General features: G+C 45.8%; 40 protein-coding genes. 18 read left to right on the plus strand and 22 right to left on the minus strand.

All coding sequences use genetic code 11. The features are described 5' to 3' along the window. The 13 genes from HZB61_02385 to HZB61_02445 form a co-directional block, all read right to left on the minus strand. On the minus strand, positions 1–552 hold a 552-nt coding region (locus HZB61_02385), incomplete at its 3' end, for a transglutaminase domain-containing protein (protein MBI5055456.1). Positions 553–716: 164 nt separating this feature from the next. Continuing rightward, positions 717–1,256, minus strand: a complete 540-nt coding sequence (locus HZB61_02390) for a hypothetical protein (GenBank protein MBI5055457.1) — start codon at positions 1,254–1,256, stop codon at positions 717–719. A gap of 58 nt (positions 1,257–1,314) precedes the next feature. Next, positions 1,315–1,992 (minus strand): Crp/Fnr family transcriptional regulator, encoded by a 678-nt coding sequence (locus tag HZB61_02395; GenBank protein ID MBI5055458.1) that lies wholly within the window; start codon positions 1,990–1,992, stop codon positions 1,315–1,317. A 167-nt stretch (positions 1,993–2,159) separates the two neighbouring features. Beyond that, positions 2,160–4,139: an adenylate/guanylate cyclase domain-containing protein gene (locus tag HZB61_02400; GenBank protein MBI5055459.1), complete on the minus strand. Its 1,980-nt coding sequence runs from the start codon at positions 4,137–4,139 to the stop codon at positions 2,160–2,162. Positions 4,140–4,271: 132 nt separating this feature from the next. Next, positions 4,272–5,780, minus strand: coding sequence for a hypothetical protein (locus tag HZB61_02405; GenBank protein ID MBI5055460.1), 1,509 nt, complete (start codon positions 5,778–5,780; stop codon positions 4,272–4,274). Between the two features lie 188 nt (positions 5,781–5,968). Beyond that, positions 5,969–7,888 carry a DUF1565 domain-containing protein gene (locus tag HZB61_02410; protein ID MBI5055461.1) on the minus strand — a complete coding sequence of 640 codons (1,920 nt, stop codon included), beginning with the start codon at positions 7,886–7,888 and terminating at the stop codon, positions 5,969–5,971. A 67-nt stretch (positions 7,889–7,955) separates the two neighbouring features. Next, positions 7,956–10,496, minus strand: coding sequence for a LamG domain-containing protein (locus HZB61_02415; GenBank protein MBI5055462.1), 2,541 nt, complete (start codon positions 10,494–10,496; stop codon positions 7,956–7,958). A 17-nt stretch (positions 10,497–10,513) separates the two neighbouring features. Beyond that, on the minus strand, positions 10,514–11,443 hold the full coding sequence (locus tag HZB61_02420) for a FecR domain-containing protein (protein ID MBI5055463.1): 930 nt from the start codon (positions 11,441–11,443) through the stop codon (positions 10,514–10,516). 26 nt (positions 11,444–11,469) lie between these two features. After that, positions 11,470–12,765: a hypothetical protein gene (locus HZB61_02425; GenBank protein MBI5055464.1), complete on the minus strand. Its 1,296-nt coding sequence runs from the start codon at positions 12,763–12,765 to the stop codon at positions 11,470–11,472. Between the two features lie 438 nt (positions 12,766–13,203). Beyond that, on the minus strand, positions 13,204–13,887 hold the full coding sequence (locus tag HZB61_02430; GenBank protein MBI5055465.1) for a Crp/Fnr family transcriptional regulator: 684 nt from the start codon (positions 13,885–13,887) through the stop codon (positions 13,204–13,206). 2 nt (positions 13,888–13,889) lie between these two features. Then, positions 13,890–14,978 carry a cyclic nucleotide-binding domain-containing protein gene (locus HZB61_02435; GenBank protein MBI5055466.1) on the minus strand — a complete coding sequence of 363 codons (1,089 nt, stop codon included), beginning with the start codon at positions 14,976–14,978 and terminating at the stop codon, positions 13,890–13,892. Between the two features lie 101 nt (positions 14,979–15,079). Beyond that, positions 15,080–16,153, minus strand: a complete 1,074-nt coding sequence (locus tag HZB61_02440; protein MBI5055467.1) for a cyclic nucleotide-binding domain-containing protein — start codon at positions 16,151–16,153, stop codon at positions 15,080–15,082. A 118-nt stretch (positions 16,154–16,271) separates the two neighbouring features. Beyond that, on the minus strand, positions 16,272–16,466 hold the full coding sequence (locus tag HZB61_02445; protein MBI5055468.1) for a glutaredoxin family protein: 195 nt from the start codon (positions 16,464–16,466) through the stop codon (positions 16,272–16,274). Positions 16,467–16,701: 235 nt separating this feature from the next. On the opposite strand from HZB61_02445, the gene HZB61_02450 reads away from it, so the two are divergent. Beyond that, positions 16,702–17,658: an FAD-dependent oxidoreductase gene (locus HZB61_02450; GenBank protein MBI5055469.1), complete on the plus strand. Its 957-nt coding sequence runs from the start codon at positions 16,702–16,704 to the stop codon at positions 17,656–17,658. 16 nt (positions 17,659–17,674) lie between these two features. Here the strand turns inward: HZB61_02450 and HZB61_02455 are convergent, their stop codons facing one another. The 3 genes from HZB61_02455 to der form a co-directional block, all read right to left on the minus strand. Beyond that, the gene (locus tag HZB61_02455) at positions 17,675–17,836 is read right to left on the minus strand and encodes a hypothetical protein (protein MBI5055470.1); all 162 of its coding nucleotides are present in this window, start codon (positions 17,834–17,836) and stop codon (positions 17,675–17,677) included. Continuing rightward, a complete protein-coding gene (locus tag HZB61_02460; GenBank protein ID MBI5055471.1) occupies positions 17,836–18,621 on the minus strand; it encodes a YihY/virulence factor BrkB family protein in 786 nt (261 codons plus the stop codon). Before HZB61_02460 ends, HZB61_02455 begins: the two co-directional genes overlap by 1 nt. A gap of 183 nt (positions 18,622–18,804) precedes the next feature. Further along, positions 18,805–20,112, minus strand: a complete 1,308-nt coding sequence (der, locus tag HZB61_02465) for a ribosome biogenesis GTPase Der (protein MBI5055472.1) — start codon at positions 20,110–20,112, stop codon at positions 18,805–18,807. Between the two features lie 303 nt (positions 20,113–20,415). Here der and HZB61_02470 point away from each other — a divergent pair, with 303 nt between their 5' ends. From HZB61_02470 to HZB61_02510, 9 genes are all read left to right on the plus strand, one after another. Further along, a complete protein-coding gene (locus HZB61_02470) occupies positions 20,416–21,801 on the plus strand; it encodes an outer membrane beta-barrel domain-containing protein (protein ID MBI5055473.1) in 1,386 nt (461 codons plus the stop codon). A gap of 80 nt (positions 21,802–21,881) precedes the next feature. Further along, positions 21,882–23,702 carry a VCBS repeat-containing protein gene (locus tag HZB61_02475; GenBank protein ID MBI5055474.1) on the plus strand — a complete coding sequence of 607 codons (1,821 nt, stop codon included), beginning with the start codon at positions 21,882–21,884 and terminating at the stop codon, positions 23,700–23,702. A 52-nt stretch (positions 23,703–23,754) separates the two neighbouring features. Continuing rightward, complete coding sequence (gene mscL / locus HZB61_02480) at positions 23,755–24,210, plus strand: large-conductance mechanosensitive channel protein MscL (GenBank protein MBI5055475.1); 456 nt, start codon at positions 23,755–23,757, stop codon at positions 24,208–24,210. Between the two features lie 153 nt (positions 24,211–24,363). Continuing rightward, positions 24,364–25,044 carry a lytic transglycosylase domain-containing protein gene (locus tag HZB61_02485; GenBank protein MBI5055476.1) on the plus strand — a complete coding sequence of 227 codons (681 nt, stop codon included), beginning with the start codon at positions 24,364–24,366 and terminating at the stop codon, positions 25,042–25,044. A 139-nt stretch (positions 25,045–25,183) separates the two neighbouring features. After that, the gene (gene nadA / locus HZB61_02490; protein ID MBI5055477.1) at positions 25,184–26,167 is read left to right on the plus strand and encodes a quinolinate synthase; all 984 of its coding nucleotides are present in this window, start codon (positions 25,184–25,186) and stop codon (positions 26,165–26,167) included. A gap of 26 nt (positions 26,168–26,193) precedes the next feature. Next, a complete protein-coding gene (locus HZB61_02495) occupies positions 26,194–27,594 on the plus strand; it encodes a sensor domain-containing diguanylate cyclase (protein ID MBI5055478.1) in 1,401 nt (466 codons plus the stop codon). Between the two features lie 81 nt (positions 27,595–27,675). After that, positions 27,676–27,768 (plus strand): aurora kinase A-interacting protein, encoded by a 93-nt coding sequence (locus HZB61_02500; GenBank protein MBI5055479.1) that lies wholly within the window; start codon positions 27,676–27,678, stop codon positions 27,766–27,768. Between the two features lie 580 nt (positions 27,769–28,348). Beyond that, entirely contained in the window at positions 28,349–31,873 is a 3,525-nt protein-coding gene (gene smc / locus HZB61_02505; protein MBI5055480.1) for a chromosome segregation protein SMC, read from the plus strand. A 246-nt stretch (positions 31,874–32,119) separates the two neighbouring features. Then, positions 32,120–32,284 (plus strand): DUF1643 domain-containing protein, encoded by a 165-nt coding sequence (locus HZB61_02510; protein MBI5055481.1) that lies wholly within the window; start codon positions 32,120–32,122, stop codon positions 32,282–32,284. Between the two features lie 437 nt (positions 32,285–32,721). Here HZB61_02510 and HZB61_02515 read toward each other — a convergent pair whose 3' ends face one another. The 6 genes from HZB61_02515 to HZB61_02540 all read right to left on the minus strand — a co-directional run bounded on the left by HZB61_02515 (position 32,722) and on the right by HZB61_02540 (position 39,145). Further along, complete coding sequence (locus HZB61_02515; GenBank protein MBI5055482.1) at positions 32,722–33,750, minus strand: hypothetical protein; 1,029 nt, start codon at positions 33,748–33,750, stop codon at positions 32,722–32,724. After that, entirely contained in the window at positions 33,741–34,748 is a 1,008-nt protein-coding gene (locus tag HZB61_02520) for a redoxin domain-containing protein (GenBank protein ID MBI5055483.1), read from the minus strand. The genes HZB61_02515 and HZB61_02520 overlap by 10 nt, the downstream gene beginning before the upstream one ends. Continuing rightward, entirely contained in the window at positions 34,745–36,136 is a 1,392-nt protein-coding gene (locus tag HZB61_02525; GenBank protein ID MBI5055484.1) for a cytochrome C, read from the minus strand. Before HZB61_02525 ends, HZB61_02520 begins: the two co-directional genes overlap by 4 nt. A 206-nt stretch (positions 36,137–36,342) precedes the next feature. Further along, entirely contained in the window at positions 36,343–37,146 is an 804-nt protein-coding gene (amrB, locus tag HZB61_02530) for an AmmeMemoRadiSam system protein B (protein MBI5055485.1), read from the minus strand. Between the two features lie 140 nt (positions 37,147–37,286). Then, complete coding sequence (gene dnaB / locus HZB61_02535; protein MBI5055486.1) at positions 37,287–38,675, minus strand: replicative DNA helicase; 1,389 nt, start codon at positions 38,673–38,675, stop codon at positions 37,287–37,289. An 11-nt stretch (positions 38,676–38,686) separates the two neighbouring features. Continuing rightward, positions 38,687–39,145 (minus strand): 50S ribosomal protein L9, encoded by a 459-nt coding sequence (locus HZB61_02540; GenBank protein ID MBI5055487.1) that lies wholly within the window; start codon positions 39,143–39,145, stop codon positions 38,687–38,689. 218 nt (positions 39,146–39,363) lie between these two features. Here HZB61_02540 and xerC point away from each other — a divergent pair, with 218 nt between their 5' ends. From xerC to HZB61_02580, 8 genes are all read left to right on the plus strand, one after another. Next, complete coding sequence (gene xerC, locus HZB61_02545; protein ID MBI5055488.1) at positions 39,364–40,236, plus strand: tyrosine recombinase XerC; 873 nt, start codon at positions 39,364–39,366, stop codon at positions 40,234–40,236. Positions 40,237–40,278: 42 nt separating this feature from the next. Continuing rightward, positions 40,279–40,812 (plus strand): ATP-dependent protease subunit HslV, encoded by a 534-nt coding sequence (gene hslV, locus HZB61_02550; GenBank protein MBI5055489.1) that lies wholly within the window; start codon positions 40,279–40,281, stop codon positions 40,810–40,812. Further along, positions 40,805–42,163, plus strand: a complete 1,359-nt coding sequence (gene hslU, locus HZB61_02555; protein MBI5055490.1) for an ATP-dependent protease ATPase subunit HslU — start codon at positions 40,805–40,807, stop codon at positions 42,161–42,163. Before hslV ends, hslU begins: the two co-directional genes overlap by 8 nt. A gap of 171 nt (positions 42,164–42,334) precedes the next feature. Continuing rightward, positions 42,335–42,859, plus strand: a complete 525-nt coding sequence (locus HZB61_02560) for a PEP-CTERM sorting domain-containing protein (protein ID MBI5055491.1) — start codon at positions 42,335–42,337, stop codon at positions 42,857–42,859. Between the two features lie 265 nt (positions 42,860–43,124). After that, positions 43,125–45,125 (plus strand): PAS domain-containing protein, encoded by a 2,001-nt coding sequence (locus HZB61_02565; GenBank protein ID MBI5055492.1) that lies wholly within the window; start codon positions 43,125–43,127, stop codon positions 45,123–45,125. After that, positions 45,122–46,819, plus strand: a complete 1,698-nt coding sequence (locus HZB61_02570) for a sigma 54-interacting transcriptional regulator (GenBank protein MBI5055493.1) — start codon at positions 45,122–45,124, stop codon at positions 46,817–46,819. The genes HZB61_02565 and HZB61_02570 overlap by 4 nt, the downstream gene beginning before the upstream one ends. A gap of 13 nt (positions 46,820–46,832) precedes the next feature. Further along, on the plus strand, positions 46,833–47,171 hold the full coding sequence (locus HZB61_02575; GenBank protein ID MBI5055494.1) for a hypothetical protein: 339 nt from the start codon (positions 46,833–46,835) through the stop codon (positions 47,169–47,171). A gap of 241 nt (positions 47,172–47,412) precedes the next feature. Continuing rightward, the coding region (locus tag HZB61_02580) for a putative metal-binding motif-containing protein (GenBank protein MBI5055495.1) at positions 47,413–47,890 on the plus strand (478 nt) is incomplete at its 3' end.

Below are 47,890 nucleotides of genomic sequence, written 5' to 3' on the forward strand. Positions count from 1 at the left end.
CACGGAAAGCCAGTGCTGCAAGTCGTAGTTGCCGGATGCATAATAATTCGGGATGGTCATTGTACCGTATACATACTGAATCGCACCGATGCCCGCATTATAAGTCTTACTCTCTGTCAACAACGCAATCATCAACGACGCTTGATCAAAATCATTCCCGCTGCCGTCCAGATAAGTAAGAGTCGCCCCTTTTAGAGAGCCGAAATAAGGTACGTAGTCAATGTGATTATGGACATAATCATAAATCAATTTTGGGTCATATTGCAGGCCGCGTGCGAGTTCCTTAATTTCATCGGATATCACAGTTGCGGAAGTAGCGAAAGAAGCAACGCCCATAACACCCACTGTTCCCTGTACCCCTGTTCTTCCTTGTTTGGAATTAAAGTAAGCCGTTGCCGCTTCAGGACTGACGGGTTCAGCCGTTCCCATGAACCAACCGGGACCAAGCACCTCGGCTCTTATTTGAGAAGCTGTAAGGATTGAGATTAATAAGACGAAAACAAAAAAAATTGAATACGCCTGCCTGCTTGCTGCGATTAAGCTTTTCCTCATGGGTCGTCCCCCCTTAAAGAATATTTGAAAAGAAAATTTGCAGATGGATTAAGTTAGCAGGTTTGAAAACATCTGTCACCTGTCCGAAAGGACAGGTGACAAAGAATTATTGGCAAGTTAAAATTTTGGGTTCAAAGTTAAAGCCGGCAGGTGGCTTCTCTTCCCTATTCCCCCTCTATCGCCGGCAGCGTTTTGATCTTCAGGCTGATATTTTCCAGGCCCTTGCTTATATTATCCGAAGTCGCTGGTTCTTCCTTTTTAACAGTTGCGTCTAATTCTTTGAAGGCGTCTTTTGATTCGTCTTTTACTCTCTTTATCATTTTCTGCTGGAACTCAAGGGCCTCTTTTGCGATGGCGTCTATTTCTTTCAGCCGCTCGTTATAAGCCTTCATTGTGATGGCTCCTGAATTAAACCTCGTGCAAAGCTCTTTGTATCTCGCTATGATCCCCTGCACCAGCTTGTCCCAGTTTATGCTGTTCTCCTTGCCGAGGGTGATCTCGGGGCCTACGCTGAAAAGCATATTGCCCGCCTTGAAGCCAATCGTTATGCCCGCGCTTCCTTCATAGACATCGCAGTCAAGCTTATCGGCATTTATGTATTCTTTTTTCGTTTCATCGAGGTAGATCTTCACCTTCGCGTCTGCATGGCTTGTTAGACAAAGAGATGACAAAAGGATTGATGCTGCAAGAATTTTTTTGATCATGGCCCGCCTGCCTTTCCCCAGAAGTTATTTGTTCAATTAATTCGTTGTGAAATTATTTCTATTCCTCAAGAAATCTGTTCAATGAAACGACCTTTATCGCTATTCTCCCGCTTGCGGATTTGATCATGCCCTGTTTCTGGAATTTGCTCATTGTTCTTATGCACGACTCAACAGTTGTGCCGACCATTTCCGCGATCTCCTGACGGGTGAGGGGGAAATTTATTTTCCTGTAACCGTCGTCTTCAACGCCCACCTTCTCGGAGAGTTTCAGGAGCAGCGCCGCTATTCTTTTTTCAACCCGCTCAGTGGCTATGTTCTTCAGCATCTCGTGGGCGTCCCTGAGTTTATCGCTGAAGTATCTTACTATCTCAAGCTTCAGTATGGGATACTCTTCCATTATCTTAATAAGGTTCTGGCGGCTGATCCTGATAGCGGTCGTGGATTCCATGGCCTGGGCGGACGCGGGATACGGTTTCTTGTCAAGGACGGCGACCCCGCCAAAGACATCCCCGGGCGACATGATCTCCAGGATGATGTCCTTGCCCATCATCGTGTGCTTCAGCACCTTCACGTTCCCCTCAGACAGGATATAAAACTTTTCCGAGGGATCGCCCTCTATGAAGATCGTCTCATCATTTTTGAACTTCACTTCTTCAAATAGAGAGCTCATCTTCTTTATCTCGGATTCGTTGAGAGAAGAAAATATTTCGCTTTTTTTTAATGTATCAATAATCATCGTGTCCCGCCCGTAAATTTGTCATGCTGAACTTGTTTCAGCATCTAAAAATCCCCCATATCATGAGACCCTGAATCAATACTGAATCGAGTTCAGCACAAGGTCCAGGGTGACAGCGCAAAAAAAATCTTTTGAATTTACAAAGATTATATCATATCTTTGCATTATCATTTCTCTTTCAGATGTATGACCGTCTCCTCCTCGCATTCGGTAATTACTGACCGGGCCGACGGGTCCAGGGATTTGATTTCGTAGACCCTTATCGGTTTTTCCTTGCCTTTAACAATTACATTGCCGACCCCTTTTATGGCGACATGCCCTATCCTGCTTGCCTTCACAAGTTCTATGATCTTTTTGAAGGGCAGTTCGGTTATTAAAATATTCGTGTTGAATTTCCGCGTCAGCGACTCGACCCTCGCCCCGATATTCACGTGGTCGCCGATAACGGTGTAATCCATCTTCTTGCCCTCCGCGCCTATGTTCCCCACGATCACCTCTCCTGTGTTTAAACCTATCCCGATTGTTAGCGGGGTCTTGCCTTCCGCTATCCACTTCTGCCTGAGCTCTTCGAGACGCTTGATCATGTGAAGCGAGCACCGCACGGCAAGCTCTGCGTGGTTTTCCTGTCTCATCGGCGCTCCCCAGAAGGCCACGATCGCGTCGCCGATAAATTTGTCCAGGGTCCCTTCCCATCTGAAGATCACGTCGGTCATCGCCCCGAGATATTCATTGAGCATCGCCACGACTTCTTCAGGCTCGTGTTTTTCGGAGAACGATGTGAACCCGCTGATGTCAGAGAACAGCACCGTTATCTCCCTCCGCTCGCCGCCAAGCTTCGCCATCTCGGGGTTTCGTATCAGCTCATTGACCACCCTCTCTGTGACATAGCTTGAAAACATCTTCCTGATCTCCTTTGCCTTTTTTTCCTCTATGAAATACTGGTAGCTTATGATGAAGGTCCCAGTGCTCAATACCGTCAGGAGAGGGTATATCATGTTGACGCGCGTGTTGTAAAAAATAAAGACCTCCACGTTCGCAATTACGATCAGCCCGGTCAGAAAAATATAGTAAAGAAACGCGTAAAGCGCCCTCTTCCTGCGGGCAATGAAAAATGCGGCCGCGCCTGCAAACAATACCGCGAGGAGATCAACGTGCAGGGGGGCTTTCTTTATGGGATTGCCGTTGATTATATTTGCGATGACCGTCGCGTTCTTTTCAACGCCCGGCATGTTCGCTGAAAAAGGCGTGACCTTTAGATCATAAGTTGCCATGGCCGACGTCCCGATTAATACGATCCTGTTTTTAAATACATCTTTTGGCACGCGGCCGCTGAGAACGTCTGCCGCTGATTTGTGAATAATGCTCCCTTCCCTGCCGATGTAATTTATGTGAAGCCTGCCGAATTCATCCGACGGTATTAATGTCCCGCCGAAATCAATCCCGGCCCCGCCGATAATGCTGACTTTGTCAAGGTTCATACCCTGCGCTATGGCCGCAGTCTTGAGAGAGAGAGAGAAGATATATTCATCGCCGTATTTGATGTAAAGGGTTTCCCACCTGAGCTTTCCGTCCCGGTCCGCAAGTGAATAGACATGACCGAATGTCGCTGCGCCCGCAATCGGTCCGGGAGGCAGAAGCACCCTGCTTGCCGTAACCGGCCTGACCTGTTTGAGCTCCTTAATGCTGCTGACCGCGTTTTCAAAAATGACATTGTCCACTTCACCTTTGAAATCTTTGCCTTCTTCCACATCAAAACCCAGGGCGACAACAAGCCTGTCTTTATGCTTATTCAAAGCTTCTGCAAGGGCGCTGTCGGATTCCGGAGATTCCGGTTCGGGATAGAAAATATCAATTCCCACTACCTTTGGCTGTCCTTCAAATATCTTATTGATAAGTTCTGCCTGGAGCTTTCTGTTCCACGGCCACCTGCCGAATTCCTGGAGGCTCTTTTCATCGACCAGAACAGTGAGAATATCTTCAGGTATGGTGGGCGTTACAAAAACATTTCTTATCTTAAACCGGTAATCAACCAGAAGGGTCTCAATATGGTCATCTACAATTGGTGGGCTTTTAGCGGCAAGGACGATGAAGACAAGAGTGATTAGTAGCGGGACGATTAAGGCTGCTTTACCTATCAGTTTACTCATAGCTTCTACTTAATCCTAAAAACAGCAGTTCATTACCACTGAGGCACGGAGACACTGAGAAAATAAAAGCAATCCGGGAAAACTTATGTCACCACCACGGTGAAGATGCGTCTTGGTTCTTTCTGTTATTTTTCAACCCGGGGACTCTGTGTCTCTGTGGTTAACTGCTTTTTGTAGGTTAATTTGTTCTGCTTCTTTCTTCAAAAGGCTTTCCCTGTGATCGGAGACTATTTCCCCTCTGCTGCCTTCAGCAGTGGTCCTGACAAGCTCAACCTGTCCGTCCTCTCTTTTCTTATACACCGAACCGTTGTCCTCCAGCTTTGGATAATACCTGCCGGATATATCTTCGTACAGATCAATGTTGAAAAGTTTCTTCCCTGAATTGCCTGAGGCGGAAGCGAGATGAAGCATCCCGCCGGTTTGATATACCGCGTAACTGCCGGTTTCATTTTTGTAGCCGACATAATACTTGCCATCTTCTTTATGATAAACGTCGGCATTCATGGGATAGAGGTTTTCTCCTGCAATTTCGAAATAGCTGTCCCGCACAACTTTGAATTTCTTATCGGGGTAGCACAAGGCCCATTCAGAAGTCAGCGTGTCGGGGCTGTGGGTCAGGATCGTTTTCCGCTTATCAAGGACTGTATTGCCGAGCCTGTTATAACTTGTGTGGACCACGCTGTCGCGCACTGAGACATCGTGAATAACGACCGCGTCTTTAAATGCGTTGACCGCGTCTTTGTAGCGCTCTTCGCTCCACGTGCGTTCTATATAATCATTGATGTCGCCCTGGATGAAATAGGCGGCTTCAAATTCCATCCTTGACATCTTCAGGCGCTGAGTCCTTTTCTCTGAATAAAGTTCTTTCCAGAGCGCAGTATCATGGACCGTGTCGGAGCTGAAGATCAATGTCTCGGAAGCGGTCCTGAACTTTATCCCGATATTCGGCAGGCCGTGCCATACGGGAGACTTGACAGCCTCAATGGTAAAACCTTCCGGACCTGTGTAAATGTTCTTGTCCTCTTCATAGAATATTGATGACGAATAAGGGTAGAAGCTCTCGGGTTCGACCCATTCCCTGTATTCAGGGTCCCTGAAGAGCAGCCTGGGCCTGTTGGTCTTTGAGCTGATAACTACCTTCGCCTTTTCAGGCCCGATCAAATTCCCAGCCCCGTCAACAACGCAAAGCTGAAATCTCCCTTTCCCCTGTGTCTTGGCTACAATTTTATATTTAGCCAAAGGGCCCAGGGTCTGGAAATTAACATACGCGTTGCACGGGACATCAATTATGGTCTTGCAATCATTTGACAGCGTCCTGTCAAGCGCGGGCTCCGACATCCTGCAAAGCTCGCCTGTGACTTCTTCAGACGCGAAGAGGTGGACTTTTTCGGTTATGTCAGGGGCGTACCTGTGAAAAATAACAAGATCGGTAAACCATCTCTTGTGGTCATCGTGGCAATGGGTGATAATAAGCTTGTTTAAGTGCTTGAGCCCCTTTCCGCCGATCTGCTGAAACAGCGCTGCCCCGCAGTCCAGCATAAAGTCTGATTGCCCGATGGTGACAAGGTAGCCGATGCTTTTTCCATCCCTGGAGAAAGGGCCTGAATCACCTAATATGCGTACTGTTATTCCGTCAGTCATATGGCGTTATTTTAACACACTGAGACAATCGTGAACTCGTTTGCTTTTATATAGTGAAGGGAAAAAATGTAAACTGATTTATTATCCTATACTCGCTATCCTGAATCAAGGTAATTTTCACATATAACAGAAAGAAGGGCAGGCAAACTGCCTGCCCTTCTTATTGACACTTCAGATACCAAGAATCTCTAATCCTGGCACGGAGACGGCGCCAGCGAAAAGCCTGTGTAGTCTGTGCTTCCGCCCCCCAATTCACAGATATCTTCCCAGTAGCATTCACCGCTGCTGACCTTTGGAGTGGGATCGTCATAGTCCCACTGGTTGTCTCTGGCATTTATAGCGTTAGAGGTATTGTTTACCAGGTTTGATGCTCCGCCCTGGTGATTGCAGCTCAACACATTTCTGTTGATTTCAGGATTGGCGGAATCGGATACACTGATACCTGTATCGTTATTGGTAATTGTGTTGTCTGTTATCGTGGGGGTGGCGTTAGCCCTGATCCATATACCTACAATATTAGTATTGCCGGTTATGGTATTGCCGGATATATCCGGGCTGCCGCCGCTGATATATATCCCTGCATTATTACATTCGCTCCAGTCCATGTTTTGTATGGTATTATTGGTTACCGTTGAACTATTGCTGACCTCTATTCCCGAACAGCCGCCATCAATCAGATTGTTGTTAATTGTCATGACATACTCGTTGTCGTTTACAGCCGGGCTGCTGTTTGTTATCCTGCAACCCTCTACAGAGGCCCCCTCTGCGCCGACGATTGCACCGTTCCACCAATACCAGTCATTTTCAATTTCTGTTGTATAATTTGCTCCCTGACAGTAGAGCCTTGTCCCGGTCTTGAGTCGAAGCGGAAAAGACTCACTTCCCCCCATTTCTTCTCCATCATGATAATATCCTGCCGCCACACAGATCGTCTCATTCCCATCTGTCTGTGTAAGCGCATAGGTGATCGATTGACAGGGACTGCCCGGATTTGTGCAGTTATTTTCTACATCGTCTCCGGTATTCACGTCAACATAAAGATCACATGACATTGACGGTGCACAGGTGTCAGTTGTGGAGAAAAGAAAACTCCTGCCTCCAAGTGTGTAGACACTGCCAAATTGATCTGTGATGCTCTGGTAATTGATGCCGTCGCCTTTGCTTATGCCTGAGCCGTAATCGCCGCAATTTGAGCATTCAAAGTTATTGTAATCAATCCGGACCCTTCCGTCCTGAAAAAGAACTACTTCAAAGTTGTTATAGTTATCGAAGTCTTCATCATCGAAGGTTTCGGTCTCCCATTCAATAACAATTCTCTCGGGCGAAGTCTTGTGCTGCACCCTGTATCCAAATCCATAATAAACTGAACTCAGGTCCAGGTTCCACGCCGCTATAACAGGTCCCTGCCCGCTGCCTGTGGCAAGGTCGTATTCATAGTCATTTTGTGAAGTTGAATATACGTATGTAAACCAGATATTGCCGTTGGTATCAACGGTTATCTGATTATAGGAAACGCCGTAAAACGTAAACGCCCACGGCAGTGTATAAACATCATAAACGTCATCACCCGAATTCTCTAACTCAGCCTCCGTGACCCCTTCCCACGAGTACGAAGTCTCCTGAAAAGAGCATTCGTCTGTTTCAACAGCAACCATATTTACAGTGACAATTTTACTGCTGCCGTCGAGGTCTTCATATTTCTCACCTGTATAAAGCAGCGTATTGTTGCTGTCATACGCTAAGACATTAAAATGCCTCCGGCTGCCGTTAGGCACATCGAACGACTCCGTTACATCGCCCTGCCATGTCGTCACATCCCGCGTCATTGCTGTCATGTCAGATGCGTCTATGGTGAAAGAAATTTTCGCTACGCCTGAAGGCACCGCGGCAAACGCTTCATCAGACTTTATCAGGCCCTCAAAAAATTTCTTCGCCTGCGCAAAAATTGTGTTCTTCTCTATTGCCATACTTGCGGTCTTCCCGCCGTCACTGACCTTTACAGTCACAAGCGATGTGCCGCTTCCTGACTTTCCGCCCCCGCCGCTGCTGCAGGCAACGAGGCCCGCCGACAACAACATTGCTGCGACAATCATTAATAATCTTCTCATGATCATATTCTCCCTTGTATATTAAATTTGGCTTATTAACACCTCAATAAAATATTTCATTCTTCCCTCACATCCCCCGCTGGTAAGACTGTAGAATCTCTGCATCGCTGCGGGCCACATTGCTGATGCGGGTGTCATCGAGGAGGCCATTGAATACGGCGCTGCCTACCCTAAAGCCGGCAATATCGGTGTAACAACCGAGACCAATGTAATGCGAAGCCCCTGACACAGCGTAGGACAGTCCTGCTACGTCGGTTGTCGTCGTGTCGATGGCCCCGTTCACATACAGGCGGTAAGTGAAGAGGTTGCCGCCCTGCGCAGTTCTTGAAACAGCGATGTGGTAGAACTGTCCGGTCTGAAGGGTGGTATTGGAAAGGCCCTCGGTATAAGTACTGGTTGTATGCCATTGCTGCCAATTGACCTTCCTGCTCGAATTGACCCCGACTTCTGCAAGAATGGTGTCGGGCTGATTAAATGAAAAGGCAAGACCGTTGTAGATAAAAAGAATGGAATTCGCACTAAATGACGGGTCAAGGTAGACCCAGCCCTCATAGGTCCAATCGCCATTGAAGACTGTCCCAAGATTGGCATCACCAAGTCTCTGGAAGAACCTGGAGTTCCCGTCCAGAAGACGTCCGTTGCCGATCTGGCCGGAAATAATATCAGGGCTGCCGAATTGAGTGAGATTGTAACTGCCGGTTTCATCAGCAGCGTCGAAAGAAGCAGAGACTTCATCCAGTCGCCACAACGCCACCGTATTGGCATCGAGTATGTGACCCTCCCTGGGAAAGGTGCTGCCTGATTCGGCATCGAATATCTTGATGAATCCGGGGAAGGCCGCAATGCTTCCGCCCGGGACCCTGAGTTTTAATAGGGAAGAATTTTTATAGGAGCCAAGCGGTATCTGGTTTTTCAGCACACCGCCGCAGCCATCCCCGAAATCGCAATTCATTTGGTTGAATTGAATATGGGCGATTTCATTATCGCTTTCGTCAAGCAGGTAAAATTCCATGTCCGTCATGTCGCTTTCCGGCGCGAAATGCACTATCTCAAGAACAGGATTACTGAAATTCCTGACTGCTTCAGGGACACTGAAGACCAGCGTGCCGCTTCCTTCACCGAGGGCCATCCAGTGGGGGGCCCTGTATTCAAGGTCTGAGTCTTCATTGTAACCAAACACATAACCCGGATAATCGTCAGACGTCCGATAAAAATCGATCTCTCCGGTATGGCTTTCGTAATAGCTTCCTTCCACCTGCACATCAAGCAGCACCGCTTTGCCCGACACCGAGGCCGCGTCGTATAGCTTTACAAATGGATTAATAAAAGAATCACAGTCCGAGTTTATCCTGAAATATGAACTGTTCTTGTAATCAGTAACATTAACAATGAAGGTCTGTCCCATTTCCTCGTCGTCTTCAGAGTCGGAAAAGTACGATCCGACCAGAACACCCTCATCATCATACAGAGAAATGGTTGTCCCTCTGTCCTCTTCTCTTCCGAAATTGATCTCCATTACAGGTTCTGTCATTCCGGATACGACGTCGGAGACATTAAAGACGAGGTCGTTGCCGCCTTCAATGCAAGTACCCTCCTCGCTGTCACTGCCCCAGAAGTTTGCCGGAACGGATATGCAGTTGGTGCCGCCGCCCCATTCTGTAACAGTATCAGTTGTCAATTCCGTATTAATCCGGCTTGACCCCTGACGTATGTCGGCAACATAAACACCTGAATTGCCTTTTGTCTCTATCGGCAAAAAGCTCAAATACGCATTCAGGTTTACATTCGAACCGGCAAGAATCGTTAGGGTTTCAGTATCCTGCACCGGGACCTGCCAGGTGTAGGTATTGTGATCTTTATCATCTCCGTTCAGAGCGCTGTTTGCGATTTCGTTGTCTTTATCGTCTATGATTGTGAAGCGTGAGGAGCCGGCATTAACGTAATTCACCTGAAGCTCCATTACAGACCCTCCTCTGAACTCGCAGGGAACATTCAGCGTGATCGAACTTTCACCGTTTATGGTTATCAGCCCGTTTGCGCTCACATTCGATGATGAACCGGAGCCGAAGGCCCTGCTTGTAGAATATGTGCCTGTTGAGGAGGAGATTAATCCAGTAATATCGTAGTAAAACTTGTTGATATTATCTGCAAGGACTACAGTAACAGACTCTGCTCCATTGATATCGGCAAAAGTTGTCCCTTTGTAGATAATACTGCCGCATGAATTTTTTGCCTCTACTGTAAATATCCTGCCGGGGCCGTTTGGCACATCGAATGACTCAACCATTTCCATCCGGCCCGATGTGTCCACTTCCCTCGTTAAAGTGGTCATGTCTGGACCCTGAATTGTGAATGTTATCGTTTTGACATTTGACGGTATTGAACTGGATGCAGCTACTGCTTCGTCAGGCAGAAGAAATTTGAAGAAATCTGCAGCTTTTGCAAAGAGCGCTTTGCCTGCTTCCCTGTTAATTGCTGCCAGCGATTTCTTGCCGACCGTGACAGTGACATTAGATTTTCCTCCTGACGACCCGCTGCCGCCGCTGCTGCAGCCGGTGAGGCTTATAACCATCAGGATAAAAATAATTGCTGTCATGAATTTTTTCATATGCCTGTCTCTCCTTTTCATGGAAATACAACTTGTACGCTTACAGGTGATGTTGTCGGCGGCTGCTGATCTATCGGCGGTTCAACCGGAGGCTGGACCGAAGTTATATCTTCCATCGAAGGCTGATCTTCTATCGACTGTATTACCTCTTTTGCCTTTGATGCTCCCTGTTCTATCGGGGGCAGGGTCTCAGGCGCGCCTGTCCCGGTAAACGGAGATGAAACCAGGGCTGTCTCAACAGCCTCCTGAACAGTTATCTCATAAAAGCCTACGTCGGTATCGCTGGAGAGCCTGTCCATAAGAGACGCCGTAGCCAATTCAGGCTGCGCAGGCGGCTCTCCCTCACAAACGTCAGTCTTCCAGCCGCGCTGCAACTGTACATCTCCCTTAACATTCTCATCTATGTTCCTGACCTCGACATCCCCTTCCCTGCTTACGATAGTTGCGCACAGCTTACACCCGCTGTCAGGAGAAAATTTCTCTCCGCTGTCCATTATTCGCTTACATTGTTCCCCGCCTTTTACCCACGTTTCGGAAAGTATCACAGTTCCCCTTGCCGCAGTTACTGACGTAGGAGTGTGTATTTCAAGGTCCGTGTTGCCTACGACTGTTCTCAGCTTTCCGTCGATCAGATTGAATACCGATTTCCCTCTCTTGCCCTCGTTGAACATGTATTCTTTTACGACCAGCTTTGATTTCTCTCCGAGCGTAAGGACGCTGTCGTCTTTAAAAAGCATCTTCGCCCTTGAGGCTTCAAAGGTTGTGACTGTGTCAATAGAAAGTATGCCGTCTTTCGCCTTTGCATCGAGCTCCTGTTTTTCCCTCCCGATGACCGCCTTGTTCTTTACGGCGACTATGGCGCCCACCTCATTGTCCGCAGATGCCGGACCTGAAAAACACATGCCAAGGACCATTAAAACCAATGCCGCTTTCCATCCCGTTCTCATTTTTTTAAACCTCCGTTTATGTTTATTTAAAACTTAACATTCAGAAATAAACTCGTTACCCAGCGCTCGTAATCATATGCCTCTGTATTTGAATCGTCCCTTGTGTATTGCTCCCCTGCCGTCACGCTGTATCTCTCCATGAATACTTTTGAAGCTGAGACAGAGGCTGTGTATATCCTGTCTTCCCTGTTGTCATCCGCTGCCTTTGCAGAGTCTTTATACCTCTTGTTGTAGTATTCCCCGTTAAGGCCGGCATATATCCCGGCGGGAAAACGGAATCTTAATTCTGTAAATATTCTGTTGCCCCTGTAATCCCAGAAAGTCATTGCTGTCTCATCTTCGTTATAGTAATAACCGGCCTTCGCTGAGATAAAATCATTGACAGGAACATTCTGTATTACGCCCACAATATTATCTTCACCCGTCCTGTCAGAGTTATCTTCAAAAAGGTCGGAATCCATGAAACGGGTGCGTTTATATTTGTATTCAATCTCCGTTGACAGACCCGCGCCCTCAGAGATCACAAGCGAAGGCGATATCGAAAAAGCATAATCATAATCATCCCAGCCAACGTATGCATATTCCGTGGAATATAGTCCCTTGAGGGTCAACACAGGTGAGATTAGGTATGAGCCTTTCAGCTCAAACAGGTGCTGGGTCACGTTAAATTCATTCAGCCTGCTGTGCAGGCTCTGGTAAATACTGTAAGCAACAGAGCCTTCAATGTTCCGGTCTTTATAAAAATTGTATTTGCCCTTCCCGTATAATACGGTCCTCCAGTCTGATTCCCTTGAAACATTGCTTGACAGGGTCCCGTCTTCCGGGCCAAGGACAACGTTGCTGTCATACTGCTCCCCGACTGAAAAATTTACCGACCAGGGCCTGGGTTTCCCTGTGCCGGCAAGAAGCATGAGGTATCCTCTGGCATCTTCGGCAAACTCTGTGTCCCGCCCGTATTTCAGGGTATTCTCAAAATACTCCCTCGCCTCATCATCTCTGCCCCTGTTGTAATAGTATATTCCAAGTTCAAGATTTGTCCTCGGCTCATGAGTGTTATATGAAAGCGCCTTTAGAAGGACCGTCTCAGCCTCTTTACCGTTTAAGCGGCTGAGGGCAATGCCGAGGTAAAGAGTTGCCGCAGGGTCCCCGGGTTTCTCTTTAAGAGCTGACCTGAACTCTGTCTCGGCGTCAGAATAACCACCTTTTTCAAGGCCCAATACACCTTTCGCAACGTGCTTCTGATAGCCTGCTTCATTTGCATGCGCTACAGCAGTAAACAACAGAAGCATACATACTGCAACCACCTGGATACTTCTTCTCATATCATCTCCTCTTTTTACTTTCAGATTTTGGTTGAATTTGAATGGCGGTTTAATATATATTGAACGGCTTGCCATGTAAAGGTAAAATTCACGCAATAATATTTTCTTTTCAAAGATAATATTCATTGCCTTCGGTTCAATACCATGCTTGTCAATTAAGTAAATCTTATATTAATCAGCAAGCGACATGCCACATGCTTAATCTATTGATTTTTAAATAAACTATTAAAAATGAGACTCCTTAGAGAACGCCGAAATGTTTTAAAGGTTTACACTTTGTCGAATTTATTTACACTCAGGTTAAGTCCGTCAATCAATTGCCCCTCATTCTAATTGTCATTGTGAATGATAAGAGCTTTTTCTTTATTTGAAATTCAACAACTGAAAGAATCTGTACCGGACAGCCCGCTTTGGGTAAAGGTAAAATTCACCGCTTGATTAACTGTCCGGTTGAATTAAAAAATAACCTTCATTTTCCGTCACTGTCCCCTTGGTTGACAGGACCTTCAGCGCCTTTGACACTGCTTCTCTTGATGCCCCTATGCTTGAAGCCAGTTCTTTATGTGTATATTTTTTAATTTTGAAAGTGCCGTTTTTGTCCCTCCCGCCTTCCTTCACCGCGTTATGCATCAGGAACCTCATGAGCCTTTCACTGACGTCGAGAAATACAAGGGACTCTATCACCTCGTCGGATTTCCTCAGCCTTTCCACCAGAATGGAAAGCAGGTTGATGGCGATCGAAGGGTCCTGCTTCATCGTGCCGATGAACCTGTCCCGCTTTAACACGGCAAGGGACGTTGCCGCTTCTGCCATGATGTTTGCGGAGCGGGACTTGCCGTCTATCAGGCTCATCTCGCCGAAGAAATCTCCTTCGTTGAAGGTAGTCAGGACAAATTCCTCTCCGTCAGGGCCGAGGAGGCTTGCCTTCACCTTCCCTTTGAGGACAATGAAAAGGTCAGTTCCTTCATCAGACTGGAAAACAACGTCATCGCCCTTTTTAACGGAGATGATTTTAAAATCGTCAATTATATTATTGAGATGCTTATCGGAAAAACTGCTGAACAGTGGGACCCTTCTGAGAAATTTCTCTATTAACTGTTTTTCTTTTTCGCCTATGACCATTTTCATTCTCCGGGGTCCTGGGGAAGATGGATGCCATCTTTGGTCCCGCCCACAGGGCCTTCCCAGGCGCTCAAACCACCGCGTATGCCTTTAGCTTTAAACCCCAGGCTTTTCAGAATGAAGGCAGCTGGAAATCCCCAGGCCTCCATGCCGCAGTATGTATAATATTCTTTTGACGGATCCAGCTCCGTATATCTCTTGCGCAGAAATTCAAGCGGGATATTGATCGCTCCCTGTATGTGCTCCTCCTCATACTGAGGCTGAAACCTTGTATCGATAAAGATGATATTTTTTAAATCCTCAGGAGTGATATCTTCAGGGAAAACATGTTCAAGAAACGAAGCCTTTACCGTCTTGTCGAAGTCGGACCTGGAAAGCGACAGTACAACTGTGTCCTCTATCGCACGGCACGTTGCGCTGCGCCGCTTGCCGGAGATCAAGGCCTCTTCGCCGAATCCCTCGCCTTCACTAAGCACAGCCACCTGTTCCGGGCTTTCTCTGTTTTCCTTCTTTATGACCGCCACCTTCCCGGACTTAACAACATAATACGCGTCTCCTACCTCACCTTCTCTGATAATATCTTCACCGAAGGCATAATTCTTCTCTACGAATTTATCGGACAGGGCAAACATCTTTTCCGGCTCAAGAAGAGCGAAGGGCTGGAGAGTTTTTATTTTATTGTATTCGGAATAGGCATGGGCCTTCGTACCCATAATGCATGAAATGGCTGAATCTATCTGGACAATCTCATCAAAGTCTTTTTTGTACAGCTTGTAGAGTTTCACATCCGTTTTGGCGGTGACGGAAGTAAAACGTGGAGAGCAAGTGAGCAAGGCCATCTCGCCGAAACCTTCTCCACATTTCAGGGATGTTATCCTGGCCTCCTGTCCCCATTTGGTGCTTTTAAAGACCTCGACTTCGCCTTTCTCCACCAGGTAAAAAGAATCCGCGGGGGAGCCTTCCCTGATGATGACCGCCCCTTCGGGAAGCTCAACGATTTCAAGCTTCAAAGAAAGCGCCCCCAGTGCGCCGTCTGAAAGATGAGAAAAATAAGAATACAGCTTCAGAATGTTAGGTGATAAGGTTCCCATTTTATTCCCTCCCTTACAATTAACAATGCCGGCTCAGCCGGGGACCTTTCCCTGCTCATTGCCGTTCTAATAAGGGGTCACGCCCCTTGTGAACCGCATGATCAGGTAGGTGTAAACGCTGCATGAACGCCTTCTGTATTGCCTTCCACCGGCCCCGGCCAGTTCATCAATCCGCCCTTAATACTTTTTGCTTTAAAGCCCTGGCTGTTTAAAAGAAATGCCCCAACCGCGCTTCTTGCGCCTAAAAGGCAATAGACAAAATATTCTTTTGATTGGTCCAGCTCCGAATATCTTTTTCTCAGTTCATCGAGCGGGACGTGTATGGCATTGGGTATACGTTCTTCGTCAAACTCCATCTGCATACGCACGTCGAGGAAAACCGGATGTTCTTTTTTCAGCGCCTCTTCCGCTGCGATCTCATCAAGGAAAGAAGACTTCATGATCCGCTCGAAGTCGTCATGAGAAAGTGTCCAGACGACCGCATCTTCCGTGGCCCTGCATGTGGCGCTGCGCGGAGCGCCGGTGATGAGGGCCTCTTCTCCAAAACCCTGTCCTTCATGCAGAGTAGCTACCTGCTCCGGTTCGTCTCCGAACATCTTCTTTAAAACAGCGACACTGCCTGATTTGATAATGTAGTACACGTCGCCTTTTTCGCCCTGTACAATAATATCTTCACCTGCTGGGTATTTGCGTTCTGCAAGTTTGTCCAGGATCGCTGCCATCTTTTCAGGCTCAAGCAGGGCAAACGGCTGGAGGGTTTTCATTTGGTTGTACTGGGCAAAGCTTTGCGACTGCTTTTCAGCCATGAGAGAGAATGCGGAATCCATGCGGACAATTTCTTCAAAGTCCGTCTTGAACAATTTCAGCAGTCTGACGTCTGTTTTTGCTTTGACGGAACAGCAGCGAGGTGAGCATGTCAATAAAGCCATCTCGCCGAAGCCTGCGGCATGACCGACAATTGAAAGCTTTGCCTTTTGTCCCCATTGAGTTTTCTTGAAGACCTCCACCTCTCCTTCTTTCACAAGGTAAAAGGCGTCAGCCGGCACATCTTCTTTAATAATTTCAGCGCCTGCTGGAAGTTCAACTGCGTGGAGTTTTCTTGAGATCGCCTCAAGCGCCCCGTCTGACAGGTAAGAAAAGTAACAATATTTTTTAAGGTCTTTGTAATCAGACATGAAACTACCTCCGTAAAAAAATCAGTTTTTATAAAAAATAATTAGCAGCTTCACCCTTACAAAATTTTGATATTGCTACTATAAAAAATAAATCGATAATCAGAACGTGAATAAAAATTTACTTGTTCAGCAACTCGTCAATCTTTTCCTGATTAAATCCGGTCACTGCCTCGCCGTTTATTAAGGTCAAAGGGAGTGTCATGATGCCCATTTTCCTCAGGTCATAAATAGCGGCAGGCTCTGTTGCAATATTGCGCTCGGTATATTTAACGCCTTTTTGTGAAAGATACTCTTTCACTTTAGTACAGTACATTCAATTGGTCTGGCTGTAAACGACGACCGTCTTCTCCGACATAATAAAATCCTCCATCCGTAGTAATAATTATAATTGAAAATTCAAAAAGATGATTAATATTATATAGATAATATTCAGGAAATAGCAATAAAATTAGTCTTTTAATCTCCTCATGAAACTATTTGCTGAAAAAGATTTTTTTATGCGATTTTTGTAGAATAGAACACTGTTTTTTCAATCTGGAGGATTTTTAATGACGGAAGAATTAGAAGAATTATATGATGTGATTATCATCGGCGGCGGGCCGGCCGGACTAAGCGCCGCGCAATATGCTTCCCGCGCCAAACTTAAGACAATTGTCCTTGATAAATCGCAGGCAGCAGGCGCATTGGCTTTTTCAAGCAGGATTGAAAATTATCCGGGACTGCCTGAACCTGTCACAGGGAAGGATTTGCTTGATACCTTCCGCAATCAGGCAATAAAATTCGGCGCCGAATATGTTGAAACCCGGGTCATAGGAGTAAAACTTGAAGGCGAATTAAAAGAGGTCAGCGCGCTGGACAATACATATAAGGGAAAAACCTTAATAATCGCAACCGGCGCAATGGGCAGGCAGGCAAGCATCAAAGGAGAGAAAGAGTTTCTTGGCAAGGGCGTGTGTTACTGTGCAATATGTGATGCCGCGATCTTTTTTGATCAAACCGTCTGCGTAATCGGCGACAGTGAAGAAGCCCTTAAGGAAACCGGGGTTGTCGCCAAATTTGCCTCAAAAGTTTACTTGATTTCTCCTTCAAAGACACTTAAGCTGTCTGAGCATCCTCCATTTGATACGTCTAAGGTAACCCTTATGACAGGTTATCGCGTGGTGTCCATTGAAGGCAACAGCGTTGTAGAATACGTGAAGGTCAGGAATGCCGAATCAAACGAAGAGCAGGACATTCAAACAAACGGGGTTTTTGTGTATTTGCACGGCAACAAACCCATAGTGGACTTTCTTGGCGGATCTATCGAACTTAGCGAGGAGTCCTGCGTAAGCACTAATAAAATGATGGAGACTTCCATCCCCGGCATTTTTGCGGCAGGAGATGTCATTTGCACCGAAGTACGGCAGGTCGTCACCGCTGCGTCAAATGGTTGCATCGCGGCGCTTTCCGCTGAAAAATTTATACATCACAGAAAACGGATGAAGTACGACTGGGCGAAAAGCTGAACTGCTGAAGCAGGACTTAACCGGCTGCCCTTACATCCACAACTTTGTCCACAGGCACGACGATCCACCCTTCTTCCGCCTGGAGGTATATTTCCGTCTCTCCGATCCCGACCAGGGTTCCCCGATATGTGACATCTACTGTAATGACTTCAACCTGTTTGCCAATCAATTCCTGCATTATGATTTTCCGTTCATATTTTTTACAAATTCTCCGCCCAGAAGAAAGATACACGAAATATAATACATCCACAAAAGGAACAAAATAAACGTGGTCAGCGAACCGTATATCGCGCCTATATAAGAGACATTTTTTACAACCCATGTGAAAAAGTGTTTTGCCAGCTCCCACAAGACCGTCACAAGAAGAGCGCCTGCGAAGGCGTCTTTCATCAGGATCTTTCCCTTTGGGACGATCTTATAAACGGCGGCGAAACTTAACAGTACAAGCAGAAACGGGGCGATGTATTTTAAAAAAATACCCGGCTGATATCCGAAAAAATTCATGGGAGTGCCGGCGAAGGAGCTCAGCGTAAAAGCCAAAAACAGAAAAACGATCACAAGGGTCACTATGATAAAGGTCGATAAAATGAATAAGAGGAAGTGTCTCCTCTTTGGCGCTTTAAATATCACATCCATTGCGCGCTCTATTGAATGAAAAAGCTGAATGGAAAGGAAGGCGTAAATGATAAGCGTTATCCAGCTTATGCCCCTGAAGGTAATAACGTTTCTCAGTTCATTCGTGATCCCTGAGGTAACAGACGGGAAAAAACTTATCAGCCTTGAAAGGGAAAACCGGTAAACATCCTCATTCACCCCCATAATGTGCCCGTAGAGCGCGATAATGAGAAGACTTAAAGGCACCAGCGACATAATGAGAAAATATGCTATTGACGCAGCCAGATAAAAACATTCATCCCTGAAAAATGCCGTCACGCTTTTGCCGAAGACCCTTATCAGAAACATAGGACCTCTTTACTAAAAGACCCGATACCGAACAAACACAATGACGACACCTTTAGAAAATCAGGATTAAACTTGCAAGAAAAAAAATTGGGATCGAGCAATGACAATATCTCTTGCAGAGCAAAGTTAGGCATTTCAATGTCCGTCGATTCATTATGTTTGTGAGGCATTGGGTCTTTTTTCCTACTTCTTTTTCTCTCTGACATAGATCTCTACAGGAACACCCTTGAAGGAAAACCGCTCTCTCAATTTGCTTTCAAGAAACCTGATGTACTGTGCCTTTATCCCTTCCTTGAAGTTTGTGAATACCACAAAACCGGGAGGGCTCGTCTTTATCTGTGTAATATAAGATATCTTGACCTGCCTGCCCTTGTACATTGGCGGCTCCTTTGCCGAAAGCGCCTTGCCTAAAAATTCATTCAGCTCATGCGTATCGATTCTCTTGGCCCCTTCCGCAATAATGCTGTCTACAAGAGGGAAAAGGTTCGTGACCCTTTGTTTGTTCATCGCGGATATTGTTAAGGCCGGGGCATACCTCATGAACCACAACTTTTGATAGACCTGCTCTTTAAAATCCTTCAACAACAAACCGGTCTTATCTACAAGGTCCCATTTATTCAGGAGAAGGACCGCTCCTTTTTTCGCTTCAAATACGAGTCCGGCAATTTTCTGGTCCAGTTCAACAACTCCTTCAGATGCGTCAAGAACAATCAGGGCAACGTCACAGTCCTCGATGTTTTTTAATGTCCTGAGGAATGAGTATCTTTCAACCGTCTCCGCCATCCTGCCCTTCCTGCGTATCCCCGCTGTGTCAACTATGACATATTTTTTTTTGTAATAGGAACAAATTGAATCCACCGCGTCCCTTGTTGTCCCGGGCACGGGGCTGACGATCATCCTCTCCTTGCCGAGCAGGGAATTGACAAGTGTTGATTTTCCTACATTAGGCCTTCCCACAATCGCGATCTTCGGATAATCGGTTTCTTCCTCGGCGCCGGAAGGGAGCTGCGATACAATGCTGTCCATGAATTCTTCAAAGCCGTAGCCGTTCAGCGCGGAGACCGGCAGCGGCTCAACACCGAGCGAATAAAAATCATAAAGGGCCTTTTCCTTTTTGGGGCCGTCTATTTTATTAACAACATAAAAAACCCTTTTGCCGTATTGCCTCAGTTTATCAATCAACTCGGCATCAAGCGGAAGCACCCCGCTTTCAGCGTCCAGCAGCAGGAGTATAATGTCCGCTTCCTCAGCGGCAAGAAGAAGCTGTTTGTTGACCTGCCTGCCGATGTCCTCATCAGGCTCATGCTGAAAGCCCCCGGTGTCGACAAGCAGGAAGGATTTGTCTTCCCATGAAGCCTGCCCGTAGAGCCTGTCCCTCGTTATGCCGGGAATGTCTTCTATGACGGCAAGCCGCTTGCGCACCATCCGGTTAAAAAGCGTGGACTTCCCTACATTAGGTCTTCCGACAATTGCGACAATTGGTCTTGCCATTATGCTCCACCTGAGTTGTGAGGATTCTGTTGCCGCAACCTTGCAGGTTACGATTTTATTAACTGAAAAATTATTTTAAACGCCGGCTGGAGACCGCGGCTGCCAGCCAGTCATCACCAAATTTATAGAGAGACTAATTATAGCATAAGGCGGCAGGCAGAAAATTTGACATCCAAACCCGGGTTGTTTTCATATTTTTTTTTGACAAACTGTTTTTTTTGTGATAAGTGTAAAGTATCAAACATATAAATTTGAATTCTTCACGGACAATCATTAACTTTATCTGACAGATTGGAGGGCATCATGGTTGGAATTTCCAAAAATATCTCATCCATAAAAAGAGGTATAATGTTAATCATTTTCAAGTTTGTCGCTGTTGCAATCGTAATTTTGCTGACGGCTTTTCCCAATGCCGGACTGGCTGAAAACAAAGCCGGCGCGGTCACACTAAATCCTAATATCGGGGGTTATGTGTTTGAGGGGAACCAGCACATCGATAATAACGTGGCCTATGGATTAGGCCTGGGTTATAACTTTACTGAAAACTGGGGAGTCGAAGGTAATTTCAATAATATAAATACTGACGCTGACTCTCATGGAGCAGATGATGTGCAGGCTTATATTTACCGCATCGACGGGCTTTACCACTTTATGCCTGAGAAAAAGCTGGTACCGTTTGTTGCTGCGGGCATCGGCGCCATTACGCTCAATGGAGCGATCAAAGATGACGGGACCTTCGCTTTATTCAATTACGGCGGCGGCCTTAAATATTTTCTTACCCAAAATCTTGCACTTCGCGGCGACGTCCGGCACATTCTTTTCAGAGGTAAAGATGATCAAGTCAATAATCTGATTTATACATTGGGGCTGACATTCGCGTTCGGCGGCGAAGAGAAAAAGGAAGCTGTGCCTCCGCCCGCGCCTGAGCCGTCACAGCCCAAAGACAGTGACGGTGATGGTGTATATGATGATATTGATAAATGTCCCGATACGCCTAAGGGAGTCGCAGTTGATATGTACGGCTGCCCGAAAGACAGCGACGGCGACGGGGTCCCTGATTATCTCGATAAATGCCCTGACACGCCAAAGGGTGTTGCAGTTGATATAAATGGCTGCCCGAAAGACAGCGACGGCGACGGGGTCCCTGATTATCTCGATAAATGCCCCGACACGCCAAAGGGTGTTGCAGTTGATGTTAATGGCTGCCCCAAGGACAGTGACGGCGACGGAGTGCCTGACTATCTGGACCTGTGCCCTGACACACCTAAAGGCGTCGAGGTAGATTCCAGTGGATGTCCCAGGCCTGTACCTGCCGCGAGAGCTGAAAAAACCGTAGATCTTCAAGACCTTCCTTTTGATTTTGATAAATCAACTCTAACGGAGGAAGCACAAGGTGTACTTAAAAAGAATATACAGACCCTGAAAGAAAACCCCGATGTCAAAATCCGCATTGAAGGACATTCATGCGCTCACGGGCCAGATGATTACAACCTCAGATTGAGCGAGAGAAGGGCAAACGCCATCAAAGAATATTTAATTAAAGAAGGAGGGATATCTCCTGATAGAATGAGCACGATTGCCTATGGCGAAACCAGGCTGGCCATGCCTGAAATACCGACCCCGCAGAATAAAAATTCAATTGAGGCAAAAACCAACAGGAGAGTGCATTTTGAATTAATTAAATATTGACCTTATAATAAATAAACCATTTAGACAGGTTACGGCAAGAGTTAAAGCTTTCTTTAATTCCTGCCGTATATTTTATCGGGATGTTGAAGATTTCAGTATACAGGCCTTTCATTGTTTTACTCTCCGCTGTCTTGCTTACCTCCTGCGCTGCGCAAAAAGAAAAGCCGATGATCTCAACCCCGTCTGGAAAAGAAATAACGGTTGAAAACAATACGATACCTGACAGGAAAGAAGAAGTTAGGAGTGAGGAAAAAGAAAACAAAAAACCCGCTCAACCCTCTTCCATACACTGCGAGGAGAATACCGACACGAATTTCAATATCAGCGGCATGAAGGTCCTGCCCTTTATCAAGACCGCATTCTTCGACATGAACGGAGACGGCTTGACGGACCTGATAGCAGGAGGCAAAAACGGATTGCTTTATTTATATCAAAACTCCGGAGATCCGCAAATCCGTTACTGGAAGCCGGTGGAAGAATATTTCAGCGGGGTCAATGCAGGGGCATTTTCAGCGCCTTCAATCGGCGATATAGACGGCGACGGAAAGGCGGAGATAGTCATAGGCACCGGCGGTTTTTCATCTGATTCGGGCCGGATATTGATCTTCAAAAATACGGGACCAGCGGAATCACCGCGATGGAGAAGGACCGATGGGACTGAAATAAAAATCGGCAATGACGCCGCTGTAACAATTGTTGATTATAATTTTGACGGAGCTCCCGACATAATAGCCGGAAACTCAGAAGGTGAAATATCCTTTTTTAAAAACATTTCAACAGGCAGGGACGTCAGGTTCGCGCGCGACAAGTCCCCTCTGAATAAACAGTCATTTGATAAATATGCTGTTCCCGCGGCGATAAAACTGAAAGACAAGATCGTCCTGGCCATAGGCACTTCAATGGGCAAGCTCTACATGTTTGAACTGGAAAAAGACGGCAAAAAGGTTTCGCCGAAGAATGTGAAGATCAACCTTTACGCAAAGAGATTTTTGTCCCCGGCATTTACAAATCTCCTGAATAAAAGCCGGTTCGACCTCGTGATTTCCGACGGGGACGGCATCATTTCATATTATGAAAACAGAAAAAATGATTTCTCCGCCTGGGAGAAAATCCCTGAATTGTTCAATAACAGGATATTTGCAGGACCGGCCTGCGCCCCGACAGTTTGCTCCATCGGCAGCAGGCTGTATATGGTAGTCGGCAACATGGACGGCAGATTAAAACTTTATGAGTACAGGAACGGACCCGGGGGCCTTCCGTGGGTCGAGAAAAAAGGATATCTTGATGACATCAAGGTCTCCGGTTTTTCACGCGGGGTCCTCGCAAGATGGGAAGGCAGGGACATCCTTATTACAGGGGAAAGCGGCGGCGGCATCAAGGCATTTGTTAATACCGGTCCAGAGGAAACGCCTTCATGGCGAGAGGAAAAAAAGTTTTTCAAAGGAGTACGGAAAAACTATCACAGCACCCCTGCCGTTTTTGACCTGGACAATGACGGAAGATTGGAGTTGATCACAGGAGCTGATGATGGAAAGATATACACATACAAGGTCAAGGAAATAATAAACGGCCTGCCGGTGTGGGAAGCGATCACGGGGCTGTTTGACAACATACAAGTCAAGGGTTTCTCCACGCCTTCCGTTATCAGGGTTAAAGATATTCTTTATCTTTTTGTAGGGCAGGAAGATGGAAAGATAAGAACATATACTGTTGAATTACCTGATGTCGGCAAATCCCGTATTGATCTCAATAAACTTGTATTTATGGAAAAAAATTTCCTGAATGAAATCAGAATGCAGAGCCACAGTTCTCCTTACCTGATCATAAATAACGGCGTAATTGAGATGATCTCAGGTGATTACGACGGCAACATCCGGCACTTCAACTGTATTCACGGCTAACTTACAAAAAATAAAACGTTAACCTTACACCCGCAAAAAAAGGAGGAGGACAATGTTTAAAGAATTTAAAGAATTCGCAATGCGCGGCAGTGTCGTTGATATGGCAGTGGGTATTATTATCGGCGCTTCATTCGGCACAATTGTCAACTCGCTTGTTGCCGATATGATCATGCCGCCAATCGGTATGATACTGGGCAATGTCGATTTCTCAAATCTGTTTCTCGTATTAAAGCAGGGTGCCCAGCCCGGCCCCTACGCCTCTATCGCAAACGCAAAAACCGCCGGAGCGGTCACAGTCAACTACGGCCTGTTCCTGAACACTATAATCAGCTTTATCATAGTCGCGTTTGCAATGTTTATTTTAATAAGAGGCATCAATCAGCTTAAAAAGAAAGAAGAAATCCCGCCTCCTGCCCCGTCAACAAAAGAGTGTCCCTACTGTCTCTCAACAATTCCGGTTAAGGCCGTCCGCTGCGGACACTGCACCTCTGAGCTGAAAACAGTATAGATTTGCAGGATAAATAACATATCCGCCGGATATCCAGCAGTGATTATCGTCACTAATAAATTCCTGTGAAATATCCGAATATATAGATATATGACAATTGCGCGGACAAATTATAAATTGACCGGATTGCCTCATACATGTTATATTTTTTTAATGATGCAGACGATTTTTATATGCGTATTTTTATTGTTCTCCATCGCCTCGGCCTCTTCCTACGCGGATATTTACAAATACGTTGATGAAAACGGCGTCACCTATTATACAAACGTTCCGCAGGACAAAGATTACAAAAAAATCATAACTGAAAGAAAAGAAAAAGACGTTTCAACCCGCGAATACCGCGAATATTACGATGAGGTGATACACAGCAAAGCAGCTGAATACGGGATAGAGCCTTCGCTTGTAAACGCCATAATCACAGTGGAATCAAACTGGAACTATAATGCGCTGTCAAACAAGGGGGCCATGGGGCTCATGCAATTAATGCCTTCGACCGCAAGTGACATGTCGGTAAGCAATCCCTACAACCCGGAAGAAAATATCGAGGGCGGTATCAGGTATCTCCGTTTCCTGCTCGACAAATTCAATGACGTTCCTCTTGCCCTTGCCGCATACAATGCCGGCCCAAGGACCGTGCAGGAACACGGCGGGATCCCGGCGATAACAGAGACGCGGCAATATGTAAAAAAAGTGCTTTCCATTTATCAGGGCAATGCGAGCAACAACTTATACAGCAGGCGGGCGCAGATTTACAAAGTCACCCTCGAAGACGGGACTGTCCTCTTCACAAACACGCCATTCGCCTATCAGAACAACAAAGTTTCAAAGTTTTAATTCCGTACCTTTAAAAAAATCCCCCATGTCAGTACAAAAAAAGTTAACCACGAGCGCGCTGAAATTTTTCATGTATAATATTAAAATTCAGCGCACGGGATTTTATTTCTCCGTGTACTCTGTGCTTTAATAGATGACGATGACAGACAAAGAAATACTGCGTGAGCAGATATTAAAACTGAAGGAAAAGCGCAACGCCATTATCCTTGCGCACAATTATCAGCGGGAAGAGGTTCAGGACATTGCCGATTACACGGGCGATTCACTTGAACTTTCCCGTAACGCGGCCACTATAAAATGTGACGTCATCGTATTTTGCGGGGTCAATTTCATGGCTGAAAGCGCATCGATACTCTCGCCTGACAAAATCGTCCTTCTCCCTGAGATTAACGCGGGCTGCCCGATGGCAGACATGATCACAGCCGGCAGCGCGAGAAACCTGCGTACACAATTCCCCGGCTACGAATATAAAGGCGGATATAAGTATCCTGCGGATTTTACTTTAAGGGACATCAAAAATCTTCATCCCGGTGTCCCTGTCGTCACATACGTAAATACCACTGCTGATGTAAAGGCGGAAAGCGATATCTGCTGCACCTCGGCAAACGGCGTGAAGATAGTTGAATCACTTGATTCCGATAAGGTCATCTGCGTGCCGGACAGGAACCTCTCGGCGTGGATCGCGAAAAATACAAAAAAACAGGTCATAGCATGGGACGGCTTTTGCCACGTTCATGACAGGGTCACACCAGACGATATAATCAAGGCAAGAAAAGACCATCCTGACGCGCTGGTGCTTGCGCATCCTGAGTGCAAGATAGAAGTTTGTGAAATGGCCGATCATGTCACAAGCACCTCCGGGATGCTCAGGTTTGCGAAATCATCTGACGCCAAAGAATTCATTATAGGGACTGAAACAGGACTTCTTTACAAGCTGAGAAATGATAATCCCGATAAGACGTTTTACCCTCTGCGAAAAGACATGGTTTGCCCGAACATGAAGAAGACAACACTTAAGAGCGTCTTTCATGCGCTCGATACCGTAACTTACAAAATAAAGGTCCCCGAAGAGATACGCGTGCCTGCCAAAATGGCGCTTGACAGGATGCTGGAAGTAAAATAAATAATCAAGTGTAAGAAAGATAAAAAATGCTTCAGAAGTTTTTCAGATTGATCACCTTTGTTGACCTTCCAATCAAAAAGAAATTCACGCTCTTTTCCCTTGGCGTCCTCTTCTGGTTCGTTGTGATGTTTGCAATAAGCATTGCTGCAAATTTTTACATCAACAGTAAAACCGGCGGCATCGTCAAGGAAGTCACCACCCTCACCTTTTACATCTTTACCGGCGTTCTTTTAATAGCAACCGCGCTGCTTGTAATTTTTACAATATCAATCTCAAAGGCCATTGCCAAGCCGGTCAATTTAATCACCGGACAGATCCGCGCGCTGGGAGAAGGCGAAGTGGATTTTACAAAGAAGATCGATATCAGCTCAGAAGATGAGATAGGAGTACTTTCAAAAGACTTCAATACTTTGATGGATGAAATTCATGAACTGAACACCTTCAAAAAAGTCATTGAAGAAGACGACAACATTGAGGATGTTTACTCGCGTCTCGGCAAGGCCTTCAGCGAAAAGATCGGCCTGAATGAGTTCATCATCTACGAGGTTTCCAACGGCCAGAAGATAAGGCCGGTTTACCCGATCATACTGAATGACAGGGACATCTTCTGCAGCGAGGAGATCCTGCATAACTGCGAGCTGTGCAAGGTCAAAAAAACCGGGCATATAATCTCCTCTGTCGAATACCCGGACATCTGCAGACAGTTTAAACCAGGGACCGGAAAGGTGCACGTTTGCATCCCGATGATTATCGGCGGCAAGACAGGCGGTGTCGTCCAGTTCCTTTTTGATAAAAAAGATTACAGCGTTGAAGGGAAAGACAAAAGGCTGTTCAAGGCAGAGCGGTACATAAAGGAGTCTCTCTCCGTGATCGAGGCGAAAAGGCTCACAAATACCCTGCGTGAATCGGCGCTAAAAGATTCCCTGACAGGTCTTTATAACAGGAGGTTCCTGCAGGAGTACACCGAGACGCTTGTGGCCGGAGTGCTCAGGAGGCAGAAAAACGTCGGCCTGATGATGTGCGACCTGGACTTCTTCAAACAGGTAAATGACTTTTACGGGCACAATGTCGGAGACAGCGTCCTTAAAGAGACTTCGGAGATCATCAGGAAATGCGTCAGGTCGTCCGACCTTGTAATACGTTTCGGAGGGGAGGAGTTTCTCGTGCTGATGCTTGACATCAACGCTGGTGAGACAGTAAAGGTAGCTGATAAGATCAGGGACACCGTCGAAAAAACAAAGATAAAGGTGTCTGACGGCGTGATTAAAAAGACCATCAGCCTCGGCGTAAGCGAATTCCCAGTGGATACCGAGAGCTTCTGGCAGGCGATAAAGTTCGCCGACGTGGCCCTTTACAAGGCCAAAGAAACCGGCAGGAACAGGGTCGTGAGATTCAATGAGGCCATGTGGACCGCGAAGGAGTTTTAAGAAATTAAATTTATACCTATCAAATCATTAAGAAGATATGGTAAACTGTGTTTCTAATTTTTATCCAAGGAGGTGAATTGTTTGGGAAGCGTTGTAAAGTGGCGTAAGAAGAAGATGAGCAAGCACAAGCACAGGAAGCTGCTTAAAAGAACAAAACATCAGAGGAGAAAATAGGATTTGTTCTCATTCATTTCTTTTATATTTATTGCGTTAATAAAAAAGGGCCGGTAATACAGTTCTTTTCTATTTCACATCTCTGTTTTTTTCTTTAATAAACATTCTCAAATCCTGGTTAATAAAAAAATAAACATCTGTTTACCGCACTTATGTTTATTTTTCTCCTGCCTGTTTTAACCCACGTTATTCATGGTGTACTCTGTTCCAATGATTGCTGAAATGGAAGTCTGCGGAAGAATTTCTATGCGACACCGCTTTAAAAGCCGATGGCAAAGAGCAGAGAGCTAAGAGTTAAAGGCATAAACACAAATTGCACTGAAGCAAAAATGTAATAAGTCGTTTGTCGATTATAGAAATTCTGGAGCAGACTTCCATTTCGGCAACCAGGAAAGTGATAAGTATTCAGGAACGTAAATAACCCGGTTTCAAAAGTCATCAGGATCAAATAATTTGCTTGATAGAAATCTCCTGATGGTATATATTATTCAGAGCTAAAAAACACATCATATTGTGAGGCAAGGAGCATAAATTTACTACATTTAGTGGATATCATCTTAATTTATAAAAGGAATAATTTATGAAAGTTGAAAGACTGGAGTTAATAGGTTTCAAATCATTCGCGGACAAGACAGTGTTTAATTTTCATCCAGGGGTAACCGCCATTGTCGGTCCGAACGGCTGCGGCAAAAGCAATGTCGTTGACTCTTTTAAATGGGTGCTCGGCGAGCAAAGCGCCAAGAGCCTGCGCGGCGACAGCATGGAAGACGTGATCTTTCTGGGGTCCGCGACAAAGAAGACCAAGGGCCTGGCCGAGGTCACACTCGTGCTCTCTGATATCGTCAAAAATTCCTCAAACGGCTCTGAAGATGAAAGCAAAACCACAATAGAGCAAATCTCCGTTACGCGCCGTCTCTTCAGGTCCGGCGAAAGCGAATACCTGATGAACAAAGTCCCCTGCAGGCTCAAGGACATCAAGAATATGTTCCTTGATACAGGTCTTGAGTTGAAGGCTTATTCCATTCTTGAACAGGGACGTATGGACCAGATACTGAATTCAAAACCCCAGGACAGGAGATTCCTGATCGAGGAAGTCGCGGGCGTCATGAAATACAAGGTCAGGCGCACCGAGGCCCTGAACAAGCTTGAGGCGTCCAAATCAAACCTCCAGAGGCTTCAGGACATTATCACCGAGGTCAAGAGGCAGATAAACACCATAGACAGGCACGCAAAGAAGGCGGAGAGATACAAGAGAATTTTTGAAGATCTTAAAGACATCGAACTGCGCATCGCTAAGAGAGATTCAAAGGCGATGCAGGATGAAATATCCGGCCTGACCCTGTCTGAAGATGCGCACAAGGGAAATGAAGCGGAGCTGTACGCAAACCTCCACGCGACTGAGGCGTTGATCGAGGAGAAAAAGCGCATATGCGTTGACACTGAAAAGCATCTGAATGAGGTCAAGATGCAGCTCTATTCCTTTGAAAGAGAGACCACCGAAGACGAGGGCAAGATAGCCCTGCTTAAAAGCGACTGCGAAAATTTAAGGGAAAAGATCGGGTCACTCCAGAGACAGGACGGCGAACTCGACGCGCAAAAAGAGACTGCCATCCAGTCCATAAAAGAGAGCGAAGATTCTACTGTGAAGATGGAGCAGGAGCTTACCGGCCTTGAGGCAATGCTTGCGGACAAGAACGATGCCTTCCTTTATGCAGAGGAAGAAATAAAAGTCATGGAACGCGATCTTGAGGTCCAGAGGAAGGGCCTCTTCAACAAGGCGGAAGACATCAGCAATATGAAAAACGAGATGAACCATCTGACCTTCAGCATCGAAAATATCATCAGGAAGGCTGAGAAGAGTTCGCAGGACATTACTTCGCTGAATGACTCGCTTTTGTCAACTCAAACAGCTACAGAGGAAACAAAGAACGAACACCTTAAGGTTTCGGCTGAAGTGAATGAAACAAAGAAGGCCAAAGAAGACCTTGCAAATAAATTAAGAGACAAGAAGACCGAGCTTTCCTCAAACGAAGAGTCCCTCTACCGGGAAAGGGAGGAATTGGCAGGGATGGTTTCCCGTCTTGATTCACTCAGTGAACTGAACCAGTTGCAGAGGACTGCTGTTGATGAACACGTAAAGGCGCTCTGCCAGGTCGCAGATATATTTGAAACAACGTCGCAGTACGAAACCGCGATAGAGGCTATTTTAGGAGACAAGCTTAACGCGGCAATTGTCGAAGACCGCAATGAGATCGCAAGGGGACTTCAGTTTGTCAGGGAGCAGAAATCAAAACGGAGCGGTTTTATCGCCGCAAACTCAGAAACACATTCGCCTGATTCAGGCCACAATTTTACGGGCAATGGAATTATCGGGGCCGCGATCAATTTTGTCACGGCCAAAGACGATTTCCAGAAAATCGCGTCGCTGCTTTTGAGCGATGTGGTGCTGGTTGATAATCTCGATACCGCTTTCTCTCTCCGGGACACGGAAGCGGGCGCGAAACAGCTTTACCTTGTAACTCTTGACGGAGAGGTGCTCGAACCCTCGGGCGTTGTCTTTGGCGGAAGCGGCAAAGAGGTGCTCAAGATAAAGAGGATGATAAAGGAACTTGAGCAGGACATAACGGTCAGGAAGGGCAGGATCACCGAGGCTGAAAGAATCGTTCTTTTAAACAAGGAAGAGATCGTATCAATAGAAAATGAGATCATTTCCACCGACGCAAAAATCTCCAGCCAGGAAAAATACTGCCACACACTGGAGATCAAGATAACGAACCTCATAGAGGAAAATGAACGGCTCAGGAAAAAACATGAATTCATCTCCCTTGAAATAAATGATGACCATGCTGAAAAAGACAATCTGAAAAACCTTCTCGATGACAAAGATTCCATATGCAGGAGGCTTGAGGAAGAGAAACTGGACATCGAGGAGCAAATAAGGTCTGTACAGGAAATGATCTCAGGCAGGAGAGAATCCCTTGAGGTGCTACGCTCGGAGCTTACAGAGATAAAACTCAACCTCGCCTCCACAAGAGAAAAGATGACCTCGATCAAAAGAGAAAACGAAAGGCTCACCCAGTTCATCCTTGATATAGAAAAGAAGAAGGAAGACATGGCTGACGAGCGCGTCGATATCGAGCAGAGCATCAGCCATAAAGAACAGGAAGTGGTTGAGAAAGAGAACGCCCTGAAAACCAAGATCGTTTCGGTCAGCGAATTGCAGAATGAGGTCTCAAAGATCAGCGATATACTTGAGGCCAAAACCGCTGAGCTTTCAATTATTGAACAGCAGCAAAAGTCTCTTGCGTCAGGGCTTGATTCAGTCCGCACCGAGCTCAATCACATCGAGATGAAAAAGATGGAGTTGTCCATGAAGCTCAACTACCTGAAAGAAGACATCAGAAAGACGTATTCACTTGAGATAGAAACAGCGGAGATCGCGGACACGGTTTCGCAGGAGGAAGAGGAAAAACTTTCACGGCTGAAAGACCAGATCCAGGAGATAGGGCCGGTGAGCCTCGGCACCCTTGATGAATATGAAGAGCTCAAATCGAGGCATGACTTTCTCACAAAACAGCGCGATGACCTTTTGGCAGCCATAGACGCCTTGCAGGACACGATACAGAAAATAAACAGGACCACGCAGACGCGTTTGCTCGAAGCCTTCAACGCCCTGAATGAAAAATTCAGGGAGGTATTTACCACACTTTTTGGAAAAGGACGCGCAGAGCTCCACCTCACCGATGAAGGAAATATCCTGGATTCGGGCATTGAGATCGTGGCCCAGCCCCCCGGCAAGAGACTGCAAAACCTCATGCTCCTTTCAGGCGGTGAAAAGGCCCTGACAGCGCTCTCCCTGCTCTTTGCGGGATTCATGATCAAACCCACCCCGCTGTGCATACTGGACGAAGTGGACGCCCCGCTTGATGAATCAAACACAGACAGGTTTATCCACCTGCTGAAAGAAATGTCAAAGGGCATCCAGTTCATCACCATCACCCACAACAGGCGCACCATGGAAGCCGCAAACTTCATCTACGGCATCACCATGGAAGAACCCGGTTCGTCAAAAGCAGTTTCCATGCAGCTTGCAGAAGCGGTGTGAGGGACGTTCGCCGCATGTTGTTTAGCACAAGGTTGATGTAACAAGCAATCTTCATACAGATCAGTTAATCAACATGAAAATAACATATGACAAAAACAAATGGTTTTACGAAAATGACCAAAGCAATGACATCAGATATGTTTTAGGAATAAACGGAAACAATCCCCTCTTATGCTTCAGAATAAATCCAAGTACAGCTAAGCCAGACAATCTTGATACACCTTAAAATCTGTTGAACGACTTTCTATTAAAAATGAGTTTGACAGTTGGATCATGCTAAATATCTATCCGCAAAGAGCCACAAACCCTAATAACATGCACAAAGAAATCGACAAAAAGATTCATAAAAGAAATCTGGAATTCATTAAATCACTCTTTTTAAAAAATCAAATAAATATTTTGGCTTCATAGGGGACTTTGATTGAAAAAAGAATTTACTTGATGGATTGTTTAATTGAAATTTATAATTTGTCAAAAAAATACGACTGCAATTGGCTGACAATAGGAAAAGAATCAAAATTTGGACATCCACATCACCCACTCTATTTATCTTCTGAGGATAGGATAAGAAATTTTAACATTGATAGTTACATTGAGAAATTAATAAAACTCGTTGGTTAACACTCATTGCAACAATAATAAATAACATTTCTAATAATCAATAATGTGGGATTCGAAGAATTATCGGCTGTGTCGTCCCTCTGCATAAAGAGTTAGCTGTTGGCACATTACACGGCATTTTAAAACAGGCAAAACTGAGCGTTGAAGAATTTATGTAAGACTTATAATATCAAAAGACTTCCTTCAAACTTTTCTACTATATTTGCAACGTAATCAGTAATCGCTCCCTAATTCATCTTCTTCTTATGACACTTCTGGCATAGCTCGAATATGGTCTCGACTTCAAACGCCCAGAGGTGGGGATAATTCGAGGCGTGGGGGTTGTGGCAGCTTGCGCAGGTGAGTTCCTTCCCTATTCTCACGGGATCAGGACGGTTATGTGTGGGGTGGCCTTCGGTAAACATGGAGCCGCCGAGGACGTGTGTCCCGGTGGCTTTTTCAGCGTGGCAGTTCACGCACAGGTTCCACGTTGGCTTTACAAGATTGAAGGGGTTCTCCGATGCGTGGGGGCTGTGGCAAATGGTGCATTTGCCGAGGGTGACAGGGCCGTGCGTATATTTCTTGCCGCTCCATTCGCTCTTCTGGTCAGTATGGCAGCTGAAGCACAATTCCGTGTCTGGTTTCTTCACTGAATATTTCGGGTCTGTTTTGGGATCGTGGCAGCTCAGACAGCTCCAGACTGCGGCAGGCCCGTGGACATATGTGTTGGAGGTTATTTTGTTATGGCATGTATAACAGGTGGATGTAACGGACAGCAGGGCCTTTTTGTCCAGGTCTTTGAATGTAGAGGGGTTGAGGGGTTTCTTATCATATTCTGTCGGAGACATTATGTGGCATTTTGAGCACTGAGACCATTCTTTCATATGAAAGGAATCTTTTTTAAAGCCCGCCGGGGGGTTGATATACGCCCCGACAATGTCCGACCTGCGGAAGACTTTTATGGTGGTATTGAATACCTGGTAATCGCCTTTGAGGGCTATGACATTTATCTTGTTGACGCCAAGCTTCAGGGGAACGGAAAAACATTTATATTCGAGATCCGAGATGATGGTCAACGGGTCTTCATTGTCATTGACATAAACCTTTATAGCATCCGCGGAACCCGCGGGCACTTTCAGCGATATCTCCGCGATGTTGTATTCAACGACCGTGCCGTCGGGAGGATATTGGAGGGTTATTTTTTCGTGGTCGGCTTCGGCATTCAGGAGGGACACAAGAACAAGGACTATGCTGTAAAGAATTGTCCTTACTGGCATTTAGATATGGCCGAGGGGAGGACCTGTTTCTTAATGATCTTCTCCATAGCTTTTTTATACATTTCTATCGCCTTGTCTTTGTCGCCTTTCTGCTCGTACGCCTTTCCGAATTCATAATATGTCATTTGCGGATACGGATTTGCAACTGCCGCCTTTTCAAGGACCTCAAGGGCCTTATCAACTTCCCCTTTCATTACAAGCGCGCCGCCAAGCCCTGTCTGCGCATCATGGGAATTGGGGTCCAGTTGAAGGGCCTTGTTAAAGGCCTCAAGCGCCTTGTCCGCTTCTTTCAGTTCGAGATCGAGAAACCCTAGGAGGATGTATGATTGCGCCATCTCCGGCTTCGCCGCTATAGACCTGTTCACCAGCTCTACCGACTGGTCAAGGAGTCCTGACTGGGTAAATTTTAACGCGAGGTTATACAGTCTTAATGCCTCAAGCATTGCCTTGTCCTGTTCCGCTTTATGAGGGGAAAGGATTTCATTCAGTTCTTTTTCATCTATTTCGCCGATGAGTTTTTTGATATACCCTTCGAGAGTATTCTTGTACGTAAGCGGATGGCTCGGTATGTCATAGACAAGAACGCCCTGCTTATCGATGATCACAGTAGTGGGATAAACCCTTATTCCGTAACTGCTGTATAACTGCCTGTCAGGGTCTATCAGTAATGGATAGTCTATCCCTTTCTCCTTAAGCACCCCTATCGCGTCATCCTTATTATCGGTATCGGAAATAACGCTTAAGACCCTCACGTCTTTTTTCTCATATTTTTTCAGTTCGTCATATGCGTCTTTTAAGGCAAGCGCTGAGCGGTCATGCGCCGTACGCCAGTATATGACCACAACCACCTCGCCCTTATAATCGCTGAGCGATACTGCCTTGCCGTCGGTTGAATTCAGGGTAAAGGCCGGAGCGGCCTCACCAAGTGAAATACTGATTGCTTCCGAAGCAGGACTGAACACCATCAATAACGCAATGAGGAACGTAAAGAATATCATCCGTTAATCTCCTTTTTCTCTCTATCATACTTCTTCTGTTTATGGCATCCCGGCATACAGCTTCCGCCGGTTTCGGTCTTCTGATAATTAAGCGGCAGGTCCCAGCCTCCGAAAGGCACGGCTTCCCTGATATGTTTCGGGAAATTGCTCGCGTGCGTCTCGTGACACGCGCGGCAGGTCCTTCCTTTTATTGCCTTGTTTACATGCACGAAGTGGAGATTTGTGTTTCCGTTCCTGAAATTGGTCAGCTTTGTTGTTTCGGGATTGAGCACGAGCGTCTTCTCATGGCAGCTGAAACACAGGTTGTAATTTTCAACCGCGAACGGTTCATAAAATGTAGCCGGGTAAAAGTTCCTCAGTATCCTGAAATTGTTTGAGCCGTGAGGGTTGTGACAGCCGGAACAGTCTTTCTGTTTTATCGGGCCGTGCTGGTCCTTGTTTTCACCAAACCATTTCTGCATATTCATGATCGGCTTGCCTGCCGCATCCTTGTATTCCTTGTCGTGACAGCTCAGGCATAAATCCATGGGTTCTTTTATCAGGTTCTTCGCGATATTTGAATTATGCGCATCGTGGCAATTCAGGCATGATTTCTCAGTTTCAAGCGCTCCGTGCTTTACAGTTACAGAAGCCAACTGGTCTTTCTTGTCTTTATGACAGTTTAAACATAAAGTTGGAGAGGAAGACTCAAGCATAAACTGCTTTGCCGCTGAATGGGGATTGTGACAACTGACGCAATTTTCAGAGACGGGTTTATGCACAAACTGGGAGTTGTGAATAGTCTCTGCCTTGTCGGTGTGACAGTTAAAACAGAGCGCGGGCCCCTCGGCTTTTAAATTTTTCGCATAATCCGCGGTATGCGGGTCATGACACGCAACGCATCCGCCTACAGCGGCAGGACCGTGCACAAAAGGCTTGCTGACAAGGGCTTCATCGTGACATTGAAAACAGAGTTCGCCGCCTTTGGCTTTTAACTGGAACTTGAAGGCCGAGCCGTGCGGGCTGTGGCATTCCGTGCATTCATTATTTTCCAGGGCGGTATGGGTGAATTTTTTGGGTTTGAATTTTTCATGACATGAAAAACACTTGTCTGATATCTTTTTTATCGCGCCGAATTTATTGTTCTTCGGATCATCTTTGTGTTTCGGCGACTCGCCGTGACATACGGCGCATTGGCTGGCAGCAACAGGACCGTGGACAAATTTATCTTTGCCCATCTGCGCGTGACATTGGGCAGTAATGCATGTTTCCTTAGGCGCAGCCGGCGCCTTTTGCTGCGCAGTTTCAGCGGCCTTTTGCTGAGCTGATATAGGCCGCTCCGATAAACCAAATGCGATAAGGACCGCAAGCGTAAAAATAAGCAGTAAAACTGTTGATTTGTTTCTCATGAATCCTCCGTTATAATACAATTTATTTTATTATTTCAAAACAACTAACTCTCAATTAGGTGATTTTATATTAAAAGAAAGGTTAATTATTAATCAATATCCCTAATTGTTTTTTGCTTTATAGTAGTTTTCCCCATAGAAAGGGCCCAGTAAATCATGTCTTGATTTCTAAGATTATCGGTAATCGTGGCGGAAGTTATTTAAACTTACCTTACTATCAGCCCTGCGTAACCAACAACATAATCATAATCGCCGCTTACTTCTCCGGAAGTCATATACTTAATAAGCTCAGCTTTTTTTGCGCCAAGTTTATTTGCAGCGAAAAGCATTGTTGTTACAGGCACGACGCCGCACATGGTGATCCCCTCTTTATTAACGGTTGAATAAAGCCCTTCAGGGTCCAGGGCGATGACCCTGTCGATTGCTTTTTTGTCCTTTGTGCGGGCCGTTGAGTCTGTGACATAATGGCTCATGTCCGAGCTTGCAACGATTGTGACTGGTCCATCCGTTTCTTTAATAACATTTGCCAGCGCCTCTCCAAGGAGCCTGCAGCTCTCAAGAGATACGCCCATCATCGTAATTGGAACAATCCTGACGGCAGATGAAAAATGAAGAATAAACGGAAGCTGCACCTCCAGTGAATGCTCCATGGAATGTGCTAATGCATCCTCCTGAATAATGCCGGACTTCGCCATTATTTTCTTTGCAAGGTTTTCATTTATCTCTAATTCGCCGGTGGGCATTTGCCATACACCGGATGACATTATGGAGGCAGGGCTTCCAAGGCCTGTATGATTCGGGCCGATGATAATAAAGGTGTTCGGGAATTTCAGTCTTGAAAAAACCGCGCCTGCGACCGCGCCTGAATACATAAGGCCCGCATGAGGTGAAACAACGCCGAGGGCGGTTTCTTTCGCGGCCTTTTCATCGACAAACCCACTGACCTGTTCGGTAAGCCCGGCAGGAGATGACGGATAAAACTGCCCTGCGACTGCGGGTTTGCGTTTCATAGGTTAAATAAATTGTCCACAAATTTCGCAGATAACACAGATTAAAATAAAAACTAAATCAATCTGTGCAAATCTGTGTGATCTGCGGCTTGATTCGTTTTTTCTCCATGTTCTCTGCGGCAAATTGTTCTTCTTATAACTTAATATTCAGAATACTCCGAATGGTTTCTAAACTTGGTAAACGTATCAATAAAAGTAAGCTGCAATTTCTTTGTCGGGCCGTTCCTCTGTTTGGCGATGTCTAAATCCGCAACCCCTTTCTCAGTGCTCTTGTCTTTTTTGTAATACTCATCCCTGTACAAGAATAATATCGTATCGGCATCCTGCTCAATCGCGCCTGATTCCCTTAAATCGGCAATTATGGGATGCTTGTCCTCCCCCCTCTGTTCGCAGCTTCTGTTTAGCTGGCTGATGACAATGACAGGTACTCCCAGGTCTTTCGCAAGCGCCTTTAATGAGCGGGATATGTCAGAGACCGCCTGCTCTCTTGCGGCATAATTGCCCACGCCGCTCATGAGCTGCAGATAATCAATAACGATCATCCCCAGCCCGTGCTCCGCCTTCAGCCGTCTTGACTTCGCCCTGATATCGAGGACCGTGTTGAATGAATCATCAATATAGATCGGCGCCTCGGCCAGTCTTCCCGCGGAGTTGACAAGTTTCCTGTAATCTTCCTTGCTGTGATAACCTGACCGTACAGCCTTGGAATCCACCTCGGCCTCGGAGCATAACATTCTCAGAACAAGCTGCTCCTTCGTCATTTCAAGACTGAAAATAGCCACCGGCGCTTTCACTTTGATCCCGACATGCGCGACGATATTCAGGCAGAAGGCGGTCTTCCCCATGCCGGGTCTCGCGCCGATTACGATCAGGTCGCCGGGATGAAAACCGGTTGTCTCTTTATCAAGGTCGTCAAACCCGGTCGGAAGCCCTGTGATCAGTTCCTTCTTGTTGTAGAGTTTGTCCACAAGCTCGATAGTGTCTTTGACCACTTTTTTCACATGGACATATGAGCTCCTGACCATTTTCTCAGAAATGTTGAAGATCTTTGTCTCGGCCCTGTCCAGGACCTCATGCACGTTATCGTCGGTATCGTAACACGTGGTTATGATCTCCGTTGCCGTTGTGATGAGGTTTCTCAGGATGGCCTTGTCCTTGATTATCTTTGCGTGATACCTGACATTGGCGGACGTTGGCACCATATTTACAATTGAGCTTAAATATGAAGCGCCGCCTATTTCTTCTAATTGTTCTTTTCTGCTGAGCTGCTCGGTGAGGGTTATCAGATCGATCGGTTCGTTCTTCTCATAGAGCTCGATCATTGAAATAAATATTTTCCTGTGGGAATCCTTGTAGAAATCATTCGGCGTGAGCTGTTCAACTGCTGCGGCGATCGCCTCGTTTTCAAGCAGCACTGCTCCGAGGACGGACTGCTCTGCCTCTATATTCTGGGGCGGCAAACGGTCAAGGTCGGCTGCCGGATATTTTCCCCCGGACAACCCGCTGTCACTGCGGCCACGTTCAAGCATTTTAAATGCTCCTAAGCTTCTGCGGTAGCGGCCTGTTTAACCTCCACAGTCACATTTGCCGTAACATCCTGAAGAAGCTTGATGGATACATTATATGTTCCGAGTTTCTTGATAGGCTCATCGAGGAGTATCTTGCGCTTGTCTATCTCTATCCCCTGCTTCGCTATTGCTTCAGCGATATCCATTGTGGTCACTGAACCGAAAAGTTTTCCTTCCTCGCCGCTCAGGGCCTCAATGCTTATTGACAGGGCTGAAATCTGCTTGGCCAGATCTTCCGTGGACCTTCTGACTTTTTTGGCCTTTATGAGAATGATATTCTTCTCATGCTCGAATTGCTTCAGGTTCTTGGTGCTCGCCTCAACCGCGAGGTTCCTCGGCAGCAAAAAGTTTCTGCCGTAACCGTTCGCTACATTTACAACAGCGCCCATTGTTCCAAGTCCCTTTACATCTTCTTTTAAAATGACCTTCATGATTTTCTCTCTCCTATGTTAATAAAATTTGATATCAAGATAAAAATGGAATTATAATATGGTTTTAAGAAGGACCATCTCTGTTTCCTGTTTTTCCGAACGTTTTAATTTATACTTTCTTCTTAATTATTGTCAATTCCGGCAGCCTTCCCCAAGCCGGTCTTGTAAGATACGCATTTTCATCTTACAATAGCACTGATGAATGATGAGGCAGAAGGATGAAAAGGCATATCGAACAGTTTCTTGAATATTTAAAGGCCGAGCGCGGAGTGTCTGTTCACACGCTGAAGGCATACACCGAAGACTTGCGGGAGTTTAATGCGTTTCTGGATAAGGGCCCGAAGGATATTGACAACCTCGACATCAGAAGTTTTCTTGCGTCCCTGCACCATAAAAAGCTGAAAAAAACATCCATATCGAGGAAGCTTGCAACCATCAGGTCTTTTTATAAATATCTTCACAGGGAAGGATATGTGGACAAAAATCCCGCGAGGCTTGTATCCAGTCCCAAAGTCCCGAAGACCCTCCCGAGGTTCCTCACGATTGATGAAACATTCACTCTTATGGAAAATCCGCAGGGTGATACGTTTAAGCCGTCAAGGGACAAGGCAATCCTTGAGCTTCTTTATTCCTCTGGCCTGAGGGTATCTGAATTGACTTCGCTTGATATAGGCGACCTCGACATCAAAGAGTCTCTTGTCCGGGTCAAAGGCAAGGGGAAGAAAGAGCGGATAATCCCTGTTGGAGGAAAGGCAATGGAGGCAATACAAAATTACCTTTCCGAAAGAATTTCCTTAAAGAAAAAGTCTCCGGCGCTGTTTCTTAATAACCGCGGAGGCCGATTGACACAGAGAAGCGTTAGACGTATATTATTACACTATAGCAGGATGATCAACCTTAAAGGCGGTCTCAGCCCTCACACTCTCAGGCATACCTTTGCAACACACCTGCTCCATGAAGGTGCGGATTTGAGGTCGATACAGGAACTCCTTGGGCACTCATCCCTTTCAACGACCCAGAAATATACACATGTGGATATCAAACATCTTATGGAAGTTTACGATAAGGCTCATCCCCTTAGTAAAAAGTAGGGGCTGGTTTTAAACCCGCCCATCTATAAAAAGGAGCAACTAATGTTTCAGGGAACAACTGTAATTTGTGTCAGGAAAAATGGAAAAGTTGCAATAGGCGGAGACGGCCAGGTGACTCTCGGCCAGACCGTGCTGAAGCACAATGCAAAGAAGATAAGGAAGATGTACAACAACTTGGTCCTTGCGGGTTTCGCGGGGGCCACGGCAGACGCGTTTACCCTTTTTGAAAAATTTGAGGGCAAGCTTGAGACCTACAGAGGCAACATTACAAGGGCCGCTGTTGAGCTTGCAAAGGACTGGAGAACTGATAAAATTTTAAGACGCCTTGAAGCGCTTCTCATCGTCGCAGATAAGGAGCATTCTTTTATCATTTCCGGTAATGGCGACGTTATTGAACCTGAAGACGGGATAGCGGCTATCGGCTCCGGCGGGGCGTACGCGCAGGCGGCCGCAAAGGCCCTGACAGCCCACACACAGTTAGATCCCAAAAATATTGTCGAAGAGGCATTGAAGATAACGTCAAAGATATGCATTTATACAAATGATTCAATCAGCATCGAGGAGATAGATGAATAACCTGACACCCAAAAAAATTGTTGAAGAACTTGATAAATATATTATCGGCCAGGGCAAGGCAAAAAAAGCGGTAGCGATCGCGCTCAGGAACCGCTGGAGAAGGCAACTGCTGTCCGATGAACTAAGGGATGAGGTCCTGCCCAAAAATATCCTGATGATCGGTCCGACAGGCGTCGGTAAAACAGAGATAGCAAGACGGCTTTCGAGGCTTGCTCAAGCGCCTTTTATAAAAGTCGAGGCCTCAAAATTCACAGAGGTCGGCTACGTAGGCAGGGATGTGGAATCAATGATCAGAGACCTGACGGGCCTGGCGCTTACCATGGTTAAAACGGAGCACATTGAAAAAGTACATGAAAAGGCAAAGGACCTTGCAGAGGAAAAGATACTGGACCTTTTATTGCCCCCCGCAAAAGCACCGCGAAAGGTTTCGATGGCCGAGACGTCAGAACCAGTCGAAGATGAAAAACAGAATTACAACGATACGCGTGAAAAACTGCGGGCCCAATTGGGGGAAGGGAAACTTGATAACAGGTACATTGATCTGGAAGTGCGTGAGAAGGTTGTTCCTTTCGGGGTAATTTCCAATATCGGCATGGACGAACTTGAGTCGAATTTAAAAGAAATGCTCGGGAATTTTCTCCCTGAAAAATCAAAAAAGAAAAAGGTAAAAATAACCGAGGCCCTGCAGCTTATTCAGCAGGAGGAAGCCAACAAACTTATTGACATGGACAAGGTTGTTAAAGAAGCCATAGAGCGGACCGAACAGAATGGGATAATTTTCATAGACGAGATCGATAAAATTGCGTCCAGGGGTTCAAGCTACGGCCCGGATATTTCAAGAGAGGGCGTGCAGAGAGATCTTCTCCCGATAGTCGAGGGCTCCACTGTCTCGACAAAGCATGGCCAGGTAAAAACAGACCATATACTTTTTATTGCAGCGGGTGCCTTTACCGTGTCAAAGCCCTCCGACCTCATCCCCGAGCTCCAGGGAAGATTCCCTATCAGGGCTGAACTCGATGCCCTCGGCAAAGATGAGTTCCTCAGGATCCTGAAGGAACCGAAAAATGCGCTTATCAAACAATATATCGCCCTTATCGAAACCGAAGGGGTAAAGATAAAATTTGCGGAAAACTCCATAGAAGAAATAGCCGCTATCGCAGCTACAGTAAATGAAAAGACTGAAAATATCGGCGCCAGAAGGCTTCACACTATACTCGAAAAACTCCTTGAAGACATATCGTTTGATGCACCGGATATTAAAGAAAAAGAGCTCGCGATTGACGCAAAATATGTTAGAAAAAAACTGAACGATATTATTAAAGATGAAGATTTAAGCAGATATATTTTGTAATTTAATTATGTAAAATTTATCCCGGTTCGTGTCGGACTTCTTTACATTTTTATCCCTTATTTTATAATACTGCTTAATATCTTAAAAGCATTTTCTTTAATTCCCATGATGTTATGAATAGCTTCAGTTATGGCATATTTATTGCGGAAACTTTTGAGGAAGAAAATAGACATGATCAACCCGGAGGTCTTTTTAATGAATATAAAACAAGCGTCGATAGTAACCACAATCGTCATGTTATTAGCAGTAGTTTTTTGTGCTACCAACTCCTCAGCAATTCCTTTTGATGCAATATATACTGTAGGATCAAACGGAAGCACTACCATGCAAGATACGTTTTCCCTCAATGAAACACCGTGGTTATATTTAGAACTGCCTCAAACAGGGCAGAATATTACCTGGTCGTGGTGGACAGGTCCAGATAACGATTGTTCAAATAACCCTCTCTGCTTTGTAAGCACCGGGACGAATAACGACGCCGACGGGAAAATATGGCTTTCGTTACCGGACTGGGACAGCATTAAAGATATCGGCGAATGGACAATTGAAGCGAATTCAACCTCCCCTCCCTGCTGTTTGGTTGAAGGAACTACATCTTTTAAAGTCTCCGTTCCGGAACCGTCGACTGTATTGCTTTTATTGACAGCCGGTGCGGGCTTTGTGGGATTATTGAGCTTCCGAAATAAGAAGCAATAAAATCCCCGCTTAAAAACTTGGGCATAATTGCTTCTTATTTGTTATTGTCCGCATAGTCAAATGTGTGCAAATCTACAATACAAGCCCGACAAACATGTAGCTACCTGTTTATTTTCCAAGACGGAGCTTGAAAAATTTCATTATAATACATGCTGGTTAACAATCAACCAGCACGATTACTACTTAAAGATTGTGAAAAAAGATATTTTTTTTGTAAAATAAAATTATTTCACAATAAATAAACTTAATGATTAACTCTAAACGTATGCCCCACAAAACCGGTGCAAGAGAATTATTACAGCAGGAATATGATCAATACCGCCAGATGATAGAGCTTTCTCCTGTCGCAATTGGGGCCCAATGCGACAACGAAATCATATTTTTAAACAAAGTTGCAGCAAACCTCTTCGCCGCAGTTAACCCTGAGCTGATTCTTGGACGATCAATAATAAGTTTTCTGCCAGCGGACCATCAGGATCTCGTTAACAAACTGTTTCACGATATGATAGAGGAAGAGATAGCATTTACACCTTTAGAAACTAAACTCGCAAGAGTAGATGGAACGTGGATCGATGTAGAATTAATGGCAAGCCGTTTCGTCTTTCAGGACAAACCGGCGATCCAGTTTACTCTATATAACATAACTAAACGTAAAAAACTGGAACAGTTGCTTTCCCAGTCAAAGCATGATTGGGAAGACACCTTTCACGCGATAACCGACGTAATCACACTTCACGATAAAGACTTCAATATCATTTACGCAAACAAAGCGGCAAAAGAGGTCCTCAGGCTGCCGTCCCTGGAAGGAATATTTGAACATAAATGTTTCAAGTATTATCACGGCACCGAGTGTCCCCCGACCGGCTGTCCCAGTTGCGCCTGTTATCAAACTGGGGTCCCTGCCAATTTTGAAATATATGAGCCTCATTTAAACAAGTATGTTGAGATCAGGTCAATGCCCCGGTTCGATAAAGACAACCAGTTGATAGGGTTAATTCATATCGCAAGAGATATAACTGAGCGCAAGATGGTGGAAGAAGAGATCAGGAAGGCCAAAGATGAACTTGAGATGAGGGTGGAAGAACGCACCTCGGAACTGAAAAGTATTAACGATCAGCTCAAGGAAGAAATTACTGAGCGCAAGATGGCGGTTGAAGCGTTGCAGAAAAGTGAAAATAAGTATCGCAGCCTTTCACAGGAATTTCACACGCTGCTTAACTGTATCCCGGACAACCTGCTCCTTCTGTCTACCGACCTGAAGATCATGTGGGCGAACAAGGCCGCTGCTTCCGTATTCGGCAAGGACGTCTCCGACCTCGCTGATCAGTACTGTTTCAGTTTGTGCTGCGGCAATATTTCCGCCTGTGAGAACTGCCCGACGCTGAGGAGCTTTCAATCCGGCATAGAAGAGACGTCTGAAATATCCACCTCTGGAGGAAAGATTTGGGACATACGGTCATTTCCGATTAAAGATGACTCCGGCAGGGTGAAAAATGTCATAGAGCTGGCAAGAGATATTACTGAAAAAATAAACCTGCAGGCCGGCGCCGCCCGTTCCAGGCATCTTGCATCGCTTGGAGAGCTCGCCGCAGGTGTCGCTCACGAGATAAATAATCCTATCAATAATATTATTAATTATGCGCAGATATTGATTGACGAGTTCGAACAGGAAAACAGGAATGACGAGATAGCCCGCAGGGTCATTAAAGACGGCGACAGGATTGCCACCATAGTCAGGAGTCTTCTGTCATTTGCCCGCATCAGAAAAGAAGAGAAGACCTTTGTAGATCTGCATGAGATTTTTTCAGATACTCTTTCATTAACATCAGCGCAAATACGCAAAGACGGAATTCATTTAAAAGTTAGCATTCCAAAATTTATTAAAATCCCTGTACATCTTCAGCAGATCCAACAGGTATTTCTGAACATCATAAGTAATTCACGTTATGCCCTGAACCAGAAGTATCCGGGGACACATGAAAACAAGATACTCGATATCCACTGTGAAAAAATACTGAAGAACGACACTCCTTATGTTCGCATTGTATTTAATGACAGGGGGTCTGGCATCCCGTCCAATATAATTGACAAGGTGGTAAACCCCTTTTTCTCAACCAAGCCTAACAGGATGGGGACAGGTTTAGGTTTAAGCATCAGCCACGGCATCATAAGTGAACATGGCGGCAAACTCATGATCAACAGCATTGAAGGAGAATATACCAAAATAATAATAGACCTGCCTATAGCAGCGAAGGAAGAAGAATGAAGGCGAAGATACTGATAATTGACGATGAAGAAGGCATAAGGTTTACTTTCAAGAAATTTTTACAAGCCAAAGATTATGATGTCAGCACAGCCAAGGACTTTGACGAGGCAATGCAAAGCATTTCAACAATGGATTTCGACGTGATATTTGCGGACATTATTTTGCGGGGCAAGACAGGCATTGATTTCCTCCGTGAAGTAAAACAGCGCAAGCTCACCTGCCCGGTCATAATGATCACCGGATATCCGAACATTGAGACCGCATCAGACGCCATCCGCCTCGGGGCTTTCGACTATATACCGAAACCTATTCAAAAGGACACACTGTTCCACGCTATCGATGTGGCCCTTCAGCACAAGGTGGTAATTGATGAAAGAGAAAAATACCGCCTGAACCTCGAGGCAATTTTCAGCAGTGTAAAAGACGCAATTATCACTGTAGATAAAAACTTGTCAGTGCTTGAGATCAATCAGGCAGCGCAAAGTATCTGCGGCCTGTCCCGTGATTCAATCGGCAGCAAATTCAGTACGACGCAAGCCGGATGCAAAAGCAAATGCCTTGAATCGCTTATTGAAACGATCAATACAAAAAAATCCGTCGAGGTCCACCGCCTCGAGTGTAAACTTGCTGACCGCCCGGAACAGTTTGTTTCCCTGACCACGTCTCCCCTGCTGAACAGGCATGGCGAATTCTCCGGGGCTGTACTTGTGGTAAAAGATGAAACCCGGTTGACCGACCTGGAGCGCGAACTGAAAGAACGCCGGCAGTTCCACAAAATAATCGGGAACAGTAAAAAGATGCAGGAAGTATACTCCCTCATAGATCTCCTGTCCGATGTTGAAACAACTGTATTAATTACAGGGGAAAGCGGCACCGGCAAGGAATTGGTGGCTGAGGCGCTTCATTACAAGGGGGGCCGAGGCAGTAATTCTCTGGTAAAGGTGAACTGCTCCGCCTTGTCCGAAAACCTGCTTGAAAGTGAGTTGTTCGGACATGTGAGAGGCTCTTTCACCGGGGCGATTAAAGATAAAATAGGTCGTTTTCAGACAGCGGACGGAGGCACAATATTTTTGGATGAAATTTCGGACATATCTCCAAAAATTCAAATTGAACTTTTGCGGGTCTTGCAGGAAAAGGAATTTGAACGGGTCGGAGATTCAACCACCATGAAGGTGGATGTCCGTGTCATTGCGGCAACGAACCAGGACCTCGCCAAAAAAGTCCAGCGCGGTGAATTCCGTGAAGACCTCTATTACCGCCTTAATGTAATGAAAATTTTCCTCCCCCCGCTTAGGGAACGCAGGGAAGATATCCCTATCCTTATAGAGCACTTTATTAAAAAATTCAACAATAAATTCTCTAAAGACGTTAAAGCAGTGTCTCCGGATGCGCAGAAAATATTTATGGACTATGCGTGGCCCGGCAATGTCAGGGAGTTAGAGCATGCCCTTGAACACTCCTTTATACTATGCAGGCAATCAACGATTACTATCGAACACCTGCCTTCAGAATTAAAAAATTTTGCTTTGGAAGAAATTTCCCCTTGCAATGACGAAGACATAGATGATCCGCAGGTCATCCTCCAGGCACTTGAAAAAACTTCCTGGAACAAGTCCAAGGCTGCCCAACTGCTGGGCATGAGCAGGCGTTCGATATACAGAAAGATGAAAGAGTTTAAGATCGCCCAGGATTAGACTCCCTTAACAAATGAAAAAAGCATTCACAATATTTATAGGTTTCATCCACGATTTTGCCGCGGGCTGCTGGGCGGCAACAGTGCTTGTGATTTACTGGCTGAACAGGATCCCAGATAAGGACCTTTCGGATGTACTTACTGATATCAAAAAAGATTTTTTTTATATCAGTCTCATATGTGTTGTTATCGTCTTCCTTGCCGGTATCGGCAGGACTTTCACATACATCAGCAATGTGTACGGAGAGGATGCGGAAAGAACCAGGCGAAAGATGTTAATAGTTAAACACGTTGCTCTTTTGCTCGTTTTCGGTATCGGGATTTACTGGCAATATACAATGGTTTTCGAGTAAGCGCATTTGCCTCCTCTGTAATTATGCTATCCATGTTTTTTTAAGCTCATCACTCATCGTTGAAAAGACCTTCGTGTGCCACAATGGCAATCTTCTTGTTATTTTGACACGATGATGTTCCCTATTAGATTAATAACCTCATGTTTTTTCAGAAAATAGATTACAGGTATGGTTCTTGCGGAACCATTATTGGGATACCTTAAATCACAAAATTAAATAACAATTTAAATTGGAGGTTTGCATGTTTTTTCGCAAGGGCTTAGTAGTCTTTCTCATCTGTTCAGTGTTTTTAATTATTTCAGGCATGTCTTCTGTTTACGCGGCCTGTACAGACAATGACGCAGACGGTTATGGTAGTCCTGGAGACGCATCATGTCCAAAAGGTGCTATAACAGACTGTAACGACAACGACAACAAAGTCTATCCCGGCGCTCCGAAGATATGCGACGGCAAGGACAACAACTGCGACGGCAGGCTGGACTTCAGCACTGACAAGGACGGGGACAATGACGGAGTATTATGGTGCGCTGGAGACTGCGATGACAATGATGCAAGGCGGTTCCCCGGTAATCCTGAAATATGTGACGGCATAGACAATGACTGCACAGGCGGAGTGCCTGCAAATGAAATCGACACTGACGGCGACACATACCGTCTTTGCAGCGTGCCGCCCGACTGCAACAATAACGATGCAAGCGTATATCCCGGCGGCCCCGAGA

It is taken from the genome of Nitrospirota bacterium (assembly GCA_016214845.1).
In the GTDB taxonomy this organism is placed as follows: Bacteria; Nitrospirota; Thermodesulfovibrionia; order UBA6902; family UBA6902; genus SURF-23.

Coding starts and splice junctions, on each gene's coding strand:
- HZB61_02390 (MBI5055457.1), bottom strand. CDS start 1,256: ATGATCAAAAAAATTCTTGCAGCATCAATCCTTTTGTCATCTCTTTGT.
- HZB61_02395 (MBI5055458.1), bottom strand. CDS start 1,992: ATGATTATTGATACATTAAAAAAAAGCGAAATATTTTCTTCTCTCAAC.
- HZB61_02400 (MBI5055459.1), bottom strand. CDS start 4,139: ATGAGTAAACTGATAGGTAAAGCAGCCTTAATCGTCCCGCTACTAATC.
- HZB61_02405 (MBI5055460.1), bottom strand. CDS start 5,780: ATGACTGACGGAATAACAGTACGCATATTAGGTGATTCAGGCCCTTTC.
- HZB61_02410 (MBI5055461.1), bottom strand. CDS start 7,888: ATGAGAAGATTATTAATGATTGTCGCAGCAATGTTGTTGTCGGCGGGC.
- HZB61_02415 (MBI5055462.1), bottom strand. CDS start 10,496: ATGAAAAAATTCATGACAGCAATTATTTTTATCCTGATGGTTATAAGC.
- HZB61_02420 (MBI5055463.1), bottom strand. CDS start 11,443: ATGAGAACGGGATGGAAAGCGGCATTGGTTTTAATGGTCCTTGGCATG.
- HZB61_02425 (MBI5055464.1), bottom strand. CDS start 12,765: ATGAGAAGAAGTATCCAGGTGGTTGCAGTATGTATGCTTCTGTTGTTT.
- HZB61_02430 (MBI5055465.1), bottom strand. CDS start 13,887: ATGGTCATAGGCGAAAAAGAAAAACAGTTAATAGAGAAATTTCTCAGA.
- HZB61_02435 (MBI5055466.1), bottom strand. CDS start 14,978: ATGGGAACCTTATCACCTAACATTCTGAAGCTGTATTCTTATTTTTCT.
- HZB61_02440 (MBI5055467.1), bottom strand. CDS start 16,153: ATGTCTGATTACAAAGACCTTAAAAAATATTGTTACTTTTCTTACCTG.
- HZB61_02445 (MBI5055468.1), bottom strand. CDS start 16,466: ATGTACTGTACTAAAGTGAAAGAGTATCTTTCACAAAAAGGCGTTAAA.
- HZB61_02450 (MBI5055469.1), top strand. CDS start 16,702: ATGACGGAAGAATTAGAAGAATTATATGATGTGATTATCATCGGCGGC.
- HZB61_02455 (MBI5055470.1), bottom strand. CDS start 17,836: ATGCAGGAATTGATTGGCAAACAGGTTGAAGTCATTACAGTAGATGTC.
- HZB61_02460 (MBI5055471.1), bottom strand. CDS start 18,621: ATGTTTCTGATAAGGGTCTTCGGCAAAAGCGTGACGGCATTTTTCAGG.
- der (MBI5055472.1), bottom strand. CDS start 20,112: ATGGCAAGACCAATTGTCGCAATTGTCGGAAGACCTAATGTAGGGAAG.
- HZB61_02470 (MBI5055473.1), top strand. CDS start 20,416: ATGGTTGGAATTTCCAAAAATATCTCATCCATAAAAAGAGGTATAATG.
- HZB61_02475 (MBI5055474.1), top strand. CDS start 21,882: ATGTTGAAGATTTCAGTATACAGGCCTTTCATTGTTTTACTCTCCGCT.
- mscL (MBI5055475.1), top strand. CDS start 23,755: ATGTTTAAAGAATTTAAAGAATTCGCAATGCGCGGCAGTGTCGTTGAT.
- HZB61_02485 (MBI5055476.1), top strand. CDS start 24,364: ATGATGCAGACGATTTTTATATGCGTATTTTTATTGTTCTCCATCGCC.
- nadA (MBI5055477.1), top strand. CDS start 25,184: ATGACAGACAAAGAAATACTGCGTGAGCAGATATTAAAACTGAAGGAA.
- HZB61_02495 (MBI5055478.1), top strand. CDS start 26,194: ATGCTTCAGAAGTTTTTCAGATTGATCACCTTTGTTGACCTTCCAATC.
- smc (MBI5055480.1), top strand. CDS start 28,349: ATGAAAGTTGAAAGACTGGAGTTAATAGGTTTCAAATCATTCGCGGAC.
- HZB61_02515 (MBI5055482.1), bottom strand. CDS start 33,750: ATGCCAGTAAGGACAATTCTTTACAGCATAGTCCTTGTTCTTGTGTCC.
- HZB61_02520 (MBI5055483.1), bottom strand. CDS start 34,748: ATGATATTCTTTACGTTCCTCATTGCGTTATTGATGGTGTTCAGTCCT.
- HZB61_02525 (MBI5055484.1), bottom strand. CDS start 36,136: ATGAGAAACAAATCAACAGTTTTACTGCTTATTTTTACGCTTGCGGTC.
- amrB (MBI5055485.1), bottom strand. CDS start 37,146: ATGAAACGCAAACCCGCAGTCGCAGGGCAGTTTTATCCGTCATCTCCT.
- dnaB (MBI5055486.1), bottom strand. CDS start 38,675: ATGCTTGAACGTGGCCGCAGTGACAGCGGGTTGTCCGGGGGAAAATAT.
- HZB61_02540 (MBI5055487.1), bottom strand. CDS start 39,145: ATGAAGGTCATTTTAAAAGAAGATGTAAAGGGACTTGGAACAATGGGC.
- xerC (MBI5055488.1), top strand. CDS start 39,364: ATGAAAAGGCATATCGAACAGTTTCTTGAATATTTAAAGGCCGAGCGC.
- hslV (MBI5055489.1), top strand. CDS start 40,279: ATGTTTCAGGGAACAACTGTAATTTGTGTCAGGAAAAATGGAAAAGTT.
- hslU (MBI5055490.1), top strand. CDS start 40,805: ATGAATAACCTGACACCCAAAAAAATTGTTGAAGAACTTGATAAATAT.
- HZB61_02560 (MBI5055491.1), top strand. CDS start 42,335: ATGATCAACCCGGAGGTCTTTTTAATGAATATAAAACAAGCGTCGATA.
- HZB61_02565 (MBI5055492.1), top strand. CDS start 43,125: ATGCCCCACAAAACCGGTGCAAGAGAATTATTACAGCAGGAATATGAT.
- HZB61_02570 (MBI5055493.1), top strand. CDS start 45,122: ATGAAGGCGAAGATACTGATAATTGACGATGAAGAAGGCATAAGGTTT.
- HZB61_02575 (MBI5055494.1), top strand. CDS start 46,833: ATGAAAAAAGCATTCACAATATTTATAGGTTTCATCCACGATTTTGCC.